The sequence below is a fragment of the Streptosporangium heterodermiicola genome, from assembly GCF_051390675.1.
In the GTDB taxonomy this organism is placed as follows: domain Bacteria; phylum Actinomycetota; class Actinomycetes; order Streptosporangiales; family Streptosporangiaceae; genus Streptosporangium.
In genome coordinates this window covers 172424-227551 of record NZ_JBPJSR010000001.1, presented here as the reverse complement: position 1 = coordinate 227551, position 55128 = coordinate 172424, and the positions used below count along the sequence as shown (strand labels likewise).

The 55128-nt window shown below is 71.9% G+C and carries 52 protein-coding genes, 2 tRNA genes and 1 pseudogene (1 of these 55 running past the window's edge); 23 read left to right on the top strand and 32 right to left on the bottom strand.

Annotation, left to right across the window (positions count from 1 at the left end):
- Window positions 1–613, bottom strand: the 5' portion of a protein-coding gene (locus ACSC1Q_RS00875) for a DUF6461 domain-containing protein (RefSeq protein WP_436756697.1). 152 nt of this gene lie to the left of the window's left edge; 613 of the gene's 765 nt are visible here — the first part of the coding sequence; it begins with the start codon at window positions 611–613; the stop codon falls past the left edge of the window.
- Window positions 614–867: 254 nt separating this feature from the next.
- Between ACSC1Q_RS00875 and ACSC1Q_RS00870 the strand changes: the two genes are divergently transcribed.
- A tRNA-Tyr gene (locus tag ACSC1Q_RS00870) sits at window positions 868–948 on the top strand.
- A gap of 1 nt (window position 949) precedes the next feature.
- Window positions 950–1023 (top strand) — tRNA-Met (locus tag ACSC1Q_RS00865).
- Window positions 1024–1332: 309 nt separating this feature from the next.
- On the opposite strand, the gene ACSC1Q_RS00860 is transcribed toward ACSC1Q_RS00865, so the two are convergent.
- The 3 genes from ACSC1Q_RS00860 to ACSC1Q_RS00850 form a co-directional block, all read right to left on the bottom strand.
- Window positions 1333–3006 carry an FAD-binding dehydrogenase gene (locus tag ACSC1Q_RS00860; protein WP_436756696.1) on the bottom strand — a complete coding sequence of 558 codons (1674 nt, stop codon included), beginning with the start codon at window positions 3004–3006 and terminating at the stop codon, window positions 1333–1335.
- 95 nt (window positions 3007–3101) lie between these two features.
- Window positions 3102–4202 (bottom strand): tartrate dehydrogenase, encoded by a 1101-nt coding sequence (locus tag ACSC1Q_RS00855; RefSeq protein ID WP_436756695.1) that lies wholly within the window; start codon window positions 4200–4202, stop codon window positions 3102–3104.
- A gap of 104 nt (window positions 4203–4306) precedes the next feature.
- Window positions 4307–5041, bottom strand: coding sequence for a GntR family transcriptional regulator (locus ACSC1Q_RS00850; protein ID WP_436756694.1), 735 nt, complete (start codon window positions 5039–5041; stop codon window positions 4307–4309).
- Window positions 5042–5139: 98 nt separating this feature from the next.
- On the opposite strand from ACSC1Q_RS00850, the gene ACSC1Q_RS00845 reads away from it, so the two are divergent.
- The 4 genes from ACSC1Q_RS00845 (at window position 5140) to ACSC1Q_RS00830 (ending at window position 9306) form a co-directional block, all read left to right on the top strand.
- Window positions 5140–6492 (top strand): MFS transporter, encoded by a 1353-nt coding sequence (locus ACSC1Q_RS00845; protein WP_436756693.1) that lies wholly within the window; start codon window positions 5140–5142, stop codon window positions 6490–6492.
- Window positions 6493–6600: 108 nt separating this feature from the next.
- Complete coding sequence (locus tag ACSC1Q_RS00840) at window positions 6601–7608, top strand: phosphoglycerate dehydrogenase (RefSeq protein ID WP_436756692.1); 1008 nt, start codon at window positions 6601–6603, stop codon at window positions 7606–7608.
- The gene (locus tag ACSC1Q_RS00835) at window positions 7605–8990 is read left to right on the top strand and encodes an acyclic terpene utilization AtuA family protein (protein WP_436756691.1); all 1386 of its coding nucleotides are present in this window, start codon (window positions 7605–7607) and stop codon (window positions 8988–8990) included. The genes ACSC1Q_RS00840 and ACSC1Q_RS00835 overlap by 4 nt, the downstream gene beginning before the upstream one ends.
- On the top strand, window positions 8983–9306 hold the full coding sequence (locus tag ACSC1Q_RS00830) for a DUF4387 domain-containing protein (RefSeq protein WP_436756690.1): 324 nt from the start codon (window positions 8983–8985) through the stop codon (window positions 9304–9306). Before ACSC1Q_RS00835 ends, ACSC1Q_RS00830 begins: the two co-directional genes overlap by 8 nt.
- 98 nt (window positions 9307–9404) lie before the next feature.
- Here the strand turns inward: ACSC1Q_RS00830 and ACSC1Q_RS00825 are convergent, their stop codons facing one another.
- Window positions 9405–10367 (bottom strand): LysR family transcriptional regulator, encoded by a 963-nt coding sequence (locus ACSC1Q_RS00825; RefSeq protein WP_436756689.1) that lies wholly within the window; start codon window positions 10365–10367, stop codon window positions 9405–9407.
- 81 nt (window positions 10368–10448) lie between these two features.
- On the opposite strand from ACSC1Q_RS00825, the gene ACSC1Q_RS00820 reads away from it, so the two are divergent.
- A complete protein-coding gene (locus ACSC1Q_RS00820) occupies window positions 10449–11819 on the top strand; it encodes an MFS transporter (RefSeq protein WP_436756688.1) in 1371 nt (456 codons plus the stop codon).
- A gap of 161 nt (window positions 11820–11980) precedes the next feature.
- Here ACSC1Q_RS00820 and ACSC1Q_RS00815 read toward each other — a convergent pair whose 3' ends face one another.
- Window positions 11981–13669 carry a PQQ-dependent sugar dehydrogenase gene (locus tag ACSC1Q_RS00815; RefSeq protein WP_436756687.1) on the bottom strand — a complete coding sequence of 563 codons (1689 nt, stop codon included), beginning with the start codon at window positions 13667–13669 and terminating at the stop codon, window positions 11981–11983.
- A gap of 173 nt (window positions 13670–13842) precedes the next feature.
- The gene (locus tag ACSC1Q_RS00810; RefSeq protein WP_436756686.1) at window positions 13843–15666 is read right to left on the bottom strand and encodes an ABC transporter ATP-binding protein; all 1824 of its coding nucleotides are present in this window, start codon (window positions 15664–15666) and stop codon (window positions 13843–13845) included.
- A 327-nt stretch (window positions 15667–15993) separates the two neighbouring features.
- Here ACSC1Q_RS00810 and ACSC1Q_RS00805 point away from each other — a divergent pair, with 327 nt between their 5' ends.
- Window positions 15994–16941, top strand: a complete 948-nt coding sequence (locus ACSC1Q_RS00805) for a TauD/TfdA dioxygenase family protein (RefSeq protein WP_436756685.1) — start codon at window positions 15994–15996, stop codon at window positions 16939–16941.
- A 296-nt stretch (window positions 16942–17237) separates the two neighbouring features.
- Here ACSC1Q_RS00805 and ACSC1Q_RS00800 read toward each other — a convergent pair whose 3' ends face one another.
- The 4 genes from ACSC1Q_RS00800 to ACSC1Q_RS00785 all read right to left on the bottom strand — a co-directional run bounded on the left by ACSC1Q_RS00800 (window position 17238) and on the right by ACSC1Q_RS00785 (window position 22839).
- Window positions 17238–17957: a TetR/AcrR family transcriptional regulator gene (locus tag ACSC1Q_RS00800; protein ID WP_436756684.1), complete on the bottom strand. Its 720-nt coding sequence runs from the start codon at window positions 17955–17957 to the stop codon at window positions 17238–17240.
- A gap of 27 nt (window positions 17958–17984) precedes the next feature.
- The gene (locus ACSC1Q_RS00795; RefSeq protein ID WP_436756683.1) at window positions 17985–19712 is read right to left on the bottom strand and encodes an ABC transporter ATP-binding protein; all 1728 of its coding nucleotides are present in this window, start codon (window positions 19710–19712) and stop codon (window positions 17985–17987) included.
- On the bottom strand, window positions 19709–21574 hold the full coding sequence (locus ACSC1Q_RS00790; protein WP_436756682.1) for an ABC transporter ATP-binding protein: 1866 nt from the start codon (window positions 21572–21574) through the stop codon (window positions 19709–19711). The genes ACSC1Q_RS00795 and ACSC1Q_RS00790 overlap by 4 nt, the downstream gene beginning before the upstream one ends.
- A gap of 296 nt (window positions 21575–21870) precedes the next feature.
- Window positions 21871–22839, bottom strand: a complete 969-nt coding sequence (locus ACSC1Q_RS00785; RefSeq protein ID WP_436756681.1) for a GlxA family transcriptional regulator — start codon at window positions 22837–22839, stop codon at window positions 21871–21873.
- A 320-nt stretch (window positions 22840–23159) separates the two neighbouring features.
- Between ACSC1Q_RS00785 and ACSC1Q_RS00780 the strand changes: the two genes are divergently transcribed.
- Window positions 23160–23510 (top strand): spore germination protein GerW family protein, encoded by a 351-nt coding sequence (locus ACSC1Q_RS00780; RefSeq protein WP_436756680.1) that lies wholly within the window; start codon window positions 23160–23162, stop codon window positions 23508–23510.
- Window positions 23511–23620: 110 nt separating this feature from the next.
- On the opposite strand, the gene ACSC1Q_RS00775 is transcribed toward ACSC1Q_RS00780, so the two are convergent.
- Window positions 23621–24583, bottom strand: coding sequence for a LysR family transcriptional regulator (locus ACSC1Q_RS00775; protein ID WP_436756679.1), 963 nt, complete (start codon window positions 24581–24583; stop codon window positions 23621–23623).
- A gap of 71 nt (window positions 24584–24654) precedes the next feature.
- On the opposite strand from ACSC1Q_RS00775, the gene ACSC1Q_RS00770 reads away from it, so the two are divergent.
- Window positions 24655–25530: a dihydrodipicolinate synthase family protein gene (locus ACSC1Q_RS00770; protein WP_436756678.1), complete on the top strand. Its 876-nt coding sequence runs from the start codon at window positions 24655–24657 to the stop codon at window positions 25528–25530.
- A 103-nt stretch (window positions 25531–25633) separates the two neighbouring features.
- Here the strand turns inward: ACSC1Q_RS00770 and ACSC1Q_RS00765 are convergent, their stop codons facing one another.
- Entirely contained in the window at window positions 25634–26518 is an 885-nt protein-coding gene (locus ACSC1Q_RS00765) for an NAD(P)H-binding protein (RefSeq protein ID WP_436756677.1), read from the bottom strand.
- Window positions 26519–26653: 135 nt separating this feature from the next.
- Window positions 26654–27892, bottom strand: a complete 1239-nt coding sequence (locus ACSC1Q_RS00760) for an MFS transporter (RefSeq protein ID WP_436756676.1) — start codon at window positions 27890–27892, stop codon at window positions 26654–26656.
- Between the two features lie 79 nt (window positions 27893–27971).
- Between ACSC1Q_RS00760 and ACSC1Q_RS00755 the strand changes: the two genes are divergently transcribed.
- Entirely contained in the window at window positions 27972–28871 is a 900-nt protein-coding gene (locus ACSC1Q_RS00755; RefSeq protein ID WP_436756675.1) for a LysR family transcriptional regulator, read from the top strand.
- A gap of 70 nt (window positions 28872–28941) precedes the next feature.
- Here the strand turns inward: ACSC1Q_RS00755 and ACSC1Q_RS00750 are convergent, their stop codons facing one another.
- From ACSC1Q_RS00750 to ACSC1Q_RS00735, 4 genes are all read right to left on the bottom strand, one after another.
- Window positions 28942–30063 (bottom strand): substrate-binding domain-containing protein, encoded by a 1122-nt coding sequence (locus ACSC1Q_RS00750; RefSeq protein WP_436756674.1) that lies wholly within the window; start codon window positions 30061–30063, stop codon window positions 28942–28944.
- Between the two features lie 66 nt (window positions 30064–30129).
- Window positions 30130–31422: a multiple monosaccharide ABC transporter permease gene (gene mmsB, locus ACSC1Q_RS00745; protein WP_436756673.1), complete on the bottom strand. Its 1293-nt coding sequence runs from the start codon at window positions 31420–31422 to the stop codon at window positions 30130–30132.
- 5 nt (window positions 31423–31427) lie between these two features.
- Window positions 31428–32948, bottom strand: coding sequence for a multiple monosaccharide ABC transporter ATP-binding protein (gene mmsA, locus ACSC1Q_RS00740; protein ID WP_436757222.1), 1521 nt, complete (start codon window positions 32946–32948; stop codon window positions 31428–31430).
- A gap of 692 nt (window positions 32949–33640) precedes the next feature.
- Window positions 33641–34654 (bottom strand): LacI family DNA-binding transcriptional regulator, encoded by a 1014-nt coding sequence (locus ACSC1Q_RS00735; protein WP_436756672.1) that lies wholly within the window; start codon window positions 34652–34654, stop codon window positions 33641–33643.
- A 454-nt stretch (window positions 34655–35108) separates the two neighbouring features.
- Between ACSC1Q_RS00735 and ACSC1Q_RS00730 the strand changes: the two genes are divergently transcribed.
- A complete protein-coding gene (locus ACSC1Q_RS00730) occupies window positions 35109–35999 on the top strand; it encodes a hypothetical protein (RefSeq protein ID WP_436756671.1) in 891 nt (296 codons plus the stop codon).
- Between the two features lie 181 nt (window positions 36000–36180).
- On the opposite strand, the gene ACSC1Q_RS00725 is transcribed toward ACSC1Q_RS00730, so the two are convergent.
- Window positions 36181–37767: a serine/threonine-protein kinase gene (locus tag ACSC1Q_RS00725; RefSeq protein ID WP_436756670.1), complete on the bottom strand. Its 1587-nt coding sequence runs from the start codon at window positions 37765–37767 to the stop codon at window positions 36181–36183.
- A 185-nt stretch (window positions 37768–37952) separates the two neighbouring features.
- Here ACSC1Q_RS00725 and ACSC1Q_RS00720 point away from each other — a divergent pair.
- From ACSC1Q_RS00720 to ACSC1Q_RS00710, 3 genes and pseudogenes are all read left to right on the top strand, one after another.
- A pseudogene (locus ACSC1Q_RS00720) lies at window positions 37953–38096 on the top strand (alcohol dehydrogenase catalytic domain-containing protein); the annotation flags it as partial.
- Between the two features lie 235 nt (window positions 38097–38331).
- A complete protein-coding gene (locus tag ACSC1Q_RS00715) occupies window positions 38332–38730 on the top strand; it encodes a zinc-binding dehydrogenase (protein WP_436757221.1) in 399 nt (132 codons plus the stop codon).
- A gap of 221 nt (window positions 38731–38951) precedes the next feature.
- Window positions 38952–39338 carry a hypothetical protein gene (locus ACSC1Q_RS00710; RefSeq protein WP_436757245.1) on the top strand — a complete coding sequence of 129 codons (387 nt, stop codon included), beginning with the start codon at window positions 38952–38954 and terminating at the stop codon, window positions 39336–39338.
- A gap of 245 nt (window positions 39339–39583) precedes the next feature.
- On the opposite strand, the gene ACSC1Q_RS00705 is transcribed toward ACSC1Q_RS00710, so the two are convergent.
- From ACSC1Q_RS00705 to ACSC1Q_RS00680, 6 genes are all read right to left on the bottom strand, one after another.
- On the bottom strand, window positions 39584–39907 hold the full coding sequence (locus ACSC1Q_RS00705; RefSeq protein WP_436756669.1) for a BP74-related protein: 324 nt from the start codon (window positions 39905–39907) through the stop codon (window positions 39584–39586).
- Window positions 39908–40116: 209 nt separating this feature from the next.
- Window positions 40117–40467, bottom strand: coding sequence for a hypothetical protein (locus ACSC1Q_RS00700; RefSeq protein WP_436756668.1), 351 nt, complete (start codon window positions 40465–40467; stop codon window positions 40117–40119).
- 591 nt (window positions 40468–41058) lie between these two features.
- Window positions 41059–41502, bottom strand: a complete 444-nt coding sequence (locus ACSC1Q_RS00695; protein WP_436756667.1) for a DNA glycosylase family protein — start codon at window positions 41500–41502, stop codon at window positions 41059–41061.
- Entirely contained in the window at window positions 41499–41705 is a 207-nt protein-coding gene (locus tag ACSC1Q_RS00690) for a hypothetical protein (protein ID WP_436756666.1), read from the bottom strand. The genes ACSC1Q_RS00695 and ACSC1Q_RS00690 overlap by 4 nt, the downstream gene beginning before the upstream one ends.
- A gap of 17 nt (window positions 41706–41722) precedes the next feature.
- A complete protein-coding gene (locus tag ACSC1Q_RS00685; RefSeq protein WP_436756665.1) occupies window positions 41723–42472 on the bottom strand; it encodes a haloacid dehalogenase type II in 750 nt (249 codons plus the stop codon).
- A gap of 147 nt (window positions 42473–42619) precedes the next feature.
- The gene (locus ACSC1Q_RS00680; RefSeq protein ID WP_436756664.1) at window positions 42620–43009 is read right to left on the bottom strand and encodes a globin family protein; all 390 of its coding nucleotides are present in this window, start codon (window positions 43007–43009) and stop codon (window positions 42620–42622) included.
- A gap of 266 nt (window positions 43010–43275) precedes the next feature.
- On the opposite strand from ACSC1Q_RS00680, the gene ACSC1Q_RS00675 reads away from it, so the two are divergent.
- The 6 genes from ACSC1Q_RS00675 to ACSC1Q_RS00650 are packed head-to-tail and all read left to right on the top strand — an operon-like array spanning window position 43276 to window position 45815.
- Entirely contained in the window at window positions 43276–43617 is a 342-nt protein-coding gene (locus tag ACSC1Q_RS00675; RefSeq protein WP_436756663.1) for an ArsR/SmtB family transcription factor, read from the top strand.
- A 47-nt stretch (window positions 43618–43664) separates the two neighbouring features.
- Window positions 43665–44165, top strand: coding sequence for a methylated-DNA--[protein]-cysteine S-methyltransferase (locus ACSC1Q_RS00670; protein ID WP_436756662.1), 501 nt, complete (start codon window positions 43665–43667; stop codon window positions 44163–44165).
- 48 nt (window positions 44166–44213) lie between these two features.
- Window positions 44214–44705, top strand: coding sequence for an RNA polymerase sigma factor (locus ACSC1Q_RS00665; protein ID WP_436756661.1), 492 nt, complete (start codon window positions 44214–44216; stop codon window positions 44703–44705).
- Entirely contained in the window at window positions 44702–45322 is a 621-nt protein-coding gene (locus ACSC1Q_RS00660; protein ID WP_436756660.1) for a methylated-DNA--[protein]-cysteine S-methyltransferase, read from the top strand. Before ACSC1Q_RS00665 ends, ACSC1Q_RS00660 begins: the two co-directional genes overlap by 4 nt.
- The gene (locus ACSC1Q_RS00655) at window positions 45319–45477 is read left to right on the top strand and encodes a hypothetical protein (protein WP_436756659.1); all 159 of its coding nucleotides are present in this window, start codon (window positions 45319–45321) and stop codon (window positions 45475–45477) included. The genes ACSC1Q_RS00660 and ACSC1Q_RS00655 overlap by 4 nt, the downstream gene beginning before the upstream one ends.
- Complete coding sequence (locus ACSC1Q_RS00650) at window positions 45438–45815, top strand: Ada metal-binding domain-containing protein (protein WP_436756658.1); 378 nt, start codon at window positions 45438–45440, stop codon at window positions 45813–45815. Before ACSC1Q_RS00655 ends, ACSC1Q_RS00650 begins: the two co-directional genes overlap by 40 nt.
- On the opposite strand, the gene ACSC1Q_RS00645 is transcribed toward ACSC1Q_RS00650, so the two are convergent.
- The 3 genes from ACSC1Q_RS00645 to ACSC1Q_RS00635 form a co-directional block, all read right to left on the bottom strand.
- On the bottom strand, window positions 45757–46140 hold the full coding sequence (locus ACSC1Q_RS00645; RefSeq protein WP_436756657.1) for a hypothetical protein: 384 nt from the start codon (window positions 46138–46140) through the stop codon (window positions 45757–45759). The two genes, ACSC1Q_RS00650 and ACSC1Q_RS00645, sit on opposite strands and share 59 nt — an antisense overlap.
- A gap of 104 nt (window positions 46141–46244) precedes the next feature.
- Window positions 46245–46739 carry a molybdopterin-binding protein gene (locus ACSC1Q_RS00640; RefSeq protein ID WP_436756656.1) on the bottom strand — a complete coding sequence of 165 codons (495 nt, stop codon included), beginning with the start codon at window positions 46737–46739 and terminating at the stop codon, window positions 46245–46247.
- 404 nt (window positions 46740–47143) lie between these two features.
- Window positions 47144–47851 (bottom strand): M24 family metallopeptidase, encoded by a 708-nt coding sequence (locus ACSC1Q_RS00635; protein ID WP_436756655.1) that lies wholly within the window; start codon window positions 47849–47851, stop codon window positions 47144–47146.
- A gap of 688 nt (window positions 47852–48539) precedes the next feature.
- On the opposite strand from ACSC1Q_RS00635, the gene ACSC1Q_RS00630 reads away from it, so the two are divergent.
- Entirely contained in the window at window positions 48540–49211 is a 672-nt protein-coding gene (locus ACSC1Q_RS00630; protein WP_436756654.1) for a GmrSD restriction endonuclease domain-containing protein, read from the top strand.
- Complete coding sequence (locus ACSC1Q_RS00625; protein WP_436756653.1) at window positions 49208–49483, top strand: hypothetical protein; 276 nt, start codon at window positions 49208–49210, stop codon at window positions 49481–49483. The genes ACSC1Q_RS00630 and ACSC1Q_RS00625 overlap by 4 nt, the downstream gene beginning before the upstream one ends.
- A 172-nt stretch (window positions 49484–49655) precedes the next feature.
- Here the strand turns inward: ACSC1Q_RS00625 and ACSC1Q_RS00620 are convergent, their stop codons facing one another.
- From ACSC1Q_RS00620 to manA, 4 genes are all read right to left on the bottom strand, one after another.
- Window positions 49656–51668: a hypothetical protein gene (locus tag ACSC1Q_RS00620; RefSeq protein ID WP_436756652.1), complete on the bottom strand. Its 2013-nt coding sequence runs from the start codon at window positions 51666–51668 to the stop codon at window positions 49656–49658.
- 322 nt (window positions 51669–51990) lie between these two features.
- Window positions 51991–52938 (bottom strand): hypothetical protein, encoded by a 948-nt coding sequence (locus ACSC1Q_RS00615; protein WP_436756651.1) that lies wholly within the window; start codon window positions 52936–52938, stop codon window positions 51991–51993.
- Between the two features lie 234 nt (window positions 52939–53172).
- Window positions 53173–53379: a hypothetical protein gene (locus ACSC1Q_RS00610; protein ID WP_436756650.1), complete on the bottom strand. Its 207-nt coding sequence runs from the start codon at window positions 53377–53379 to the stop codon at window positions 53173–53175.
- A gap of 540 nt (window positions 53380–53919) precedes the next feature.
- Complete coding sequence (manA, locus tag ACSC1Q_RS00605; RefSeq protein ID WP_436756649.1) at window positions 53920–55023, bottom strand: mannose-6-phosphate isomerase, class I; 1104 nt, start codon at window positions 55021–55023, stop codon at window positions 53920–53922.
- Window positions 55024–55128: the final 105 nt, after the last annotated feature.

Sequence of the window (55128 nt, the reverse complement as noted above, 5' to 3'; positions counted from 1 at the left end):
GCCGTGCGGGAGCCGCCGACCCGCTCTCCCATGGGTGCCTGAGCCCGCTGGGGTCCGGGCCCTGCCGATCAGTCCTCCAGGGGTTCCGCGCCGAGGAACCGCAGCTCCACATCTCCGGAGAGAAGGGAAGGGCGGTGATCCTGCCCGCCAGGGCGAACGAGCGCTCCATCGGGAAGTCGATGTGCGAGTCGTCGCCGTCGATGTCGTACTCGGGGTCCAGGCCGACTTCGCGCATCTCCTTGACGAGGCGGTCCGGATCGTCGCCCGACCGCGCGTCCGGAAGCATCGGGTCGAACCAGACGACCGGCTGCCCGTCGACGATGTAGGCGAAGGTGTCCGAGGCGTAGTTGTGACAGCAGACCGGCACGACCTCGGTCCCGTGCGAGACCCGAGCCATGATCTCGGAATCGGCGGCGAGCTTCCATCCTCCCGGTTCGATGACCAGGGTCCAGTCACCGACCTTCGCGGCGCCGATGTAGCCGGCCGCGTCGTCCGTCATGCTCTCCGCCGAGCGTTCGCCCAGCTCCTCTGACGTGACCTCCTCCATGGTGTCCTCGTCGACGCCGAACCGGCGGAGGACCTCCTCCGGGGAGAGATCTCGGACGAAGGACACGCAGCAGATCTCACCCAGTGCCTCGTGCCCGGAGAGCCAGGGGGAGTTCTTCGGGGGTTTTCGTCATCGCCACTCCTTTGATCGAGTGAGCGACATGATCGCAGTGGTCACCGACAAAAGGTTCGGCTCCGGCCGGCAAGGGTGTCGCCCGAAAGGGAGGCACCCTCCCGGTGATCAGCGCCGGGGGGGACATGTCCGGCGCGCGAAAACGAGGTGAGACCGGCGGGGGTCGCTCGGTAGTCTCATCTCGACGCGCAGGGGCTGAGCACGTGGTGAGCTCACTCGGTTGTAACCCGGACGCTTCGGCTGTGGCGGTTCGACTCCGTCTCCCCGCACGCCTGCATAGCTCAGTCGGTGAGAGCGCCGCACTCATAACGCGGAGGTCCCAGGTTCGAATCCCGGTGCAGGTACGCCTCGACGTCGATCACGCGGGCTGCGGTCCGGGCGTCCGGGGCGGCACCATCGCGAAGGGGTGCCGGTCAAGGTCGGCACCCCTGCGTCGTACCCCCGTGGCGTCTTCCGCGGCGGTGGTGTGGCACCTGGCCGCCGTACTCGGTGGCAGCGGGATCAAGGATTTCCTGGCCGCCCCTCCGGATAGCCGTACGCGAGGTTCCGCGGACCGCATGTCGTTCTCGGCCCGCGGGGACTTTCGGTGACGTCTGCCGTGCGAGCCGGCGACATTCCTTCCGATCCCACGGCCGGAGCCTGCCGGGGGCGTCCTACTTGACCGCCTGGGCGGCGGCGCGGCCGGCCTGGCGGCCGGAGAAGAGGCAGCCGCCGAGGAAGGTGCCCTCCAGGGCGTTGTAGCCGTGGACGCCGCCGCCTCCGAACCCGGCGGCCTCTCCGGCCGCGTACAGGCCGCTGATGGGGGTGCCGTCCGTGCCGAGGACGCGGGAGTCGAGGTCGGTCTGGATGCCGCCGAGGCTCTTGCGCGTCAGGACGTGGAGCTTGACCCCGATGAGCGGGCCGGCCTTCGGGTCCAGGATGCGGTGCGGGGTGGCGGTACGGCTGAGCCGGTCCCCGAGGAAGCGCCGGGAGTTGTGGATGCCCTGCACCTGGGCGTCCTTGCTGTAGGGATTGCCGATCTGCAGGTCCCTGGCCACGATCTGGCGGCGCAGCTCGGCGGCGTCGAGCAGCGGTTCGTCGGTCAGGCCGTTCATCTTCGCCACCAGCTCGTCCAGCGTGGTGGCGACGACGAAGTCCGCGCCGCGCCGTTTGAAGGCGTCCACCGGGGCGGGCGCGCCCTTGCCGAGGAGCCGGTTGCGCAGCACCGCCCTCCGGTCCCCGCTGGTGATGTCGGGGTTCTGCTCCGAGCCCGACAGCGCGAACTCCTTCTCAAGGATCTTCTGCGTGAGCACGAACCACGAGTGGTCGTATCCGGCGATGTCGGGGGTGGTGCGCAGGTACTTGAGGGTGCCGAGTGTGTCGTAGCCGGGCAGGTACGGGGCCGGCAGGCGGCGGCCCAGCGCGTCGAACCACATCGACGACGGTCCCGGCAGGATCCGGATCGCGTGGCCGGGCCAGACGGGGTCCCAGTTCTGTACGCCCTCGGTGTAGTGCCACATCCGGTCCTCGTTGACGATCCGGGCCCCCGCCGTGGCGCTGATGGCCAGCATCCGCCCGTCCACGTGGGCCGGCACGCCCGTGATCATCTGCCGCGGGGCGGTGCCCAGCCGCCGGGGCCAGTAACGGCGCACCAGGTCGTGGTCGGCGCCGATCCCGCCGCTGGTGACGATGACCGCCTGCGCCGTGAGCTCGAAGGAACCGATCACCTCGCGGCTGGAGGACACCCCTCGCGGCGAGGAGTCGTCCTTCAGGACACTCCCGCGCACTCCGGTGACGGCGCCGTCCTGGACGACGAGCTCGTCGACCCGGTGACGGTGGTGGAACGTGAGCAGTCCCGCGCCGGCCGCCCGCTCGGCGGCGCGCATGAACGGGCCCACCACACCCGTTCCCGTGCCCCAGGCCACGTGGAACCGGGGCACGGAGTTGCCGTGACCGTCGGCGCGCAGCCCGCCGCGCTCCGCCCAGCCCACGACCGGCGTCAGCTTGATGCCGTGGGCCTCTATCCAGGACCGCTTCTCACCCGCGGCGAAGTCGACGTACGCGCGGGCCCAGCGCGCCGCCCAGACGTCCTCGTCCTCCAGGCGGTCGAACCGGGCACTCGCCTGCCAGTCGCTCCACGCCAGCTCGAAGGAGTCCCGCACCCTGAGGCGGCGCTGCTCGGGGGAGTTCACCAGGAACAGCCCGCCGAACGACCAGTACGCCTGCCCTCCCAGGTTGGCGGCGTTCTCCTGCTCCACCAGCGCCACCTTCCGGCCCTGGCCGGTCAGCTGCTGCGCCGCGACCAGCCCGGCCAGACCCGCGCCCACGATGATGACGTCCGCGTCCATGGCGGTACTCCCTTGCTCAAGCACCCCGTCGGTCCCGTCAGGGGGCGTGTCGATGGTAAGGCGACCGCCTGATCACCGTGTAACCGGCTTGATCTCTACGGGGCGGCGGACCCGCGCCCGGCCTGGGCGGCGATCGCCCGCCCCAGCTCCAGGGTGGTGCCCCGGCCGTGGAGGTCGGGGGTGAGCGGGGCCTCGTCAGGGCCCGCCGCGAGGACGTCCTCGATCGCGCCCAGCAGGTGCGCGCCGGCGTCGGGGTGGCCGAGGTGGTCGAGCATCATCGAGGCGCACCAGATCTGCCCTACCGGGTTGGCGACGCCACGTCCGGCGATGTCGGGCGCGGAGCCGTGCACCGGTTCGAAGAGACTCGGGTGGGTCCGGTCCGGGTTGATGTTCGCGCTCGGGGCGATGCCGATCGTGCCGGTGCAGGCGGGGCCCAGGTCGGAGAGGATGTCGCCGAAGAGGTTGCTGGCCACGACGACGTCGAACCGGTCCGGGTGCAGGACGAAGTTCGCCGCCAGCGCGTCGATGTGGCTCTTGTCGTGGGTGACCCCGGGGAACCGCTTCCCCATCTCCTCGACCCGTTCGTCCCAGTAGGGCATCGAGATCGAGATGCCGTTGCTCTTCGTCGCCGAGGTGAGGTGCCGGGCCGGTCGCCGTCCGGCGAGTTCGAAGGCGTACCGCAGCACGCGGTCGACGCCCACGCGGGTCATCACCGTCTCCTGCAGGACGGTTTCGCGCTCGGTGCCCTCGAAGATCCGGCCGCCGATGCTGGAGTACTCGCCCTCGGTGTTCTCCCGGACGACGACGAAGTCGACGTCGCCGGGCTCGCGGCCCGCCAGCGGGCCGCGGACCCCCGGCATCAGCCGGCAGGGACGCAGGTTGACGTACTGGTCGAACGTGCGCCGGAACTGTAGAAGGCTGCCCCACAGCGAGACGTGGTCGGGGACCACCTCCGGCCAGCCCACGGCGCCGAAGAAGATGGCGTCGTAGGAGCCGAGGGTCTCCTGCCAGCCGGGCGGCAGCATCGTCCCGTGCCGCTGCCAGTACGCGGCGCTGGCGAGGTCGAAGTGGTCGAACCGCAGGTCGAGCCCGAACACCCCGGCGGTCGCCTCCAGGGCCCGGAGCCCCTCGGGGACGACCTCCGTGCCGATCCCGTCGCCGGGGATCACGGCGATCCGGTACGAGGGCGCTGTCATCGGTTCCTCCCGCGTCGTCGCTTCTTCCCGTGTCACCGGTTCTCTCCGCGTCAACGGTTCCCCCGCCGTCGTCGCTTCCTCCGGCGTCATCGGGTTTCCCCGCGTCATCGGTTTCTCCCGCCGGGATGTGCTCTCAGGGCCGCCAGCCCGCCCTGGGCGTCCTCGATGACCAGCCGTTCCGCGGTCGCCGAGTCGCCCTGCCGGAGGGCGCGCACCAGGGCGCGGTGACCGGCGTAGCGGTCGAGCCCGAACCGGTCGTCCGTGGCGATCTTCTCAAGGCGCAGGGAGCGGCGCTCGGGCTGGGAGAAGACCTGGGACTGTTCGAGGAGCCGGATCAGCACCGGGTTGGCCGCGCAGGCGTTCACCGCCTCGTTGAACTCCTGCATCCGGTCGAGCAGCGCGGTGACGTGCCGGTCGACGTTCTCGCCGTTGCGGTGCCGGGTGACGCTGACGATCAGCAGGTCGTCGGCGGCGTCGAGGATCGCGTCGAGGGCGTCCAGTTGCTCGGGGGTGGCGTTCCGGGCCGCGAAGCGGGCCACCAGGCCCCGCAGGCCTATCTCGACCTCGGCGAGGTCGTCGATGGCGCGCTCGGCGATGTCGGCCACGACGACCGTCCGGGGGCCCGTGCGCTGGATGAGCCCGTCGTGTTCGAGCCTGAGCAACGCCTCGCGCACCGGTGTCGGGCTGACCATGAGCCGCTCGGCCAGCCCTCGCTCGGTCACCTTCTGGCCGGGGCGCAGCGTGCCGGTCCCGATCGCCTCCCGGAGGGTCTGGTAGGCGAGATCGGCCCGGGTCTCGCCGCGCGCCTGGGGATCGTCTGTCGTCGGCCTGACCGTCATGGGTTCACGATAACAGTCGCAATGGCACAGCCAGGTGCTATGTATTGACATTTTTGCTATAGCAAATAGTGTGACTGCTGCCACATGAGGAGGACGTCATGGCCAGCGCGACACGAGCCGGAGGCCGTTCGGCCGGCACCGGGAGGATCACGTTCTACGTGGCCCTCGCGGTGTTCGCCCAGGAGTCGACCTGGAACTTCTACGACAACCGGGTGCCCGAGCTGCTGCGGGACCATGTCGCCAGTGCCGCCGTGATCGGCCTGATCATGGGCATGGACAACCTGCTGGGGATCTTCATCCAGCCGTACATGGGCAACCGGTCGGACAACACCCGGACCGCCTGGGGGCGCCGGATCCCGTACCTGGCGGTCATGATGCCGCTGGGCGCCGCGCTGTTCCTGCTCATCCCGCAGGCGACGTCGCTGAACCGGCTGATCCTGGTGATCTTCCTCTACGCGCTGGTGATGAACAGCTTCAAGCCCGTCAGCGAATCGCTCATGCCCGACTTCATCGAGCCCGCGCGGCGGAGCCGGGCGAACGCCGTGGTGAAGATCGCCTCAGCGCTGACGACAATCGTGGCCGCGCTGGTCAGCCTGCTGCTGGTCGACGACCACCCGAAGCTGGCCTTCGCCGTTCCGTCCGGCCTCATGCTGGTGGCGGCGGCGGTGCTCGTCTGGCGGGTGCGCGACAGCCGTTCGCCCGCCTACCGGGCCGCCCTCGCGGAGGACGAGGCGGCGGCGGGCGGGGCATTGGCGGGCGGGGCGTCGGGGGGTGGGACTTCGGCAGATGGGGCGTCGGCGGCCATCGGGCCGCGCGACACGGACGCCAAGGTCACGTTGAGGGCCGTCGTCGGTGACCTGGTGCTGAGTCCCGACCGGAGCCGGCTGCTGCTGATCGTCGCGGTGTTCGTCTTCGGGGGAGCGTGGTTCGCCTCGCGTTCCCTGATGACCCCCTACGGCGTGGAGGTCCTCGGCCTGTCCGACGGCGAGGCGGGCGGGCTGACGCTGCCGAGCGGGATCGCCTTCATCCTCGCCGCCTTCCCCGCCGCGCTGCTCGCCGAACGGTTCGGGCGGCTGCGGGTCATGGCCGCCGGGACGACGGTCTTCGCCGCGGGCACGATCCTCGGGGCCGTCGTCCAGACCCCGGCGGTCACCGTCGTGGCGTTGTGCCTCGCGACCGTCGGCGCCGCCGGGTTCGTGATCAACGCGGTCGTCGTGCTGTGGAACCTGGCCCCGTCGAGCCGCGTCCTGGGCGCGTACACCGGCCTGTACACGGTCGGATGGGCCACCGGGGGATTCGCCGGACCGGCCCTCGTCGGCCTGGCGGTCGACGTCACCGGATGGCGTCTGACGCTCCTGCACATCGCCGTCCTGGCCGTCGTCGCCGTGCTGCTGGTCCTCCGGGTCGACCGGCTCCGGCGCGCGAGCGTCGTGGGGGAGGGCGTCCGGTGAGCGTCCCGGCCATCGTCCTCGTCATCACCGACCACGCGAGGGAGGGCGTCCGGTGAGCGTCCCGACAACCGTTCTCGTCACCACCGAACATCTAGGGGAGGGCGTCCGATGAGTCCCCTGCCCACTGTCCTCGTCACCGTCGACTACCTGGCACCCGGTGACGAGGTGGACGGCCTCCTGCGCGACGCCGGCCTCGCCACCCGGCACCGCCCGCTGCGGGGAGCCCGCGAGCGCGACGAGCTCGTCGCGATCCTGGACGGCTGCGAGGGCGCGCTGATCGCGAACGAGCCGATGACGGCCGAGGTGTTCGCGCGCGTCCCGGACCTCCGCGCGGTGGTACGCGCCGGCGTGGGCCACGACTCCGTCGACGTCGAGGCCGCGACCCGCGCGGGCGTCTCGGTGAGCAACCTGCCGGGCGTCAACGCCAACGCCGTGGCCGAGTACACGATGGCCCTGCTGCTGGCCCAGGCCCGCCGGCTGGTGCCGGTCGCCGCCGGAGTCCGGGCCGGGCGATGGCCGCGCGAGGACGGTCACGAGCTTCGCGGCAGGACGCTCGGGCTCCTCGGGTACGGCGCGTCGGCGCGGGCCGTGGTGCCTCTCGCCCGGGCCTTCGGGCTGTCGGTGCTCTGCGCGACCGGCGTGCCGGAGAGCCTGCGCCGCGACGCCTCCGTACGGTTCGTGGACCTTCCCGAACTGCTGGCCGAGGCGGACTTCCTCTCCGTGCACACGGCGCTCACCCCGGCCACCCGGCACCTGATCGACGCGTCCGCGCTCGCGCGGATGAAACCGGCGGCGCACCTGATCAACACCGCCCGCGGCGCCATCGTCGACGAGACGGCCCTGGCCGACGCGGTGCGCGCGGGCCGGCTCGCCGGTGCCGCCCTCGACGTCACCGGCACCGAGCCGCTCCCGGCGGACAGCCCGCTGCGCGACGTACCCGGCATCACGGTCTACTCCCACCTGGCCGGGCAGACCGCCGAGGCCCGGCGGGCCGCCGGTCTCGACGGCGCCCGCGAGCTGGTGGCCGCCCTGCGGGGACGTCCCCGGTCCTCGCTCAACGCCCACCTGCTCTCGCCGGTACGACCGGTGACCACCAAAGAGATGAGGACGACATGACGGGTACGCCTGGGACCGAGGTCAGGATCCTGGTCCCCAGCGGGATGCTCGGGGCGGGGTTCCCGCGGGAGACGGTCGATCGGGGGATCGCGCTCGGGGCCGACGTGATCGCCGTCGACGGTGGTTCCACCGACTCCGGGCCGTACTACCTGGGCTCGGGGACGGCGAAGACGACCGCCGCGGCCGTCGCCCGCGACCTGCGGATCCTGTTGCGGGCCTCGGCGGGCGCGGGCATCCCGCTGATCGTCGGCTCGTGCGGCACGAGCGGCACCGACTCCGGCGTCGACTGGGTCGCCGGAATCGTCGCCGGGATCCTGCGGGAGGAGGGCCTGGACCTGAGGGTCGCCCGAATCTACAGCGAGCAGACGGCCGCCACCCTGAAGGAGCGGCTCAACGAGGGACGGGTCCACCCGCTGGCGCCGATGGGTGACCTGGACGCCGCCACGCTGGACGGCTGCAGCCACATCGTCGGCATGATGGGCCACGAACCCATCGTGGCGGCCCTGGAGGCCGGAGCCGACGTGGTGCTCGCCGGCCGGGCCACCGACACCGCCGTCGCCGCCGCGTACCCGCTGATGAAAGGCATGCCGGCCGGTCCCACCTGGCACGCGTCCAAGATCGTCGAGTGTGGCGGGCAGTGCACCACCAACCCGCGCACCGGCGGGGTCCTCGCAACCGTCGACCAGGGCGGCTTCACCATCGAGCCACTGGACCCGGCCGCCGCGTGCACCACGACGTCGGTGGCGGCGCACATGCTCTACGAGACGGTCAACCCGTTCGAGATGCGGGAGCCGGCGGGCACGCTGGTGGTCTCCGACGCGGTCTACACCGCGCTGGACGACCGCCGGGTGCGCGTCGAGGGGTCACGTTTCGAGCTCGCCGACCAGTACACGATCAAACTCGAAGGGGCCCGCGTCACGGGCTACGAGACCATGTCCTTCACCGCCATCCGGGATCCGCACATCCTCGCCAGGATCGAGGAGTGGGTCGCGCTGATGCACGAGATCCTCGCCGGGCGGGTGCGGCAGACCCTGGACCTCGAACCCTCCGAGTACGCCGTGGACATCCGCCCGTACGGGTACAACGCCGTGCTGGGGAGCATCGACCCGGCCTCCGGGCCGCCCCGGGAGGTCGGGGTGATGATGCTGGTCAACGCCCCGGACCAGGCCACGGCCACCGCGATCGCCAAGATCGCGAATCCGCTGATGCTCCATCTCCCGACTCCCGACATGGACTATCTGCCCAGCCTGGCCTTCGCCACCTCGCCGGCCGAGAGCGAGCGCGGTCCCGCCTACCGGTTCGTGCTCAACCACGTCGTGGACGTCGACGAGCCCACCGACATGTTCCGCGTCGAGATCGCCGAGGACGGCTCCCGTGACTGACGACCGCAGGCCCACGCTGGGCGAACTGGCGCTGGAGGTCCGTTCCAAGAACGCCGGCCCGTTCTGGGTCACCATGGAACTCTTCATGCGTACGGCGGAGGACTACGCGACCGTCGCCGACGAGGATTTCGTCAACGAGGAGGTCGTCGCGCGGCTGTACGACCTCGACCCGGCGGACATCCAGATCTTCCGCATCCCCGCCCTCAACGTCGTGAAGATCTCGTTTCCCCGGCCGGTGGCCCAGGGCAGCCTGCGTGACCGGGACATCCACGCGGGCCAGCACCACGTCCCCCTGGCGGCGCTCGTGCCCCCATGAGAGCTCACATGCCCGTCTCCTCCTCGCCATGAATCAGGCTGCGAATCAGGTCGTGAATCAGCTGGTGGACCCGCGCGCCCGGCCGGGCGCGGCTCCGTCTACCGCCGCGCCCACGCCGGTGTCCAGACCTCGCCGCCGGAGTGGCCGGGCCGCCCTGAGCCGGACCGCCCGGAACCGGGGTGGTCGGAGCGGAGGTGGTCGCGGAGCACGGCGAGCGCGGGGTGCGGGTTGTCGCGGTGCCAGATCAGCGAGTGCGGGTAGACCGGTGCCGGGTCCCGTACGGCGACGCGTCGCAGGTCGTGGTCGGCGGGCCAGACGAGGTGGGTCCGCGCGCCGACGAAGGTCGCGAGTGACCGGGAGTCGGCGATGGTGTCCAGCAGCGGCTCGGTGCCGAAGTCGGGGCCGGTGACCTCGATGGTGAGCCCGAACGCGGCGGCGAGGTCGTCGTAGAAGGCGGCCCACTCGGTTCCGGGAACGATGCCGGGCATCCAGATCCGGTGCCCGGCGAGCTCCGCGGGCGTGACCGCGCCGGCGCCGGCGAGCTCGTGGGCCGGCCCGGTGAGAAGCTGGACGGGTTCGTCGAGGACCCGGACGGCCCCGACGTCGTCGGGAAGCCGCCTGCCGGGCATGGTGACGGCGCGGAAGGCCGCGTCGATCGTGCCGGACCGGATGGCTGCGACGGCCGCGTCCGCGTCGAAGAGGGTCACGACGTCGAGTTCGACGTCGGGCCGCGCGCGGTGGAAGTCGCCCAGCAGGGCGGCCGGGGCGAGCCGCCGGCCGATCACGTCGACGCGCAGCGCGCGGTGGCCGGGACGGACGGAGGCGATCGCCCGCTCCTCGGCCCGAAGGAGATCGCGGGCGTGGGGCAGGAACGCCTGCCCGTCGCCCGTGAGCAGCGTCGCGCGCGCGGTGCGCGTGAACAGCCGCACGCCGAGGTTCCTCTCCAGCGTGGCGATGCGCTTGGAGACGGCCTGCTGGGTGATCGACAACTCGTCGGCGGCGTCCTGGAACCGTCCCGCGTCCGCGGCGGCCACGAAGGTGCGTACGGCGTCGAGATCCACCGGGAAAGGGTAGCCGCACAACGTTCGGTTGTGTCCTCGGGCGGATCGGTTGTTTGATCTCGCCGCCCTCGCGTCGGTTGGATGCCAGTGGTCAACATCTGGTTGTCCGGGTCGGCGAGAGGCAGGGCGGGCGTGGCGGGCAGTCGGTCGCTGGGGCGGCGGTTCGGGTGGTTGTGGGCGGCGTACGTGGTCAGCTCGTACGGCACGAGCCTCGGGTTCGGGGCGTTTCCCCTGATCGCGGTCCTCGTGCTGCACTCGGGGCTGGCCGAGGTGTCGGCGCTGTCCGCCGTGGGGCTGGCGGTGGGGGCGGTGCTCGCGGTCCCGCTCGGGCCGTGGGTGGAGTTCCGGCGCAAGCGGCCGGTGATGGTGGCGATGGACCTGACCCGGTTCGCGGCGTTGCTGAGCATCCCCGTCGCGTTCGCGCTCGGCATGCTCGGATTCGCGCAGCTCCTCGTCGTCTCCGTCGCCGTCACGGCGTCCAAGATCGCGTTCAACGCGGCGAGCGGCGCGTATCTGAAGGCGCTCCTGCCGCCGGAGGACCTGCTCGTCGCGAACAGCCGGTTCGAGTCCACGACGTGGTCCGCGATCGTGGTCGGGCCGCCGCTCGGCGGGGCCGCGGCCGGGATGTTCGGCCCGGTGGTGACGGTGGCAGTCGACGCGGTCAGCTACCTGCTGTCGGCGCTGTGCGTCCGCGCGATCGGCGGGAACGAGCCCCGGCCCGCGCGCGCCGAGGCGCCGGGGCCGCGCTCGGGGTGGGCCGCGCGGGCCGGTGACCTGCTCGAAGGGTGGCGCCGCGTTCTGGCCCATCGGACGCTGCGCCGGTTGTTCCTCAACGCGATCCTGGTCAACGGCCTGATCATGGCGACCGAGCCGCTGCTCGCCGTGCTGCTGCTCGGGCATCTCGGGTTCGAACCCTGGCAGTACGGCCTCGCGTTCGCGCTTCCCTGTGTCGGCGGCCTGGTCGGGGCGCGGCTCGCGCGCCGGCTCGTGGCGCGGTTCGGGCAGCACGGGGTGATGCTCACCGCCGGGACGTTGCGCGCGTGCTGGCCCGCCGGGCTGGCGTTCGTCCAGCCCGGCGTCCCCGGGATCGTGCTCGTCATCGCCGTCCAGTTCGGCCTGGTGGCCTGCTGCGGCGTGTTCAACCCGGTGCTGGCCACCTACCGGCTCGACCACACCGACCCCGACGGGGTCGCCCGTACCCTGTCCGCGTGGGCGGTCAGCGGCAGCCTCGCCATCGCGGCCCTGACCGCCGGGTGGGGCCTGCTGGCCGCCGTCACCAGCCCGCGCACCGCGATCGCGGCCGCCGGAGTCCTCCTCCTGGCCACCCCGTTGCTGCTCCCGCGCCGCGAGCGCGCCACGGGAGACGGCGCTCCCGGGCCTCCGGTTCGCGGCCGGAGGTCAGGGAGCGCCTCGGAGTCGAAGGAGCCGAATCCGGTCGTGCCGGGCGGGTGACACCGGGCCGGCACGGGGGTCGTGGGACCACGCGACCCCCGTTCGCGGTACCGGGCGGCGACGACCGGGGGGCACGCCCGCGGACGTACGGTTCCGGCCACCCGCGACCGGGGGCCGCGAGGCTGTGGCTCAAGGGCTCAAGGGCTCAAGGGCTTAGGGGCTCAAGGGCTCGTGCACCCGTAGCCGGACGGCGTCTGGGTGTTGCCGTTCGGGCGGCTCGCCTGGAAGCCGAAGGTGGTGCTCTGGCCGGGGCCGAGCGTGCCGTTGTGCCCGGAGCTCCGCGCCGTGACGGTCTGCCCGCTCACGGCCAGGGTGGCGTTCCACGAGCCGGTGACGGTGTGGCCGCTCGGCAGCGTGAACGTCACCGTCCAGCCGCTGATCGCGGACGTGCCGGTGTTGGTGACCGTGACCGGCTGGACCACGTACCCGTTCCCCCACTGCGTCTGGACGGTCGCCGTCACCGAGCAGCCGCCGGTGCCCCCGCCGCCCGGGAGGGTGGTGACCGTGACCGTGTTCGACACCGGCGAGAGGTTGCCCGCCGCGTCGCGGGCCCGGACCTGGTAGCGGTACGTGGTGTTCGCGGTGAGCCCGGTTCCGGCGAACGAGGTGGTGGCCGAGGTCCCCACCTGCGTGAAGGTGCCGCCGGACGCGCCCGGCGCGCGCAGGACGTCGTAGCCGGTCACGCCCACGCCGTCGGTGGAGGCGGTCCAGGCCAGGGTGGTGCCGGTGGAGGTCGTCCCCGACGCGGCGAGCCCGGCCGGCGCGGACGGCGGGGTGGTGTCGCCGCCGGTGGTGGCCGGAGGGACGCGGACAATGCGGTCGTCCTGCGCCACCGGGCTGCCGCGGCCGTCCCGGTTGCTGGTCGCCACCCAGAGCCAGCCGTCCGGCCCGACCGCGACCGTGCGGAGCCGCCCGTAGGCGGACTGGAACTCGGCCAGCGGCGTGCCGGGCGTACCGGCACCGGTGAGCGGCACCGTCCAGAGCCGCTGGCCGCGCAGCGCGGCGACGAAGAGCGTGTTGTTGGCCCAGGCCAGCCCGCTCGGCGACGCCTCGGCGGTCGTCCATGTGACGATCGGGTTGCGGAAGGAGGGGTTGCTGCAGGTGCCCTCGCAGGTCGGCCAGCCGTAGTTGGAGCCCGCGACTATCTGGTTGATCTCGTCCCGGGTGTTCTGCCCAAGTTCGGCGGCGTACATCCTGCCCTGGGAGTCCCAGGTCAGGCCCTGGACGTTGCGGTGGCCGTAGGTCCAGACGCGGGAGCCCGCGATCGGGTTGTCCGCGGGCACGCCGCCGGTGGGCGTCAGCCGCAGGATCTTCCCGGCGAGGCTGCCGACGTTCTGCGCGTTCGCGGTGTCGCCGGCGTCGCCGGTCGCCACGTAGAGCATGCCGTCCGGCCCGAAGGCGATGCGGCCGCCGTCGTGGAAGGTGTTGCTCGGGACCCCGGAGAAGATCACCGGCTGTGTCTGGGGCGCGGTCAGCTGCAGCCTGACCAGGCGGTTGTCCCCGGTGGTACTGGTGAAGTACGCGTACACCCAGCCGTCTTGAGCGTAGGTGGGCGACACGGCGATGCCGAGCAGGCCGCTCTCACCCGAGGCGCTCACCCCGCTGACGGTGGCGACCGCCGTGGGCGTCTGGCCCGGCCGCACCTGGAGGATGCGCCCGGTGTTGCGTTCGGACACCAGCGCGCTGCCGTCCGGCAGGAACGCCAGGCCCCAGGGGACCTGGAGGCCCGTGACGGAGACCTGCGCCCGGGAGAAGTCGAAGCCGCCCACCACCTGGGCGCGGGCCTCGGGGGCGGTGATGAGCAACGCGAGCAGGGCCAGAATCAGGGCCGGGACGACGCGGGCGCGCATGATGGACTCCTCGGGACTCCTCGACCGGATCACTGTGCGGATGCCGGCACCGTAGGCACGCGGGCCGCGGAACCTCAAACACCGCGATCGGCCCACCCCGATGATCTGGGGGTACGGCACCGCGCCGGTGAAACTTTCATGTGAACGACGAAAGTTGCGGCCAGACGGACGTGTCAGTGGTGGACGGCGTCCGAGGTGTCCTCTTCGAGCAGGAAGCCGCCCGACTGGTGGTGCCACAGGCGGGCGTACGGCCCCTGGGCCTGGAGGAGCTCGCGGTGGTCGCCCTGTTCCACCACGCGGCCCTGGTCGAGCACCACCAGGTTGTCCATGCGGACGACGGTGCTCAGCCGGTGGGCGACCACGAGGGCGGTGCGGTCGCGCATCAGGCTCCACAGGGCTTCCTGGACGAGGGTCTCGCTCTCGGAGTCGAGCGCGCTCGTGGCCTCGTCCAGCAGCAGGATCGGCGCGTCGCGCAGGATGGCGCGGGCGAGGGCGACGCGCTGCCGCTGGCCGCCGGAGAGCTTGACGCCGCGCTCCCCGACCAGCGTGTCGAAGCCGTCAGGCAGGGCCTCGGCGAACTCCGTGACGTGCGCCGCCCGCGCGACCCGGTGGATCTCGGCGTCGGTGGCGCCCGGCCGGGCGAAAGCGATGTTGTCGCGCAACGACCGGTGGAACAGGGCGGGCTCCTGGGGCACGTAGGAGATGAGGCCGCGCAGGTCGGCCTGGCGGAGCCGGGCGATGTCCTGGCCGCCGATCAGGATCCGGCCGCCGTCGACGTCCATGAGGCGGAGCAGCAGCCGGGTGAGGGTGCTCTTGCCGCCGCCGGACCGGCCGACCAGGCCCATCTTGGTGCCGGCGGGGATGTGCAGGTCAAGACCGTGGAACAGGGGCGGATGGCCGGGGTGCGCGAACGTCACCCGCTCGAACCGGACGCCGGCGTCGGCGGGGCGCAGCGGTTGCGGGTCGTCCGGGTCGACCACCCCGGGCGGCGTGAGCAGAAGCTCGGTGAACTGGGCGGACTCGGTGAGCACGCTCTCCAGGCGGCGGTAGATCTGGTTGAACTCGAACATGATGCCGATCGAGGTCGTGTAGTAGCTGAACGTCACCACGATCGCCTCCACACCCAGGCCGCCGCGGAGGGCGACGGCGAGCAGCAGGCCGACGGTGCTGGTGAGGACCGCCAGCGGCGCGATGACGGTGTCCACCCGGAGGTTGCCGTAGTCCCAGGAGCGGATCGTCAGCCTTCGCTGCTCGGCGACCCGGGCCCGGTGCTGTGCGGCCTCGCGCTCCTCGGCGGCGAACGCGCGGACCGTCTCCATGTTGGCCAGCACGTCGGCGACGTGCCCGGACACCCGCACCTTGGCGGCCTCACGCCGGTCCACCAGCTTCTGGCGGCGGCGGATGAGCGGGGCGACGAGGAGGGCGGTGACGGCGATGAGGCCCACGAGCACGAGGACCAGCAGCGGGTGGTATCGCCACAGCACCACCGAGGCGAACGTCAGCGGCACCACCTTGGCGACGATCGAGAACGTGAGCGTGTCCATGAAGGACTCGAACCCGCCGGCGAAACTCAGCACCCGTTTGGTCAGCGAGCCGGCGAAGTTGTCGTGAAAGAACGCGGCGTCCTTGGCGAGCAGCCTGTCCATGCCCGTCACGCCGAGCCGCTCGATGCCCCGGGCGTCCGTACGGTTCAGGAAGTGCAGGCCCACCCGCCACAGGATCTCGCCCGTGAGCAGCAGCCCGCCGAAGGCGAGCACGTACGGCATGAGCGCGGCGACGCCGGCGTCTCCGCCGTCGGCCAGGCGCCCCACGAGCGCGCCCACCGCGAGCGGCGCCAGGTAGAACAGGCAGGTGTTTCCCAGCGCGGGCAGGGCCAGCGCAGGCACGGCGACCCGCCACTGGCTCAGCAACTCCCCGTTGTAGTAGCGCAGCGCGAGCAGGACGGCCGACCTGCGGGCGGTCGGTCTGTCCTCGGGGGGGTCGGGTGATCCCGGCACGGCCATCCTCCCTTCCTCCCTTCCGGACGTCCACGGCTACGGCTACGGCCATGTTGGCGCAGCGCGGGCGGGGGAGGCGAACGGTTTTCCCGGGGGTGAGACGCGGCTTCCCCGGAGGTGAGAGAGGGCTTTCCTGGGAGCGGGACGCGGTTTTTTGGTCAGGGAGACGCGGTTTTTCGGGAGGGGGACGCGGCGAGATGAGCGGTTACCGGGGCGAACGCGAGAAAATTCCCTAGTAAACCTATAGGAATAGTTGACATTATCTCCCTCTCGGCACACGCTGTGTTACGGCCCATCCGTACATCGCCCATCGAAAGGTGTCAGGGAATGACCCAGCTCCATGACCACGGGACGCCCGTCGTCGCCGACGACTCCTACCGGCACATCGACGTCACCCGGGTCGGCGGCGTGATCGGCGCGGTCGTCGGCGGCATCCGGGTGGGCGGTGACGTCGACGCGGAGGCGGTCGCCGAGCTGCGCGCCGCGCTGCTGCGCCACCGCGTGGTCTTCCTGCGCGACCAGCGGCACGCCACCGACGCCGACCAGCACGCGTTCGCCAGGCTGCTCGGCACCCCCACCAAGCCGCACCCGACGGTGGCGGGCGACGGTGAGGCCGTGCTCCCGATCGACTCCGAGCAGGGCAAGGCCAACAGCTGGCACACGGACGTGACCTTCGTCGACCGGATCCCGGCGATCAGCGTGCTGCGCGCCATCACGCTGCCGCCCTACGGCGGGACGACGGTGTGGGCCAACACGGTGGAGGCGTACCGGCGCCTGCACCCCGGCCTGCAGGCACTGGTGGGACGGCTGCGCGCGGTGCACTCGAACCTGTACGACTACGCGGCGCAGCGCCCGCAGATCGGCGGGATCGACGTCAGGGAGCAGGAGTACCGCGAGCAGTTCCGCAGCAGCGAGTTCGAGACCGAGCACCCCGTCGTCCGCATCCACCCGGAGACCGGCGAGCCGTCCCTGCTGCTCGGCCACTTCGTCAAGTCGTTCACGGGCCTGAGCAGCGCCGATTTCCACGATCTGTTCTCCCTGCTGCAGCGGCACGTCACCCGCCTGGAGAACACGGTGCGGTGGGACTGGCGCGACGGCGACATCGCCATCTGGGACAACCGGGCCACCCAGCACTACGCCGTCGCGGACTACGACGACCTGCCCCGGCTGCTGCACCGCATCACGCTGGCCGGAGACATCCCGATCGGCGTCAACGGTGACACCAGCGTGGTCCGCAAGGGCGACTCCGGCGCGTACTCGCCCATCGCCGTCTGAACGACGGCCCGTCCGCGTCCCCGGCCGGGCCGCCGGCGTGTCCGCCACCGGTGAAGAGAGATCGCCGGTGAGGAGGGGGGCGGGGTGGAGTCCCGCTCGTGCCGGGAATGGGACTCTCCTTTCTACTATTCATGTAGGAATAGTAGAAAGGAGCGACATGTCGAAGGCGTTACACGTACACCCAGCACGACGGGCCCGAGACGGAGGCGTTCGCCGACCTTCCCCGCCCTCCTCCGCTACGGAAGCCCGCGCGTCCTCCCGTGTCCCTCCGGTGCCGTGCGGACGCCGGAGGGGGATCAACCGTTGTCGAGGCGGGCCCGTACCCCGTCCAGGAAGAGCGCGAGTTTGGCGCGGAACCAGTCGTGGGGATCGCCCTCGATGATGTCGCGGACGATTCCCGCGAAGGGGGCCATGTCCGGTGCGACGCCCTCGCCCGCCCAGGTCTCGCGCAGCAGGTCGCGGCGCGTGGGCTCCTCACGCTCCTGCTGCCCCTCCCGCTCCTCTCGCTCCTCCCGCTTCCCGCCCGGCCGTGACCCGCTGAGGCGCTCCCATCCGACATAGACGTCCGCGGCCAGGTCGGTGACGGTGTCGACGGCGAGCACGGCCAGTCCGGGAGGGAACCCGAACACGGTCAGCTCCCGTACGGTCGCGTAGAAGGCGTGCGTGATCGCGGGCGGGGTGCGTTCGAGATCCCGGATCCGGTCGGCCATCCCCGGGTGGGCCGCGAAGATCCCCCAGACGACGTCCGCCGTGCTCTCCAGGTAGGCGCGCCAGTCGTCCCCGGCCTCCGGCCAGTCGGCCCTCCTGACGGCGAGGTCCATCGCGGCGGTCACCAGCGCGTCGCGGCTCGGGACGCGCCGGTAGAGGGAGGAGTGCTTGACCCCGAGCCGGTCGGCCACCGCGTTCATGGTGAGGTCGCGGAAGCCGACCGCGAGGGTCGCCTCGGCCACGTCGAGGAGACTGAAGGTGGGCTTGCGGCCCCGGCGGGGACCGGAGTGGGCGGGTACGGCACTCATGACCTCCATCATCTCGCTCCCGCCGGGCTAGGAGGACAGCAGCCGCCACCCCCGCGCGCGGCGGCGTTCGCGCCAGAAGTCCGCGTACCTGCCCTCCAGGGACAGCAGCGTCCCGTGGTCGCCGGACTCGGCGACGCGCCCGCCGTCGAGGACGAGGATCTGGTCGGCGGCCTGCACGGTCGACAGGCGATGGGCGATCACCAGGAGGGTCCTGTCGGCGGTGAGCGCGCGCAGGGCGTCGCCGACGGCGGCCTCGTTCTCCGGGTCGAGCGCGGCGGTCGCCTCGTCGAGGAGCACGATGGGGGCGTCCTTGAGGATGGCGCGGGCGATCGAGACGCGCTGGCGCTCGCCGCCCGACAGGGCCGCGCCGCTCTCGCCGACCCTGGTCCGCCAGCCGTCCGGCAGCCGCTCCACGATCTCGTCGACCCTGGCCAGCGCGGCGGCGTGCCGTACCTCCTCCCGGGTGGCGCCGGGGCGGCCCAGGCGGATGTTCTCCTCGATGGTGTCGTCGAAGAGGTAGACGTCCTGGAAGACGAGCGACAGGCGGGACATCAGCTCCTCGGTGGTCAGGTCGCGGACGTCGTGCCCGTCCACCCGCACGGTTCCGGTGTCGGTGTCGAAGAAGCGCGCGATGAGCCGGGTGACGGTGGTCTTGCCCGACCCCGAGGGGCCGACCAGCGCGGTCAACGTCCTCGGCGGGATGCGCAGGCTGACGTCCTGGAGCACGGGAGCGCCGCCGTAGCCGAAGGTGACGCGGTCGAACTCGATCGCGAGAGCCCCCTCGGCGGCGGCCCCCGAGGGCGTGGCCGGTTCCGGCAGTACGGGGACGGAGAGGATCTCGGCGAAGCGGGCCATGTTGTTGCGGCCCACCCGCAGGGCGCCCCCCAGTTCGGCGGCGAGCACCAGCGGTTCGGTGAACCGGGTGGCGAGTGCGAGCAGTGCGAGCAGGGCGGCCGGATCCAGCGAGCCGCCCAGCGCCAGGAACGTGCCGAAGGCGAGCAGCACGACGTAGGCGGTGTGCACGGAGAGGGCGTTGAGCCCCAGCGCGGGCACGACACCGGTGATCGAACGGCGCGCCGCCCGGTGCTGGTCCCGCAGCGCCCTCTCCAGCTCGGCGTAGGAGGACCCGGAACGGCCGAAGCCGCGCAGCACCGCCTGCGCCTGCGCGTACTCCACCACCCGGCCGCCCGCCTCGGCCGAGGTCGCGTCCACCAGATGGTCGACCTTCTCCGAGAGCCGCGCGGTGAGGCGGTAGGTGAGCGCGAGGAGCACGCCGGTGGCGGCGAGCGCGGCGCCGAGCCGCCAATCGAAGGCGAAACTCACCAGCACCACGGTCGCGGGGGTGACGTAGGCGGTGACCAGCGGCTGGAGCAGGTGCGCGGGCACCCCCATCACCACACGGACCCCCTGCACGACCAGCCGGCCGATCCGCCCGATCCTGTCGGCCTCGAACCAGCCGAGCGGGAGGGCGGAGAGGTGGTCCCCGAGCCGGTGGTAGAGGGTCCGCGACAGGTCCAGGCCGACGGAGAAGCCCATCACCGCCTGCCGGTACCGCAGCACGGCGCAGACCGCGGCGGCGAGGGCCAGCGCGGCGAGCCACGGCCACGCTCGCGACGCCTCGCCCGCGAACAGGGCGCGCAGCACGGGAACGACCAGGGCGAAGGCCAGCCCCTGCACGACCGCCAAACTCACGAGAGTGAGCAGGTAGGCGCGCACGCGGCGCGCTCCCACGATCCCCGTCAACATCCGGATCATCGCGTCTCCTCGGGTACGCCGGTCTTCTCCCACATCGAGCGGTACAGCCCTTCGGCGGCGAGCAGGTCCTCGTGGCGGCCGCTTTGCACCACGCGCCCCCGGTCCATGACGGCGATCTGGTCGACGCCCGTGATCGTGTGCAGCCGGTGGGCGATGACGAGCACGGTACGCCCGGCCACCAGCGTGGAGAGCGCGTCCTGGATCGCGGCCTCGGACTCGGGGTCCGCGTACGCCGTCGCCTCGTCGAGCACCAGGATCGGGGTGTCGGCCAGCAGCGCGCGGGCGATGCCGACCCGTTGCGCCTCGCCGCCCGACAGGTGCGCGGTCTCGCCGACCACGGCGTCGTAGCCGCCGGGGAGGGCGAGGATCCTGTCGTGGACCTGCGCGGCGCGTGCCACGGCCTCGACTTCGGCGTCCGTCGCGCCGGGGCGGCCGAGGCGGATGTTGTCGCGCACGCTCAGCCGCAGCAGCCGTACGTCCTGGAAGACGGTCCCGACCAGCCGGTGGAGCTCCTCGGCCGGGATCTCGCGGACGTCGGCACCGCCGATCAGGACCCGGCCGCGCGTGGTGTCCCAGAAGCGCGGCAGCAGCCGGGAGAGCGTCGACTTGCCCGACCCGGAGGGACCGACCAGGGCGGTGACCGTACCGGGCCGCAGGGTGAGGGTGATGTCGTGCAGGACGCCGGAGTCCCCGTCGTAGGAGAAGCCGACCCCCTCGAACTCCACGGCGTGCCCGCGCGGCCGCACCGGCTCCCTGGCGCGGGGCAGCTCCTCCGCGTCCAGTACGGCGGCCACCCGCACGGCCGCCTCGCGTGCCTCCTGCATCGCGCCGATCCCGAAGCCGAGACCGATGATCGGCTGCCCCAGGCCCAGGCCGAGCAGCGCGAACGGCAGCACGTCCACGGGCGGCAGCGATCCGGCCGAGACGAACAGCGTGCCGGCGACGAGCACCAGCAGCAGCATCGTCACCGGCGCGATGGCGTTCTGCGCCGAGGCCTCGATCCGGGTCATGGGTTCCACCCAGAGCCGGAACCGCGAGGAGAAGTCGTCGGCGGCCTCGACGAAACGGCGGTGCGACCTGCGGGCCTGGCCGAAGGTCTTCACCACGGCGATCCCGTTGACGAACTCCACCGCCGCCGTGTTGATCCGGTTCGTGGCGTCGTTCATCTCGGCGATCTTGGTCTGGTAGCCGCGCATCATCACCGCGTAGGCGGCCAGGTACAGCGGCAGCGTCGAGGCCGTCACGAGCGCCATCCGCCAGTCCACCCAGAACAGGTAGGCCAGCGTCAGGACCGGGACCACCACCGCGGACACCAGGTCGAGCACGGCGTGCCCGACGAGGTGGTGCAGGCTGTGGATGTCGTCCTGCACGGCCTTCTTCACCTCGCCGGAGGTGCGGGCGGTGAACCAGCCCAGCGGCACCCGGCCGATCCGCCGCACGATGTCGCGGCGCAGCCGCAGCTGGAGGTCGGCGTCGGCCAGGTGGGTGACGGTGGCCGCCGCGCCCATGGCGATCGTCCGGATCACCAGGCCCGCGATCGCCGCGAGGACGATCGTCCAGACGCGTCCCTCGTCGGGCGGGCCCGCGCCCAGCAGCTCGCGGGCCAGCTCGGCCACCATGATGTACGGGGTGAGGCTCGCGGCCGACGCGACGGCCTGCAACGCGGCCGCCACCCCCAGCTGGGGGCCGGCCGGGGCGAGGATCCTCCAGAGCACCCCGCGAGACCGGCTGCCCGGCTCCGCCGTGGCGGGAGGGCTCCCGCCCGCGTCCCCGGTGAGGTCCTCGCGCTCGTCGCCACCGCCGGCCGTATGCCCCGCCCGTGGCGTCGTCGGATCGGCCGGTGTGGCTGGGATCGTCGGCATGCGCACCTCATGGACTAGGGCGGATTAGGTAAGGCTAACTAATAAGCGACAGCATGTTGCAAAATAAGGCCACACGTCAAGACAGGCCGCCGATCGGGCTCTCGTCCCGGGTGGCCGCGGGCCTTTCACCTGCCGTACGCGGGGTCCCGGACCTGCCGCCCGCTATGCGCGTTCCGGCGAGACGCGATGCGACGCGGTGCGGTGCGGTGCGACGCGGTGTGACGCGACGCGGTGCGACGCGTTCACCGCGCCCACGGAGGATTGCTCGTCCTGACGCGGTGTGACCTCGGGATTCCTCAGCCGGGGTGCTGGGTCCTGGCCTGGCGGTAGCGGGTGGGGGAGACGCCGAACTCGGTGACGAACGACTGCCGGAGGCTCTCGGTGGAGCCGAACCCGCAACGGGCCGCGATGTCCGCCACGGGGAGCGACGACGAGACGAGAAGCTGCTCTGCCGCCCGCGTACGGGCGTGCCTGACGAAACGACCGGGCGTCTTGCCCAGGTGCTCCAGGCTGAGCCGGGTCAGGTGGCGCTCGCTCACGTTCAGCTTGGCTGCCAGCGTCACGGGGCTCAGATCACCGTCGAGGTTGCTGACGACGTGGTCGACCACCTGCCGGATCAGCGGATGTTCCGGCGGCGGCGCGCCCACGAACATGCTGATCTGCGCCTGGTCGCCCGGCCGCTGCAGGTAGGCCACCAGGGCACGCGCCACGGTGCGGGCAAGGTGAGGGCCGTGGTCCTCCTCGATGAAGGCGAGCGTCAGGTCCAGGGCACTGGTGACGCCGGCCGCGGTCGACACGTTCCCCTCGCGGATGTAGAGCGGGCACGGGTCGACGATGACGTTGGGGTGGTGGGCGGCGAGCGTTCCCGCGTACCTCCAGTGCGTGGTGGCGCGCCGCCCGTCCAGCAGCCCGGCGGCGGCCAGCAGGGTCGCGCCCGTGCACACCGACGCCACCCGCCTGCTGATCGCGGCCAGCCGGCGTATGTGTGCCAGGAGCACGGGGTCGCCCGCGGCGGCCTCGTGGCCGATCCCGCCGGAGACGACCAGGGTGTCGAGCGGCCCGGTGACGCGTTCGAGGGCCGCCTGGCCTTCCAGCCTCAGGCCCGAGTCGCAGGACAACGAGCCGCCCCCCGAGGTGGCGAGGCGTATCCGGTAGGGGGGAGCCGCCCCCAGCTGGTTGGCCATGTGGAGCGGCGTGGTCACCGAGGCGATGTCCAGCAGCTCCGACTGTGGATACCCGATCACGACGGTCAGGCGATCGTCCATAGGTGCCCATCCTGTCGAGGAACCGACACGAACCCCAAGTTTACCGACAGGGCCGGGGCCGGCCACGGTTCGCGCGACCGGCCGGCGCGCGGGCCGTGGCGCATGGGACGCGATCGCGCCGGGTACCTCCCTACCCCCGGCCTTCGTCTCGGATGTGTTCGTCGTCGGCGGTACCAGGCCGCAGCCGCCGGACACCGCCGGCGGCCCGTCCCCGCCCGAACACCTCTCCCACGCGTTACGCACTTCTCGAAACGGTACGAGCCCCGTCGTGGCCGGACGGGCGACGGCCGAGGCCGTCACCACGTTGAAGGGAAAAGGACATGGACGTCATCGGAATGATCGACAAGGTTCGCGACTCCGCCACCGTCACCCGCGTCTTCGGCGAGCCGATCACGCAGGACGGGGTGACCGTCATCCCCGTGGCCCGCGTCGGCGCGGGCGGGGGCGGCGGTGGCGGCAGGCAGGAGGGCGGCGAGAGCCCGGGCGAGGGCTCCGGCGGCGGGTTCGGCGCGACCGCGACCGCGGTGGGGGTCTTCGTCGTCAAGGACGGCCAGGTCCGCTGGCAGCCCGCGATCGACTACAACAAGATCATCCTTGGTGGGCAGGTCGTGGCCGTCGTCGCGCTGCTCACCCTGCGCGCGTTCGCGCGCCGGCGTGCCCGCCGATCATGACCATGGGGCCCGCCCGCCCGGCCGGCGAGGTGCCCCCTCCGGATCCGTGGCGCCGTCCCGCACAGCCGGGGTGACGCGCCGCCGGACGATCGAGACGCCCGGCGAGGCGCTCACCGGTCGAGGTAGGCCCTGGTGGAGGCGCGGACGGCGGCGACGCACGCGGCCACGGCGGGCTGGGTGGCCGCGCCCCGCCGGTAGGTGACGCGGGTCCGGCGGCGGGCGGCGAGCGGGACGAGGCGCACCCCGGCCGGTGGCAGCGCCGTGGCGAGCCGCGGCACGAGCGAGACGCCCTGACCGGCCGCCACCAGCGCGAGCACCGCGGCGAAGTCGTCGGCGTGGTGCCTTACCAGCGGGCTGAAGCCGGCCGTGCGGCAGACCCGCAGCGTGACGGCGTGGCAGGCGGTGCCCGGGCTGCCGACGATCCAGGCGGCGTGCCGGGCGTCGCCGACCGGGTCGGCGCCGGGGTCGCTGCCGAGGTCGGGGCCGGTGCCGGAGCCGGGGTCGAAGCCGGGGTCGAAGCCGGGGTCGAAGCCGGCGCCGGGGGCGGGCATGGCGAGGAACACCGTCTCGTCCAGCAACGGCACCGAGTCGAGCGCGGGGTCGGGCTCGACCGGCATGACGTCGTAGTCGTTCACCAGGGCCACGTCCAGCCGCCGTTCGCGCAGCGCCTCGGGCATGGCGACCGGGTCGAGCTCGGTCACCATCAGTTCGAGGCCGGGATGATCGAGACCCAGCGTGACCAGCGCGCCCGGCAGGACGGTGCGGACGGCGCTGGGGAACGCGCCGATGCGCAGCGGGCCGGTCGGCTCGCCGCGGGCCGTGGCCAGCGCGGCACCGGCGTCGTCGAGGGCGGCGAGCACGGTCTCGGCGTGCCGCACGAGGACGACACCGGCCGGGGTGAGGACGACCCGGCGCCCGGTCCGTTCCAGCAGCGGCACGCCCGCCTCGCGTTCCAGCACGGCCAGCTGCTGGGAGACGGCCGAGGGTGTGTACGTGTGCGACCTGGCCACGGCGGCGATCGTGCCCAGCCGTGCCAGGTCGCGCAGCAGGCGCAGCCGCCGGACATCGAGCATAAGCTCAGCTTACGGGTTGGCGTACAAACCTGAACTGGACCTTGCCGATCGGGGCGGAGCACCCTGGACCCATGACGCTCACCGGCCTGTACGTGCCCCTGATCACCCCGTTCGACGACGCCGGAGCCGTGGCTCTCGACGCGCTGGAGGCTCTCGCGCACCGGATCCTGGACGACGGGGCGACCGGCCTGGTCGCGCTGGGCACCACCGCGGAGCCGGCCGCGCTCAGCGGCCCGGAGCGGCGGGCCGTGGTGGACCTCGCCGCCCGGGTCTGCGGGGAACGCGGCGCGCGGCTCCTGGTGGGCGCCGCCACCCCGCAGGAACTGGACGCGCTGCGGGACCGGCCGGAGGTGACGGCGGCGCTGAGCCTGGTACCGCCGTTCACGCGTCCGGGCGAGGCCGGGGTGCTGGCCCACTTCCGCCGTCTCGCCGCCGGTCCCGTGCCGCTCGTGGTCTACCACGTCCCGTACCGGACCGGGCAGTGCCTGTCGGCGGACGCGGTACGGCGGCTGGCCGCGCTGCCCGGTGTGGTGGGCGTCAAGTACGCGGTCGGCGGGATAGACGACGACACCGTCGCGCTCATGGCCGATCTCCCGGACGGCTTCGCGGTGCTGGGGGGCGACGACGTGTTCGTCTCGCCGCTGCTCGCGCTCGGCGCGCACGGCGCGGTCCTGGCCTCGGCGCACGTGGCCACCGCGCGGTTCGCGGAGCTGGTCGAGGCGTGGCGCGCGGGTGACGCGACCCGGGCGCGCCCCCTCGGGCACCGCCTCGCGGCCCTGTCCGGGGCGCTGTTCGCCGAGCCCAACCCCACCGTGGTCAAGGCGGTCCTGCACGCCCGGGGCGCCATTCCCACCGCCGGGGTCCGGCCGCCGCTCCTGGCGGCCCGCCCGGACACCGCGCGGGCCGCGCTGCGCCTCGCCGACGCCCTGCTCCCCGCCCCGGCCTGACGGGCGACCTCTGCTCCTCGCCCCGGCCTGACCGGCGACCCCGGCGCGCCGACGTTCGCGTACCGGGGCACGGGATCTCGCGGCCGACCGACGGGCCGTGATCTCAGGCGTCGCCGGCCGGGGTGAACGCCGCCGCGTGGTCGCGGGCGAAGTCGGCGACGTCGCGCGGGGGGCGGCCGAGAAGGCCGGCGAGCGTGCCGGTGGTGAGGTCTCCCCAGCCGGAGGCGTACGCCCGCGCGTACTCCTCCAGCATGTCGGCGATCCATTCCGGCACGCCGTGGCCGAGCAGCGTCGCTCGCCTGGCGTCGTCGCCGACCGGCAGATATGTGACGGGCCTGCCGAGAGCGAGCCCCAGTTCGCCGGCGACCTCGCCGAACGTGAGCGAGCGCGGGCCGGTGAGGGTGTACGTCTCGCCGTGGTGGCGATCCGGGGCGTCGAGGAGCACGCGGGCGGCGCACTCGGCGAGGTCGCGCACGTCGATCATGCCGATCCGCGCCGAGGCCATGTTCAGCGAGAACGTGCCGGTGGCGGCGATGTCGCCCGCCTCGTTCAGCAGGTTCTGCATGAACCAGTGGGGACGCAGGATCGTCCAGCGCACGCCGCACCGTTCGGTCTCCCGGTCGGACAGCGCGTGCAGCCTGCCGCTGCGGTTCGGCGCGTCGTGCGCCGCGCCGACGACGGACAGGCGCACGACGCGCTCCACGCCGGCCCGGCGCGCGGCCCACAGGGCGTTCATCGCGTTCTCCGGAGCGCGCGGGCCGTTCGGGGTGAGCAGCCACAGGTCCCGCACGCCCTCGAAGGCGGGCGGCAGCGACCGGGCGTCGCCGAGGTCGCCGACGAAGACCTCCGCGCCCCGCTCGCGCGGGCCGTCCGCTCCGGACTTCTCGCGGACGAGAGCACGAAGATCCACGTCGGCCCCTTCCAGGGCCCTCATCAGCGCGGTGGACACGGTTCCGGTGGCTCCGGTGATCAGTACGGTACGAGACACGCTCGTTCTCCCTTGATGATGATCTTGGTGATGGTGATGTGGACCGGGTCGCGTGCACGCCGGTGACCCGGTGGCCGGTTCCTCGCGTTTTCCACGGCTCCGGACACGGTGACGCGCCCGGTCCGGCTCCTCTGATCAGTCGGCCGACGCGGCCGGTGCCGGTGCCTTCAGGGGCTCGCCAGCCGCCCGGCCGGTGGTGACGCGCTCCAGGACCCGGAGCACGACGGTCCCGGCCGAGAGGGTGGCGCCCAGCAGGCACACACCGGTCCAGCCGCCGCTCACCCAGACGACCGAGGTCAGCGCGGAACCCGCCGCGCCGCCGACGAACAGGGAGGTCATGAAGGCGGAGTTGATCCGGTTGCGGGCCTCGGGCCGGAGCGCGTAGAGGACGTTCTGGTTGCCGTTGAGCACCGCCTGGTGCGCCAGGTCCAGCACGATCACGCCGACGAGCAGCCAGGCCAGAGAGCGCGCCCCCGCCGCGATCGCCGCCCAGGACACCAGCAGCAGGACCGTCCCGGCGCCGGTCACGAGCTGGACGTGCCCCCGGTCGGACAGCCGCCCCGCCACCGTGGCGGTCAGCGCGCCCGCGACGCCGACCAGGCCGAACAGGCCGACGGCCGACTCCGGCCAGTCGTACGGCGGCCGCACCAGCAGGAAGGTCAGCGCCGTCCACAGCACGCTGAATGACGCCATCCCCAGCGCGCCGACACCCGCCCGCCACCGCAGCAACGGCTCGTGGCGGAACATCGCGACCGTCGAGCGCAGCAGCCCGGCGTAGGACAGGCGTCCGCCGTCAGGGCCGAGCCGGGGCAGGAAGGCGCGCAGCAGCACGGCCGTCAGCGCCATCAGGACGGCGTTCACCCAGTAGACCGTCCGCCAGCCGCCCACCTCGGACAACGTCCCGGACGCGGTCCGCGCCAGCAGCAGGCCGAGCATCAGCCCGGTCATCACCGTGCCGACCACCCGTCCGCGCTCGGCCGGGTCCGCCAGCGTCGCCGCGAACGGCACCACCACCTGCGCCCCGACCGAGGTCAGCGCGGTCAGGGCCGTACCGGCCAGGAGCACCGTGCCGTCGGCGGCGGTGGCCGACACCAGCAGGAACAGCGCGGTCGCCGCGTAGAGCGACACCGCCAGCCGCCGCCGCTCCATCAGGTCGCCGAGCGGCACCAGCAGGATCAGCCCCAGCGCGTACCCGCCCTGCGCGGCCGTCACCACCAGCGCCGCCGCCGACGGCCCGACTCCCAGCTCCCGGCCGATCAGGTCGAGCAGCGGCTGCGCGAAGTAGTTTCCCGCGACCGCGAGCCCGGTCGCCGCCGACATGAGCAGGAGCAGCCCGCGCGGCAGGCCGCCGTCAATGCGAGGTCTCATCGTCATGTGCCCAGCTTCGGCAATGAACGATCAATGAGTCCAACACATGTTTGTCATCGGACCGATCGTGCATCACGATTGATCCGTGGAGCTTCAGCAGATGCGCTATGTCGTCGCCGTCGCGGAGACGAGCAACTTCACCCGTGCCGCCGAGCGGTGCCTGGTCGTCCAGTCCGCGCTGAGTCACCAGATCGCCCGCCTGGAACGCGAACTGGGCGCCAAGCTGTTCGACCGCACCAGCCGCCGCGTCCGGCTCACCCCGGCGGGCGAGGCGTTCCTCCCCGCGGCCCGCCAGGCTCTCGACGCCGCCGAACGAGCCCGCGCCGAGGTGGCGGCCGCCGCCGGTGAGATCCGGGGCAGGCTCGCCGTCGGCGCCATCCCCACCGTCGCGGCGGTCGACCTCCCGACCGCGCTGAAGCGCTTCCACCTGCGGCATCGGCAGGTGCGGATCAGCCTCCGCTCGGGCGCGAGCGACGAGCTGACCGAGCGGGTGCGGCAGGGCACCCTGGACGTCGCGTTCCTGGGGCTGCCGGTGGGCGTACGCCCCAAGGGCGTCCGCGGCCGCGAGCTGGCGCGCGGTGAGCTCGTCGCCGCGGTGGCGCCCGGCCACCCGCTGGCGGGCACGGAACGGGTGGAGCTACGTCGGCTGTCGGACGAGCCGTTCGTCGACTTCCCGCCGGGCACCGCCGCGCGGGCCCAGACGGACGAGGCGTTCGCGGCGGCCGGGGTCCGGCGCGAGGTCGCCTTCGAGGTGACGAACATGGACTTCATGGCCCGCCTGATCCGGCAGGGCCTGGGCATCGGGATGCTGCCCGCCGCCTACGTGCCCGAGCTCCCCGACCTGCCCGTCCTCCGGGTCCGTGACGCCCCCGCCCGCATGGAGCACCTCGTCTGGAGCCTCTTCCCGCCGTCCCCCGCCGCCGCGGCGTTCCTGTCCGCCCTCGGCGTCCCGGCGGCGGGATCCCCGGGATCGCCGGACCCGTGAGACGAGTGTGGGCCCCCGGGCGTGAAACCTCCGGGGACCCACGGGTGCGGCCTGCTGCGGCCGGGTGACGTTACTTCGTGAGCGGGGCCAGCTTGGGGTCGTTGGCGTACGCCTCCACGACGTTCTCCTTGGTCACGATCAGCGGCTCAAGCAGGTACGACGGGACGACCTTCACCCCGTTGTTGTACGACTTGGTGTCGTTGACCTGGGGGGCCTTGCCGGTCTGCAGGTCCTTGGCCATCTGGATGGTCTGCTTGACCAGCTCGCGGGTGTCCTTGTTGATCGTCGAGTACTGCTCGCCGGCCACGATCGACTTGACCGACTCGACCTCGGAGTCCTGGCCGGTCACCACGGGCAGGTCCTTGCCGGCGCCCTTGACCGAGGTGATGATGGCGCGGGCCAGCGTGTCGTTGGGGGAGAGCACCCCGTCGAGGGTCTTGCTGCCGTAGGTGGAGGTGAGCAGCGAGTCCATCCGGCGCTGGGCGTTCTCGGCCTTCCAGCCGTCGGTGGCGGTCTGCTTGACGTCGGTCTGGCCGGAGCCGACCACCACGGTGCCGTCGTCGATCTTCGGCTTCAGCACGTCGATCGCGCCGTCGAAGAAGACCGCCGAGTTGTTGTCGTCCGACGAGCCGGAGAACAGCTCGATGGTGTACGGGCCGTCGGCCTTCTTCGCCTTCATGCCGTCCAGCAGGGCCTGGCCCTGGAGCTGGCCGACCTTGAAGTTGTCGTACGCGATGTAGTAGTCGACCGCGTCGGTGTTCTTGATGAGCCGGTCGTAGGCGATGACGGTCGCGCCGGCGGCCTTGGCGGCCTCCACCTGGGTGCTCAGCTGCGCGGCGTCGGTCGCGCCGATGATGATGACCTTGGCGCCCTTGGTGACCATGGCCGAGATCTGCGCCTGCTGGTCGGCGACGGTGGAGGAGGCGCCGGCGTACTGCACGTCGGACTTGAAGCCGGCCTCCTTCAGGCCGTTGGTGAACAGGTCACCGGCCAGGACCCAGTTCTCCGAGGTCTTCGACGGCAGCGCGACGCCGATCAGCGAGTCGGCGGCGAAGCCCTTCGCGCCCTCGGAGGCGCCCGCGGAGGCGTCCGTACCGGCGGCGGGGGTCTGCGAACGCTCGGAGGCGCAGGCGGTGAGCGACAGAAGCGCGATGGCCCCGGCCGCCACGCCCTTGACGAGGATATTGCGCATTTTCAGAGGTGCCCTTCTTAGATGTGTGACGGGGCGGAGGTCTCCCGCCCCGCCGGCGGCGGCCGGTTAGCCGGCCACCGGACTCTTGCCGCGGTCCTGGTCCGTTTCCGTGCCGGACGCCGGGCCGCTCGGTGTCTCCTCCCGGCGGAACGGGCGCGTCAGCGATCCGATGACCGAGAAGCGCCCCTGCCTCTTGTTGTAGACGTCGAGCGCGACGGCGAGCAGCAGGACGAGGCCCTTGATGATCTGCACCCGGTCGGAGCCCACGCCCATCAGCTGCAGGCCGTTGTTGAGCACGGCCATCACGAGGCCGCCGACGATGGACCCGCTGATCGTGCCCAGGCCGCCGGAGACCGCCGCGCCGCCGATGAAGACGGCGGCGATCGCGTCCAGCTCCCAGCCGATGCCGTCCTGCGGCCCGGAGGCGGCCGACCTGGCGACGAAGATCATGCCGGCCAGGGCCGCGAGGACCGACATGTTCATCATCACCAGGAAGTTGACCCGCCTGAGCTTGACGCCGGACAGCTCGGCGGCCCTGGCGTTGCCGCCGACCGCGTAGATGTGCCGGCCGCCGGCCGTGTTGCGGGTGATGAACGCGTAGATCACGACCAGGACGCCGAGGATGATCCCGGAGATCGGGAAGCTGGTGCCGATCCGCCCGCCGGCGAACTGCAGGCTCGCGAACACCACCACGACGACCGGGACGGCGACCCGGATCGCCGAGATCCACATCGGGGCGACGTCGGCCCCCATCTCCCGGCGGGTCTTGCGGGCCTTCCACTCCCTGACCACCACAGCGACGCAGATGAGCAGGCCGAGCAGGAGCGTGAGGTTGTTGTACCCGGTGTCCGGGCCGACCTCAGGCAGGAAGCCCGAGCCGATGACCCTGAACCCCTCGGGCACCGGGATGGTGTCGGCGTTGCCGATGTACTGGTTGCCGCCCCGGAACAGCATCATGCCGGCCAGGGTGACGATGAAGGCCGGCACCCCGACGTACGCCACCCAGAAGCCCTGCCAGGTGCCGATGAGGACACCCACCCCCAGGCCGATCAGGATGGCGAGGAACCACGGCACCGAGTAGTCCTGCATCACCTTCGCGACCACGATGCCGACGAACGCGGCGATCGAGCCGACGGAGAGGTCGATGTGCCCGGCGACGATGACCATCAGCATCCCGATGGCCAGGATCAGGATGTAGGAGTACTGGCTCACCAGCGAGATGAGGTTGCCGGAGTTGAGCGTCAGGCCGTCGGTCAGGACCTGGAACAGCAGGACGATCGCCACCAGCGTGAAGATCATCCCGAACTGCCGGGCGTTGGAGGTCGTCCCTCCGAACAGGGACTTCTGGAGTTCTTTCACACGGCTCATGGTCGGCGTGCCTTCTTCGCTGAGGTCATCTGCTTCATCAGGAGTTCCGGGTCGGCGTCTCGCCGGTCGATGTTGCCGGTGATGGTCCCCTCGAACACCGTGTAGATCCGGTCACACAGGCCGATCAGCTCGGGCAGCTCCGAGGAGATGACGATGACGCCCTTCCCCTGGTCGGCGAGCCGCTGGATGATGCCGTAGATCTCGTACTTGGCGCCCACGTCGATGCCCCGGGTCGGCTCGTCGAGGATGAGCAGGTCGGGGTCGGTGAACATCCACTTCGCCAGCACCACCTTCTGCTGGTTGCCGCCGGAGAGCTTGGTGACCCCCTCGTCGACGGTGGGGGCCTTGACCCGCAGGCTCGTCCGGTAGCCCTCGGCCGCCTTGTGCTCCCGCACCGGGTCGACCACGCCGCGGGTGGAGACCTTGGACAGCTTCGCGGACACCATCGAGGTCTTGATGTCGTCGAGCAGGTTCAGGCCGATCGACTTGCGGTCCTCGCTGACGTACGCCAGGCCGTGCGCGATGGCGTCCGACACCGACCGCAGCACGATCTCCCGGCCGTCCTTGAAGATCTTCCCGGAGACGTACGTGCCGTACGACCGGCCGAAGACGCTCATCGCCAGCTCGGTGCGCCCGGCGCCCATCAGCCCGGCGAACCCGACGATCTCGCCGCGGCGCACGGTGAAGCCGGAGTTCTTGACCACCAGGCGCTCGGCGGAGATCGGGTGCCGGACCGTCCAGTCGCGGACCTCGAAGAAGACCTCGCCGATGTCGGGGGTGTGGTCGGGGAAGCGGCTGTGCAGCTCCCGGCCGACCATGCCCCGGACGATCCGGTCCTCGTCGACGCCGTCCGCCTTGATGTCGAGGGTCTCGATCGTCCGGCCGTCGCGCAGGATGGTGATGGTGTCGGCGATCTGCTCGATCTCGTTGAGCTTGTGGGAGATGATGATCGAGGTGATGCCCCGCTGCTTGAAGTCGCGCAGCAGGTCCAGCAGGTGCTGGGAGTCGGCCTCGTTCAGCGCGGCGGTGGGCTCGTCGAGGATGAGGAGCTTCACGTCCTTGGCGAACGCCTTCGCGATCTCCACGAGCTGCTGCTTGCCCACGCCGATGTCCTTGATCAGCGTGTCCGGGTCCTCCTCCAGGCCGACCCGGGCCATCAGCTCCAGCGCCTGGCGGTTGGCGGCCTTCCAGTTGATCACGCCGCCGCGGCCCGGTTCGTTGCCGAGGAAGATGTTCTCGGTGATGGACATGCCGGGCACCAGGGCGAGCTCCTGGTGGATGATCACGATGCCGGAGTTCTCGCTGGCCCGGATGTCGGCGAACCGGCTCTCGGTGCCCTGGTAGAGGATCTCGCCGGAGTAGGTGCCGTACGGGTGGACCCCGCTGAGCACCTTCATCAGGGTGGACTTGCCGGCGCCGTTCTCCCCGGCGATCGCGTGGATCTCACCGGCCCGCACCACCAGGTTGACGTCGGAGAGCGCCTTGACGCCGGGGAACTCCTTGGTGATCGAACGCATCTCCAGCAGGACGGGCGCGCCGCTCACGACCGGCCCGCCCTGGCCGGGACCCGTGCCGGGTACGGTCTCGGGGCGACGGTGTCGCCGTCTCTGGGCCGGCAGCGGGATCCGCGCGCGTCCGGCTGCAGGGGACCGCGCCAGGTCACCACCGACATGGTTGCCTCCGGGAGGTTCGTCATTAGTGCGTGCACTTTCGGGGTGGCCTGAACCACACACGGAAAGACAGGGACTTTCCGCAAAATCTAAATTAATTCATTCTTCGCGCGATTCGCCCGTGAGGTGGTGACATGTGCCGCCGCCCCGGTCATACGAGCGCGCCGCCTCCTCGTACGCGGTCACACGCCACTCGTGCGCGGTCACGCGCCGCGCCCGGCCGCCGTCGAGGAGCGGGCCGGGCCGCCCCGTGCGGGCCGGTGACGACGGCCGGTCGTCGCGCCGAGCGGCGGGCGTGTCCGTGCCCGAGCGCGGTTCCCGGCCGGACACGACGCCTCGGGAGGGCGGGAGTCAGCGATCATAACGATTCCGGTTCCCCCGATCGGCCATGACATCGTTGTCAACAGGTAGCGGGTAGAGACTCCACCCGCGTTACGGGCATGTCAATCGGACCCCTCCCAATGTGGCCATTTTGTAACGTATCGTGACGCCAAGTGAGATTTACGGCACATGATTTTCCGGCCGTCCCGGGTTCCGGTTCAGCGCGGCGGGATGCCCCGGTCGACCAGCTTGGTGGGAAGCACCACGGTGCGCGGCCACGACCGGTCTCCCTCGATCCGCAGGAACAGCAGCTCGGCGGCGGTCCTGGCCAGCTCACGGGTGTCGTAGGCGATCACCGTCAGCGGGTACGGCACCAGGCTGGCCATGTCGAAGTCGTCGAACCCGAGCAGCGCGGCGTCGCTGCCGCGCCGGTGCAGCTCCTCGACCACCCCGAGGGTGATCCGGTTGTTCAGGCTGAAGAAGGCGGTCGGCGGATCGGGCCGGTCGAGCAGCTCGGAGACGACCCGGGCGGCCGCCGCCGGATCGCGGACCCCGTCACGGACCAGCCGGGTGTCGTAGGGCGCCCCGGCCGGGGCCAGCGCGTCCTGCGCGCCGTCGAGCCGCTCGCGCATCGTGTAGACGCCGATCGAGTCGAGCAGGATGCCGATCCTGCGGTGGCCCGCCTCGACGAGCCTGCGCACCCCGGCCCGCGCGCCCCCGCGGTTGTCGAGCAGCACCGTGTCGGCGAGCAGCCCCCCGGCCGGCCGGTCGAGGAAGACGACAGGCGTGCCGAGCTCGACCTCGGCGCGCATGAACGAGTGGTCGTCGCCCGCGGGCACCACGAGCAGCCCGTCGACGCGGCGGGCGCACATGTCCCGCAGCAGCTGCCGCTCGCGCGCCGGATCCTCCTCCGAGCTGGCGATGATGAGCATCGTGCCGTGCTGCCTGGCGACCTCGGCGGCGGTTCCCGCGATCGTCGCGTAGAACGGGTTGGCGATCTCCTCGATCAGCAGCCCGATCGTGGCGGTCGCCTGCCCCGAGCGCAGCGAGCTGGCCAGGTGGTTGCGGCGGAAACCCAGCTCGGCCACGGCGGCGAGCACCCGCTCGACCAGCTCGGGCTGGACGTGCGGCGCGTTGTTCACGACCCGCGAGACGGTCTTCAGGCTCACGCCGGCCCGGGCCGCCACGTCCACCATGGTGGGCCGCCTCGTACGGCCGCCGTCGCTGGTCATGGCAGGAACCATACCGACACGCCGTATCAAAGGGTGACAACGTTGTCCGAAGCGCCTCCCTGGTCACCGCCGGGGTGATCGCCGCCGGGTGCCGGACGGGCGGCGGCCGGGCGCGCCGGCCGTGACGTCGCCTCGCCCGCGCGACCCCGCCGGTCGGCCCGGGGAGACGGTCCTTTTCCGGGAGGTTACGCGATCGGTGCTTGACAACGTTGTCTCATTTGTCTCGGGAAAGGAGACGTCGGGCCGCGGTCACCTCCTGGACAGCCCCCACGCGAGCCCACTGTCGTAACCCCTACGGAGCCTCCCGCATGGTCTGGGACCCGTGCCCCGGCACCGGCGGCGACGTCGACGCCCGTACCGGTGTGCGGCATCCGGGGCGTCTGGAATCCAGGAGTTCGGGGGCGAGAAAGCGGCGGGCAACCAGGTTGTAAGTGGACTCCGGAGAATGGGGTCCATGACGGATCTCCCCTCGGCGCGCCTCGCCGCGCCGGTACGGTACGGCGCCCTCCTCGTCCTCGCGCTGGTGACGTTCACCGGATGCGGTCTCACCGGCGGTGGGGCCGGGAGCGGTGCCGCCGCTCCCGCGGAGGTGACGAGCAGCGCGACCGCCCCCGCGAAAACCACGGAGACCACGGGGACCACGGGGACCACGGGAGCCGGGGGAGGGGAGCAGGATCAGCCCTCGGCGGCCGTCGAACCCGGCGGCACCCTCGTCGACGGCAGCACGGTCTCGGCCGAGCTGACCCGCGCGGGGGAGAGGCACAGGTTCACACTGGACCTGGGCGACGCCAGGGAGTTCTACGTCACCGGCATGGAGGGTGACGACATCCAGTTCCAGGTGTTCTCCGACGTCGACGACGAGCCCCTGAGCCCGGCCGCTGTCAGCTTCAGCGCCGGTACGTCGCTCAGCAACAAGCTGACCAAGGTGGGCGGCCACCGGCTGGAGGTCTGGGGGAACACCAACGTCATCGGGGCGTACAGCTTCCGGATCGCGACCGTGAAGGTACGCGCGTTCCCCGCGACGATCGGCCTGAAGATCGGCGAGGGCAGTCCCGCCGGGGCCGGGTCGCTGGACGTCCCAGGGCGGATCGACCGCTTCGAGTTCGACGCGGACGGTGCCACGGCCATCAGGATCGTCGCGGGAGGCGGGCCGTGCACCGGCGTCGACGTCGAGGTCTACGACGCCGCAGAGAAGAGCGTCGCCGACCCCCGGCAGCCCTACCCGCTGTGCGGCAACGAGTTCGACCTGTCGCTCCCGGGCGGTGACGGGCGCTACGCGCTGGTCGTCAGGTCACCCGCGGCGGGGACCGCGGCGTACTCCTTCCAGATCGTGCGCGCCGGCTGAACGCTCCGGACCGGAGCGGGCCCGGCGCCCGGGAAAGAGGATTTCAGCGGGCCGGACTCTCAGGAAAGAGGGGCGGGGCGGGCCGGGCGATCCGGAAGGGAGCGGGCCGGGCGCCCCCGGGGGGCGGGCCGAACGGCCGGGGGCGGTGTGGGACGAAGGGCCGGGGGCGGTGCGGGCCGGGCTAGCCGGGGGGAGCCGGGACGGCCGAGCGGCGCAGGCTCCCGCGGTGTTCCAGCGCGCCCCCGCCCTCCTGTTTCACGCAGTCCAAGGTCTGGGAATCCCTCAGCGTGAGGGTCATGTCCCCGCTCACGCACTGGTCGCGCTGCGCCACGGTCAGGTCGAGCACGGTGTCGCTCCGGACCCGCGTCAGCGTGACCGGCTGCTCGCAGTCACCGGTCACCCACGTCCCCGCGGACCCGTCCGGGCTCAGGGTGATCGTGACGTCGGCGGCGCGCTCGCGGTCGTCCTGGGAGACGATCCTCCCCGCCCAGGTCCCCGCGAAGGCCGCCGGGACTCCGGCGCCCCTGACCGTGGACGGCGCCGAGGCCGATCCGGAGGCCGGCGCCCGGACGGCGGTCCCGCCGGGCTCCCCCCGGGATGTGGCCCCGGCGCCCGGGGCAGGGCCCCCGATCGTGCCCGTCGCGTACAGCACTCCGGCCGTCGCGAGGCCCGCGACGACGACGGCGACCACCGGTACGACCGCGCGCCCCGCCCGCCGGGTGGTCCGCTCGCCGTGCGGCGACGTGGGGATCGCCGTGTCACGGCCCGCCGTACCGGCGCCGGCACGAGACGCGGGCCCGCGCGGGGGGAGGGCCGCCGCGTCCCGCGCGGGCCCGCCGGGCGGATGCCGAGGTGAGGGGTGCGTCCCGGACGGGACGGCCGGTGCCGGCTCGGCCAGGGTGTGGCCGGGCCAGTCGTCCGGGACGTACGCGCTGGGGACCGGGCCGACGTCGGGAACCGTGACGGTGGAGGCCCCGGGGTCGACCAGGCGGACCAGGAGCGTCCGGGCGGAGGGGCGCGCTCCCGGGTCCTTGGACAGGCAGGTGGCGAGGGTCTCGCGCAGACCCGGGGGAACGCCGGAGAGGTCGGGGTCCCGGGTGAGGATGCGGTTGAAGACCGCGGCGACGGTGTCGCCGCCGAACGGCGTCCTGCCGGTCGCGGCGTAGACCATGGTCGAGGCCCAGGCGAACACGTCGGCCGCGGGCGATCCGTGGACCCCGTTGAGCTGCTCGGGCGCCATGTAGGGCGGGGTGCCCGACAGTGCCGAGGAGGTCGTACCGGCGTCGAGCGGCCGGGCGATGCCGAAGTCGACCACGCGCGGCCCGTCGGGGCCGAGAAGCACGTTGGCCGGCTTGAAGTCCCGGTGGACCACCCCGGCGCCGTGGATGGCCGCGAGGGCGGAGGCCGTACCGACCGCGAGCCGGTCGAGGTCGCCGTCCCGTAGCGGGCCGCTGTCACGCACCCGTTCCAGCAGCGAGGGACCGGCGACGAACTCGCTCACCACGTAGGGGTCCGGCCGGTCGAGCTCGGCCGCGAGCACCCGGGCCGTGCAGAACGGAGCCACCCGGCGGGCCGACTCCAGCTCCCTGGCGAGCCTGCGGCGGACGTCCGGGCTCGCGCCGCCCTTGAGGACCTTGATCGCGACACGGTCGCCGGACGCGGCCCATCCCTCGTAGACGATCCCCTGCCCGCCCTCGCCCAGGCGCCCCACGACCTGGAACGCCCCCAGCGTGCGCGGGTCACCCGGCTCCAGCGGGCCAGCGGCCATGAGTTCCTCCATGCACGTCGGCGCGGGTGCCCAGCGTAACGACGGTGGCGGCCGGGCCGCCACGGCCGTGTCCGGCGGACGACCGGCGATGAGCGGACGATCGGCGATGAGCGGACGACCGGTTATGAGCGGACGACCGGCGATGGCCGGATGGAGAGTGCGGGATTTCGGCCGAATTTTCCGAGGTGAGAATTCTCGGAAACGAGTTCGCGGGAGAAGCCGAGGCGGTGGGCGGTGGCGTCACGTCCTTCGAAATCGGCGACCGGGTGTTCGGATACAACGAGAGCGGGTTCGGGGCCCACGCCCAGTACATGTCGATCCCCCAGGACGGCGCGATCGCGATCATCCCGGAGGGCCTGACCTACGAGGAGGCCGCTCCCAGCACCGAGGGCTCGCACTACGCCCTCACGATCATCAGGACGGCGAGGATCCGGAGCGGGCAGGAGGTCCTCGTCCACGGCGCGACCGGGGCCATCGGCTCGGCGGCGGTCCAGCTCCTGAAGGGGCTCGGCGCCAGTGTGACCGCGGTCCGCGAAACGAGGAACGTCGAGCTGGTCAGGGGGGCTGGGGGCCGATCGGGTCATCGACTACACGGCCGAGGACTTCACGAAGGACGGGCGGGAGTACGACGTCGTCATCGACGCGGTCGGCAAGAGCTCGTTCGGCCGGTGCAGGCGGCTGCTGAAACCGCGCGGGCTCTATCTCGCGTCGGACCTGGGCACCCTGTCGCAGAACCTGATCCTCGCCCTCGTCACCTCGCTGCTGCGCGGCAGGAAGGTCGTGTTCCCCATCCCGAAGCAGAACGACTCGGAGATCGCGCGGCACTTCAAGGGACTGATCGAGTCCGGGCAGTCCACGCCGGTCGTCGACAGGCGGTATCGACTGGACGAGATCGTCGAGGCTTATCGCTATGTCGAAACGGGGCAGAAAACGGGAAATGTAGTGATTACTGTCGAGCATTAGAGTCGCCGGGCGTTGGAACTGTCGAGAGTCCGAAACAGAGCCGGAGGAACCCGGCCGTGCCGGGCCACGGACACGCGGAGGCGGCCACCATGTGGCGGAGTCCTCCACGAGCACTCACACGCCGCCTGAACTGTGCGGACGGGTTTTCGGCAGGCACGGTGCCGCCGTACGGGCGGATGGTTTGCCGCACCTCTCGCCGGGCAGGCGGCCGGAGATCGGAAATGTCGTTTCCGCTCACCGTCGGCGGCGAGGGAGGTGCGATCCCGATGAGCGTGCACACGCTGTCAGTCGCGTTCAGCTGGGCTCTTTTGGCGATCGGGTGCGTGCTGGCCGCGCACGGTGTTCACGTGCTGGTGACGGGCCGGGCTCCGCGCCCGATCTCCGGGCCGGGCCGGATCCTGCAGGTGAGGCCGTACGCGTGGTCGATGCTGTTCTTCGCGCTCTTCGCCGTTTCCACGGCGTCGCCCCGGCTGCTGGGCTGGACGGATGAGCTGTCGCTCACCGGCTTCACCCTGCTCGCGCTCGCCTTCGCGGCGGTGGGGCTCACGCTGATGGCGAGGGCGAAGAAGGTGCTGGTCCCCACGACCTCGCGCGACCGGGAGAGCTGACGACGCCCCTCGCCGTACCCCTGACCGCGCCACCCTGGGACGTACGCGACCGGCCGGCGGGACCCGACGGGCCACACCCCGTGGCACCTGGCGTCGCGGGGGTGTGGCGACCGTGGCGGTGAGAGCCCGCGGGACATCGCCGGACGCGGCCGTACGGCGAGAGCGCGCCGACGGCCACCTGCTCCGTCCGGGCGGCCACCGGTCCCGAGGGGGCGACGGCCGACCGTGAACCCGACGGGCGAGGGTCAGGCGGCGGGCACCTCGGCGACGAGTTTCGAGCTCCAGGGACAGAAGAAGCAGCCGGGCAGGAAGGCGCCGCACGCCTCGTCGAGGTGCTCCTCGGTGTAGGAGAGCGTCGCGTCGCAGACCTCGATGGCCATCTCGAAGAAGTCGATCGTGTTCGGGTCGAGGTGGAAGCCGTAGGCGGGGTTGTACGGGGCCGGCCTCTTGATGATCCTGCCCATGACGTGTGTCTTCGAGGTCTCCTGGCCGCCGAGGATCCGCCGGGCGTGCTCGATCTTCTTGGGGTCGGTGAGCTTGATGACGAACGGCTCGCGGGAACCGATCACCCGCTCCCACACCGGGCTTGGTCAACAAATCTCCGCCCCTTGCCGGGACTTTCCCCGCCGCCGCTCCCGTGCCCCGGGTCGCGGTGAGCCCCCGGGCGGGGGCTCACCGCCGGGTTTCCGGGACGGGCCGGTCCGGGACGGCCGGCCGCTGAGCCGTCCCGGCGAGAGTTACGCGGGCTGTCCCGGTGAGAGTCGCGCGAGCGGTGCCGTTACGGGCACCACGACGCCTTCGAGGCCAGCACGGTCAGTTTCTTGACCAGCCTGGAATTCAGCCCGACGGTCTGCGAGGGGCAGAAGTTGGTCGAGGAACCATCACTGAACTGGACGGACCCCGACCAGCTCCCCCCGTTCACCGAGACGCCCGGCCTGGGGATAGCGAGGGTCGTCGTCCCCGGGGTGTTCCTGGCATGGCTGCCGACGTCGAGTGTGAGGACCGCGGGGGTCGCCAGGGTCGTCAGGGCCGTCTCGGCCTCCGCCGACGCGGCGGCCGGAGTGAGGAGCAGTCCGGCGGCCATGCCCAGTGACGCGAGCACGCCGGAGAGTTTCGCCGTTCGGTTCATCAGGTCATACCTTTCACTCTGCTGTCTGCCGTCGATCGGGATTCCGGGAGGTGATTCACGAAACCGGACCGGGGTCGCGACGAGGTCGGCGGAAGCGCTGTTCCCCTGACCTGTGGCTTCCAGTGCTTTCTGGTTCTCTCGTCGAGCCGGCCTGTGTGAACAATCGGAATGGTTCGCGAATCGGCGTTCCCGGTATGGCCACCCCTTTTTTTCGCGCGATTCATTCGCACACGAGGTCGCCGGAAAGAATGTTCGCATGAATCGGCCGCACGCAATTATCCGTAAGCGCCAGGCGCTTGCCCGTCAGCGCAGGGCTTCGTGCCGACTGCCACGAGAGTGGGCCCTGGCCCCGGTCTTTTGATTCGGTGAAGAAGCGTCATCGACCTCTGTGATTCTGGACCGCGTGCGGTCTTCCGGAACTTGAGTCGTCGCTGCCCCACTTGCGGGGCGTTCTCGTCGAGGGCGTCGAGTCCGCGGGCGGGGAGATGCGCGTCGTGGCGCGTGTGCGCTCGGCCGAGGGCGTATGCCCGGGCGCGGGGAGGTGTCCGCCCGTGTTCACGGCCGCTGTCAGCGCACGGTCCGCGACAGCGTCTAGATCGCGTTGACCGCGGCGATCACCTCGCCGTCATCGAGCGGGGCCAGGTTCTCGATGTCGATCAGCCCGCTCGCCTGCCGCCGGGCCAGGTCCAGGACGTAGGCCGCCTTGGCCCGGGACAGCCCGCATTCACGCAACCGCTCGGCGCCCAGCCGGATGACGCCGTCCGGAGCGGGGATGGCGCCGGTGGCCGCGGCGATCCGGTCGAAGACGACGAACGCCACGGTGGCGGAGATCCGCTGTCCGATGATGTGCAGTGCCATCGCGGCGAAGTGACTCGACCCGGTGCGTCCGCCGTCGTGCCATTCGAAGGGATCCGGCCGGCCGTACTCGCCGAGCAGGCGCGCGAAGAGCGGCTCGCGCTCGGCGAGGTGGCGGTACTGGTGCTCGAACTGGCCGATGACGGCTCCTCCCGTGTCGGCGGCCGGCCGCCTGGTCATTCAGCGACGTCGTTGAATTCGACGACGCGGCCGTCCAGCGGCGGGATCATCTGATCGATGACGACGTGCTCGAAGCACGGTGCCGCCTCGCGCGAGGCGTGCCGTTCCAGGACGACGATCTCGCGGTCGTCGTCGGGCCGCCGACGAGGCAACGATTCCGGATCTTGGAATAGCCCTGTGTGATCTGTGATCGGTGGCCGCATCGGAGCCGTCGTGAGGCTTATGAGCGCCAGCGCTCGATGAGTTGTCCGGCCAGGGCCGGCAGGTCGGGCGCGACGAGGTTGGGCTGGGGCAGGGAGGCCACCGGCAAGGGCGCGTTGCCCGGCCGGGTGACCAGACCCGCGGTGTAGCCGGCGCTCTGGGCTCCCACCGTGTCCCAGACGTGGGCCGCGACCATGAAGCAGGTGGACGGCGGCACCTCCAGCTCCTGGGCCACCAGGTGGTAGACCTGCTGGGCGGGCTTGTAGGCGCGGACGGTCTCGATGGTGAACTGCCGCTCGAAGAGGCGCGCGAGGCCGGCGTGCTCCAGCGGGCTCTCGCCGTGCGGGTTGGACGGGGAGTTCGTCAGCGTCACCAGCCGGAAACCCGCGTCCTTCATCCGGGTCAGCCCCTCCTCCACGTCGGGGTGGGCGGGCATCGTCAGCATCGCCTGCCCGATCTCCTCGACGTCGGAGTCGGTGACCTTCACCCCGTGGATGTCGCCGACCATCCTGAGCAGGCCCTGGCCGAGGGTGAAGTACCCCTCGTAGAGGCCGGACAGGGTGATGGTCATGGAGTACATGATCAGGTGGCCGAGCCACTCGCGCAGCACCCGCCTGTCGCCGAAGATCCGCTCGAAGAGCGGGTTCATCGACTCGAAGTCGATCAGCGTCTCGTTGACGTCGAACACGAGCACCGACGGCTCCCCGCCGATCCACTCGGCGCCGTTCGGCCTGCTCCGGGTCGCGGACGTTGTCAGGTTGTGGTTCATGGTTTCGCTCCCTTCGATTGAGTGATCTTCAGGCGGTCGACCGCCCGTTCTCGGTTGGCCGGTTGCCGGAATGGGCCGGATCGGCTGTCGCGCGGCCCGCGTCCCGGGCCTCGTACGCATCCCTGGAAACGAGGCCCGCGGTGCCCGTCACCAGTCGGCGGCGGCCACGTAGGGCCGGGTGCAGGCGTCGATGATGAAGCGGTCGAAGCGCGGCTTGGACGCGGCGCCGTACTCGGGGTTGGGCGTGCCGTCGGGGTGGCCGGAGTAGGCGTGCATGAACGGCGGTTCCCCGAGCCGCTTTCGGTAGGCGCTCACCATGTCGTCGGCCTGGTCGGCCAGCACGCGGGCGGCCTCGATCAGAGCCTGCTCGTCCTGCTCGGTCAGCCCCACCACGGCCTTGAGCCGCTCCAGATCCTCCAGCGCCAACGGTGAGACGGCGGCCTCACCGGTGCCGTAGGTGTAGCCCGGGATCCTCTCGGAATGCTCGGTGACCAGCTTCGGTGTCGGCGTGTGCTCACTCATCGTGTAATCGCTCATGGCGAAGGTCCCCTCTGGTCGGTTGGCGACGCGGATCGCACCTCGAAGGGGCACGACGCGGCGGTCGCGATCTTCGACGCCGCATTTTCGATCCGTCCGAACCCGTACGCCCACAGGTGTGACCCGCTCCCCGCGGTCCAGGCGACGGGCGGGTCGCTGTCCCGTCCCCTTGGGGAGGCGCTCGGCCTTCCCGGGAGGGCGTACCCCGACGCTAACGGCGAAACGCTTCGACGCCGATCAAATAGTGGTGGACTTAATCTGGCCTTATGGGATATCCGGAACCAGCACCACGGGCAGGTGGAGACACCGACATCGCGGTGATCGGCGCGCTGGTCGCCGACCCCGGGCGATGCCGGATCCCGCTCGCCCTTGACGACGGCCGGGCCCTGCCCGCCACCCGCCTGGCCGCCGAAGCAGGCGTCAGCCCCGCCACCGCCGGCAGCCATCTGAGCAAGCTGACGCAAGCGGGGCTGCTCGCCGTCGAGGCCCGCGGACGCCACCGCTACTACCGGCTCGCCGGGCCCGCCGCCGCCGGACCGCCGAACGCCGAGGCCCCGGGAGCGGTGCGATCTCACGTTTTCCCGCCCCCGGCCGTCTACAGGGTGTGAAGGGATCGCGCAGGCGGTCCCGCAGCCCCGGGAAGGACGAAACGATCATGGTCGGGACCCATACCGTCATCGCGTCGCCGCTGGGTGACCTGCTCGCGGTCGCCGAGGACGGCGTGCTGAGCGGGCTGTACTTCGAACGCCACCATCGCGGTCCCAAGCCCAAGGAACGGGGCGCCTACGACGAGTCGGGCTTCGAGGAGGTCCGCCGCCAGCTGGGGGAGTACTTCGCCGGTGAGCGGACCCGCTTCGAGCTTCCCCTGGCGCCTCACGGGGATGAGTTCCAGCAGCAGGTGTGGAAACTGCTGAGAGAGATCCCCTTCGGCGAGACCCGCTCCTACGGAGACCTCGCGCGGCAGCTCGGGGACGCGTCACTGGCGCAAAGGGTCGGCGCCGCGAACGCCCGCAACCCGCTGAGCGTGATCGTGCCCTGCCACCGGGTGGTGGGCGCCGACGGCCGCCTGACCGGCTACGCCGGAGGCCTGGACCGTAAGCGATTCCTGCTGGAGCTGGAGGAGTCGGCCGAGCAGAAGACGAGAAGGCTGTTCTGAGCGACGGCCTCACGTTTCGAAGAGCCTGGGCGTCTACAGGAAGTGACCATGCGACCCTTCGAGCAGATCATCACCGAGTACGGCCCCGTGGTGCTGCGCGTGTGCCGGGCCGTCCTCGGCCCCCAGGACGCCGAGGACGCCTGGTCGGAGACCTTCCTGGCGGCACTGAGGGCCTACCCCGACCTGCCGCCCGACGCGAACGTCGAGGCTTGGCTGGTGACGATCGCCCACCGCAAGGCCATCGACGTCACCCGCGCCGCCGTCCGCAGGCCCACCCCGGTGGAGGCGCTGCCGGAGCGTCCCAGCCGCATCGGCCGCCCCGAGGACTGGGACGGCGACCTGTGGCGGGCGCTCAAGGCGCTGCCGGTCCGGCAGCGTCAGGCGGTGGCCTACCACTACCTGGCCGGGCTGCCCTACAAGGAGATCGCCGCCCTGCACGGCGGGAGTACCGACGCCGCCCGCAGGGCGGCGGCCGACGGGGTCAAGACCCTGCGCACCACCTATCCGCGACCGGCCGAGCAGAGGGAAGTGGCCCGATGAGCACCGCATCCGATCCCCGTGGCGAGCGCCTGTTCGCGGCGCTTCCCGTCCAGGACGCCCCCGCGATGGCCCGGCTGCGCGGGCGGCTCGCCGACCGGGCGCAGCGCGAGGGAATCCTCGACGTCGCCTACCGCACCCTGGACACCCCCGTCGGCACGCTGCTGCTGGCCGCCACCGGCCAGGGCCTGGTCCGGGTCGCCTACGCCGTCCAGGACCACGACGCCGTGCTCCGGCAGCTCGCCGAGCGCGTCAGCCCCCGCATCCTGAACGCCCCGGCCCGCCTGGACGAGACGAGCCGCCAGCTGGAGGAGTACTTCGCCGGCCGGCGGACCCGGTTCGACCTTCCACTGGACTGGCGGCTGTCGAAGGGATTCCGGCGCGAGGTGCTGACACACCTGCGTGAGATCGGCTACGGCCGTACCGAAAGCTACGCCCAGGTCGCCGCCGCCGCCGGCAGCCCTCGCGCGGTCCGCGCGGTGGGCACCGCCTGCGCCACCAACCCGCTGCCCGTCGTCGTGCCCTGCCACCGGGTGGTGCGCTCCGACGGCGCCACCGGAGGCTACGCCGGCGGCCCCGAGGCCAAACGCACCCTGCTGACCCTGGAGGAAGCAGCATGACCACCACGACGACCACGAGGAGAAAGACCGCCACCGGACCCGGCACGGACGCCTTCGCCCGCCGGGTCGCCTCAGCCGACTGGCAGGCGGTGACCGACGAGATCAACGAGTACGGGTGCGCCCTGCTGCCCCAATCGCCCGTGGCGGCTATGTGAACAGCCGGGTGTTCTTCGCCGATGAGGAAACCGCCCTGGCCGCCGGATACCGGCCCTGCGGCCGGTGCCTGCCGGCTGAGTACCAGGAATGGAAACACCGGCACCCGAGCGCGGCTTGCGCCGATCCGGATGGCGGTGCACGGCGACCGGGGCGTGCTGCGATCGCGGTGATCAAGGCCTCCGGCCTGATTCCGGCGATGCGGGACCGAGGCCGTGGCGCGGCGGGCCGGACGGCGGGCCGGGAAGGGGCGGGCCGTCCGGCGCCGGGTTCGGTGGTGTTCAGCCGCGGTCGACGAGGGCGTCGACGTCGCCGACGTGCGGGTGGACGACGCCGCTGACGTACCGGCCGCCCTTGACGTCCCCCGGGACGACCAGCCGGGACCCCTGGGCGTCCAGGCCGGTGCCGTCCTGGCTGACGGCCAGCGGCACCTTCTTACCGGAGAAGGCCGGGCCGAGCTCGGCGAGGGAGACGATCGCGCGGTAGCCGTCGGATCCGGTGGCGGCGACGAAGAAACGCAGCTGGTCGTTCTTGGTCCCGGCGTCGAGGCGGGGCTTGGTCAGGGCGAGTACGTCGCCCAGCAGGGGCCCGGTGAGGGTGTGCTTCTCGGTGCCGCGCGAGCTCTGGTAGCGCACCCGCACCGTGTGCTGGGGCAGGGAGCGCAACCGTGTCAGAATGTGCGACGGTGTCGCGATGGTGTGCGGCGGCGTCTCGGATCGGCGAGGCCGCCGTGTCGCCGGGCGTCAGCCCGGACACCGTGCGGGTGGGGTCACCGGAGAGCGGGGTTCCACAGACGCGCGTCCGCGCAGACGCGGATCTCGACGACCTCGCTGATGTGCCGCCCTCCGCACCGGTCCCCGGGCACCACCAGATGCGGCCCGTGCGCGTCGAGGTCGTTGTCGTCCATCCGGACGCCCACCAGCACCGGGACGTCGCCGAACTCCGGGTCGATCTCCCCCCACGACAGCACCGCGTGGTGGCCGTCGCGTCCCAGCACCGACACCAGGAACCGCAGCCGGTCCTTGCGTTCGGAGGCGTCGAAGACCGGCCCGGCCGCGCGCGCCACGTCCAGCAGCAGAGGACCGGTGAAGCGATGGTGCCGGACTCCCGAGGTGCGGCAGGTGAAGCCGACCTCCACCGTCCGCTGCGGCAGGGCCCGCAGATCGGCCATGCTCAACAGCCCGGGAACGGACAGGTCACCCGACAGGCGCAGCCGCCCACCGGCGAAGACACGATCGGGAACGTCGATCGACATGGGCCGCATCAGCCCTCCCTCACCCGTGATCAGGTCATGGGCACGGACCTTTACCGCAATATTCCCAACCTGTGCCTCAACCACACGCATACGCGACGGCTGGGAAACATAAACGCGGCAGACACGAGAGCCGGCCGAGATTTCTTCTCGCATCCGCATCCGCATCCCGGGAGGGAGTGAACGCGTCGGTTCGCGAGGGTGAGCCCTCGCTCCGAGCCGTTTTGCCCTGCCTTCCAAAGGCCGGGACCCGCTCGCCCGGCGGTGGACGAGGTTCGATCAAGGCTCACTCGTCATCGGTGAGGTCACCACGCGCCCTGCCCTGTGCTCCACCGAGCCCGGACGACACCGTACGGGCGAACGTCACGACCTGAATCTCGAACAGGGCCCCAAGCGCGAAGCCCGCCGGGCGGTGGTCACGCCAGATCGAGCAGCTGCTCGTAGAAGCCGCCGAAACCGCGCGCCCGGTCCACGAAGTGCAGCTCCAGGATCCAGTGACAGGTCCTCCCGGTACGGTCGGTGCGCCGTAGCCGGGTGTCGTTGTCCGGGGTGATGTAGGACTCCGCCTTCGCGCCGTCGTTCACCTCGTGCGGAAACTCCCCCACGAGATGGCCGGCGTGCCAGATGCCGATCTCCCAGCCGGCTTCGCCCGCCAGCCGTTCCACCTCGGCGTACAGCCGCCGGCCGGTGATGTCGGGATCGGCCGCGAACACCGCGCGTCCGGCGTCGAAGAGGCGCGGCAGGTCGCGCAGCAGCCGGTGCTTGTCCGGATCGTCGCCGAAGACGTACGTGCGGCCGAAGTCGGCTTCGTACTCCTCGAAGATCGGACCGAAGTCGGCGAAGGCGACATCGTCCTCGCCGATGATGCGGTCGGGCGGATTGTCGCGGTACGGGAGCAAAGTGTTGGGTCCGGAGCGGACGATCCGTTTGTGCCAGTGCTTGGTCGTGCCGAACATGTCGTTGGCCAGGTCCCGAATGCGATCGCTCACCTCCCGCTCCCCGACCCCGGGAGCGACCAGTCCGCGTGTCTCCACCTCGGCGAACAGGGCGAGGGCCTTCTCCTGCGCCGCTACCAGGCCCGCGGCCCGCCGGGCCTCCTCCGGTCCGGAATGACCAGACGTCATGTGGCAACCTCCCTGTTCCTCATGTCGTGCCGCCCCCCACCGAAGCGAGCGATCCGTCCGGCGCGAAGATCGCACGCGGAACCGCCGCATCGGTGATCTCGGGACGAGAGTAGGGGCGGCCGTCGCCGTTGGCACCATTTGGGGTCGGTATCTGACATGAAAATGTTCAGTTCGCCGCCCAGGCGAGGGTGTTGACGGTGGGGCACGCCGGCCTTCCTGGCCGGCCTTCATCTACGCGGAGCCGTCTTCCGAATCCGCGGCCTCCGGCCCACCTGGGATCCGAAAGATCCGAACTCCGAACAGGCTCCGGCGCGACCCCGCGCGAGAAAGCGGCCCGGTGTCCGTTCGACGACCCGGCGATGTGGCCTGTCACCGGAGCACCGCCGAACAGAGGCGGCGTGAGACTTGACGGCCGCGGAACGGGCGGGAAACCGGCCGGCAACGTCACCGGGTCACCGTCGTCCGCGATCTCCCCATGGGTGAACACGGACGGAGGGAACACGATGCGTACCATCGCCGGCGTGCGGCTCCGTGCGGTCGTGGCACCCGGCACGTGACCGGGCGCGGACGGGCCGGTGCTTCGGGCGGGCGCGCGGGTGCGGGATGTTCTTCCACATATCCACTGCGTTCTGTAGCGTCGGCGGCGTTTCTCGTTACTCTTAGCGATCACTGCTGGTAGTGGTGGCACATGCTGACAAGACAACGGCGCCACACGGTCGCCACCCTCACAGCCCTGCCCGCCCTCCTCGTCACCCTCGCCGGGCCGGCGGCCGCCGCGGTCAGGTTGCCCGAGCCGTCAGTCCCGCCGATCGCCCGCGCCGAGCTGAACCTGCTGACCGTCGCGGAGCCGCGGTCGATGGACGGCTACAGCCGGGACCGCTTCCCGTACTGGGGCCTGCGCACCCCGACCTGCGACGCCCGCGAGACCGTGCTGGCGCGCGACGGCCAGAACGTGCAGCGCGACGACGATTGCCGGGCGGTTTCGGGTTCCTGGTACTCGCCGTACGACGGGCGCACCCTCAGCTCGGCCGGCGACGTCGACATCAGCCACATCGTGCCGCCGGCCAACGCCTGGCGCTCCGGCGCCGACGCCTGGACCGACGTCGATCGCAAGAATTTCGCCAACGATCTGGAACGGCCGCAGTTGCTCGCCGTCTCCGCCGCGTCGAACAAGAGCAGGGGAGACCAGGGGCCCGAGGCGTGGAAGCCGCCGCTCGCCGCCTCCCGCTGCATGTACGCCCGCGCCTGGGCGGATGTGAAGTACCACTACCGCCTCACCGTCACCGCCGCCGAGAAGGCCGCCCTCGCCGAGATGCTCGACACCTGCCGTCCCCGGCCGGCCGGTGAGGACGATAAGTGAGCGAGGTGGCCGGCCGCGAACACTACGACAACCAGGTGCTCGCCGGGCCCGGCGGAGTGATGACCGACGAGGTCGGGGTCATCGCCGGTGATCTCGCCGTACGCACCGAGGTCCGCGACGACCAGGCTCACGTCGCGGTGCGGTACCTCGGCGCGGAGGAGTGGTACACCCTGACCGGCAGTCCCGCCCCGCTGGCCGGTCACACCGGCGAGGAGGTGCACGAGGCGGTGCTGGCCGCCATCCAGGCGGGTCTCCCCGGCGGGCTCGGCTGATTCGGCTGATTCGGCTGATTCGGTCGGTTCGGCCGATCCCCGTCGATTCCCCGGCCCCGGTCCCGGTCACGCGCCTGGACCGGGGGCGGGATCGGGGCTTGGGCCGGGGTGGGATGCGGGCTGTGCCGCCTCACCGGATCCCGGAACGCGCCGGCACCGCGCCTCAGGGGCCTCACACCGGTCTGGCGAGCCGGGCGAAGGAGAGCACGACGACCGTCGACAGCAGCCAGCCCAGCAGACCTGCCACGTTCAGCGGCGCCGAGGTCAACGCCCCCGCCCGGCTGCGCGTCTCGGGATACCACGTCGCGCGCTGGCCCAGCGAGATGAGCGGTACGACGGTGTCCACCGTGTAGAACAGCGGGTCGAAGCAGCGCACCTGCCCGTCCCCGCACGGGCCTGGACGGGCGCCGCGCCCAGACGCGGTCGCCGTGCCGTCCGCCGGTGCCGTCACGTCGTCCACGGTGACCAGCCTGCCGTCCACCGCGTAGACGTTCCCCCGCGGATCGGTGGCCCGCAGGGTCTCCTGGACGGCGGGGGTCAGCATCATCACGCCCACCAGGGCGAGCAGGGCGCCCAGCAGCCACAGCACCCGGCCCGGCCGGTAGCCGTAGCCGACGGTGAGCCCGTAGAGCAGGTCGCGGGCGTTCCCGGCCATCCGGCGCGGCGATCGGCCTCCCGGGGACGGCGACCGCCTGGCCTGCCTGCGCTGCTCCATGAGCAGCCGTTCGGCCTCCGTGGGACGGCCGTGCTGGCGGAACACCCTGGCCGCCTGCTCGTACGGCCCGGCGTCGAAGGGTGCCATCCCGCGCAGCCAGTCGCGACGGGCCCGCCAGTCCCAGACGCCGTCGAAGCGGTCGTAGACGAATCCCGCGATCGTCGAGTCTCGCGGCCACCGGGCCGGGTCGTCGGCGAGCAGCGTGGTGGACGCGCCGGTCAGGTCCACCAGCGGCGGGACCTCGGCCCAGCGCAGGCGCATGCCGCCGCGCGCCGTGGCCGACACCGCCTCGATCCCCCCGGCGAAGGTGCCGCGCTCGCAGTCGATCCGTCCCTCCACCGCGCACCGGTTCAGCAGCACCCGGCCCTCGGCGGTGAATCCCTCCTTGAGCAGGATCGACCCTCCCACCACCGCCTGCTGGAGCAGGAGCGCCTCACCGCCCGGGTTGCGCAACCGGGCGCGGTGGGCGTCCAGGACGCCGCCGATCGTCGCGGAGCGGAACCGCAGCCTGCCGCCGACGGCCTCCATGTCCCGCAGGTCCACCACGCTGTCGACGACCACGCCCTGGGCGGAGACGAGCGAGCTCGTCTCCGGCAGGCTCCACCGGGTTCCCCGGAGGGTGAGGTCGCCCTTGATGTGCGCCCCCGCCAGCCGCAGCGTGCCCTGGACCGACACCCCCTCCTCGATGACGAAACTGGAGCGCACCTCGGCGTTCGTCAGGTCGAGGGCGCGCCCCCCGCCGACCGTGAGCTCGCATCCCCAGTGGATCCTGATCTTGCTGAAGGAGCCCACGGAGAGGTCCACGCTGCCGCCGATCTGCGCGTCGCCCAGGTCCAGGGCGAGCCCGCGATCGGGACGGGTCAGCCGGGCGCCGGTCAGGTCCAGCGAGCCCGCCACCTGGACCCCCAGCAGCCGCATCCCGCCGCGCGCCTCGAAGCCGTGCAGCAGCCGGATCGTCCCGCCGACCCGCATCCGGTCGGCCTGGACCGCACGCATCGTGGAGTCGATGACCGTGTCCAGGCAGAGCAGGCGCCCGCCGATCTCCGACTCGCACAGCCAGACGGCCGCGCCGCGAGAGGTGCTGGCCGAGGTCCCCAGGTCGCCGGTCACGCGCGACCTGGACAGGTCCAGGTCGCGCCGGACCCGTAGCCCGTTGGCCAGGATCCCCGGCACCGCGCAGCCGTCCAGCACCAGCAGGTGCAGGTCGGCCCCCTCCAGCCGGACGGGCCGGTCGAACGCGCAGCCGGTGAACCGCAGGGGGAAGGGCACCTCCATCCCGCTCAGGTCGAGGTCGCCGCCGATCCTGGCGCCCTGGATCGCCAGCCCGCGCGGATCCATCTCCTCGCGGGCGCGCCGGCACAGCTCACGGACCAGGCGGCCCTCGACGATCATTTCCTCGCCGTCCCGCGCCCGCAGGACCCGGCCCGCCACACAGGCCCGCAACAGGGTCACCTCGTCGATCACGGTCACGCCGCGAGGCCTCCCGTCGGTCACGAGAAACAGGGGGAAGCCGGTTCCTGGGCGGGAGCCGGCCCGGCCACCCTACCCAGAGGGCTCGACCCGGAGGGCTCGCGGCGTGGCCCCGACGTGGTGTGGCCTCGACGCGGCGCGGGCCCGCCTCGGGTGCCGTCGCGTGCGGTGTCCTCGGTGTCCCCGGTGCCTCCGGTGTCTCCCCGGTGTCCCCGGTGGTCCTGGTGCCGCCGGTGTTCCGGCGTTCCCGCCGCCGGGCCGGTGCCACCGCAAGGCCTCTGGCCGTCGGCGGCCAGGTGTCCGGGCCGGTGGCGTGAGGTGTTCAGGCCGGTGGCGCGAGCCGTGTCACCTGGGCGCGGGTGTTCTCGTCGAGGTTCGCCTGGAGCAGCCCGTTGTCGGCCCCGGGTTCGCAGGTCGTCAGGATCCGGACGGACGCGGGCGGCCCGTCCGGATAGCCGAACAGGAGCAGGAGGGCGCGGTCCTGTGCGCCCCCGGTGCCGCGGCAGGTGTTCTCGCTCGTCCGGGTGTCCGGGGAGTTCCGGGTGTCCAGGGAGTTGAGTGTCGCCGCCAGGGCCTCGGCCGTCTCCCCGCCGTGCTCCAGGCGCGGGGCCGGCCCGTCGTACGTGGCCTGCCCGCAGACCAGGACCGAGACGGGCTCGCCGGGCACCATCCGCTCGTGCTGGCCCCGGCGGCCGGGGAACCCCAGGCAGGGGTCGCCGGGTCGTACGGGATTCCACGTTCCGGTCCGGTAGGCGGCGGTGAGGTCCCGGCCGATGTACGAGCGGCTGCCGACGGTGCCGTTCGTCGTCGTCACGCAGGAGTTGACCTCCTCGGCGCTGCCCACCCACAGGGCCTTCCCGCGAGGATAGGCGAACCTGATGAGGTAGTTCGTCGTCGCCCCGCCCGTCCGCGCGCACAGATCGCCGGGATCGGCCGCGGTCACCGGCAGGTAGCCCAGGTCGCGGGCCATGGCCCCGGCCCCGCCGGTCAGGAGCCGGGATCCGGCGAGCCGCTCACCCCCCGGGCGCGCGCCGTCGCCGGGGTAGGCGCAGATCATCGCCGTCACCGGCTCTCCGGGGACGAGCGACTCCTCTACCCCGTCGAGGTCGGCGGCGGCGGGCACCCAGCCGCCGGGCCGGTCGCCGCCCCAGCGCTCCGGGCACGACACCGGCGCGGGCGACGGCGCGCGCACCGCCTGTGAGATCAGCGCGACCGCCGCGCAGGCCGCCGTGACGGCCAGGGCGACGCGGACACCGTGGAGAAGGCTCACGACACTGAAACGTCAATCCCCTGGGAAAGGTTCGGGCGGTGGCGGAAAGGGGCCGTGCGTCTCGGTGGTACGGGGACTTTTCGCGAGATTCCCGCGTACGCGCGAGGTGGCGGGCGGTGTTTCGCTTTCCCGGTGGAACGTCCTGCTTTCCCAGGAAAACGTGCCGCTTTCCCGTAGGAAGCGGGCGGGAACGTCGGGAGATTCTTCACGTCCTGCCTCCTGGTCGCCTCCCGGTCACTTCTTGGGGGCGAACCCGTGTCTGACCTCGCCCTTGGTGCAGCGCGGGCAGGGGCGGTACTGGCGAGGGAAGAAGGTGGCTTTGAGCGTGCCGGTTCCTCGGCATTTACGGCATTTTGATAAGTAGTTACGGATCCAATCGTAGATGACCCATATGACGAGTGCGGCGAGGATGAGCAAAGCGGGTTCCACGGTGAACTCCACCTGGTGAGGGTTTCATGAGGCCTTCCCTCATAACACCGCGCGTTCACGTAGACGCGTTGCGTTTCGGTGGGCGGTATATCGCCTGCTCATATCGGTTGCGGCGACACGCCGAATTGTGATTACCCCTCTTGTGGTGTTTTAAGGGGGGCGGGCGGTTCCGGCCGGTCGATCCCGAAACCACCGAAGGCGCCGAGACCACCGAGGGCGCGGAAGACACCGGCGGCACCCGGCCATCCCCGTGCCCGTGCCCGTGCCCGTACTCATCCCCGTACCCGTTCCCGGCTCCCCCCGTTGGAGCCGGGAACGGGGCGTTCAGCCGGTCGCGAGGTGCTCGGCTTCGTGGTGCAGTACCTCGACCAGGATCAGCTCCAGACGGAGGTCCGGATCCGTGAGGTCGTCGGACGGTGTCATCGAATACCTCCAGCCTCGCTGGAGGACGCCCCGCCTGCCTCCGGGGTGTATCCGCCATACCAGGCCGGTATGAACACAGAGTCCCCGCGCGGCCCCGCCCTCCGGTCCCGGGGACGGCCGGGGAGGTGGTCAGCCGATTCCGGGCTCGGCCCAGAAGACCGTTCCCGGGCCGCGCACCTCGACGGGCCCGTGGGCGGCCGGGACGAAGGCGGACTCACCGGGACGCAGGGTGTGCCCGCCGGTCTCGATCTCGCCCTCGGTGCACAGCAGGATGCGCGGCACCCCGCCCTCCAGGGTGAGGCCGGAACCGGGGACGGCCGTACCGAGGCGGAACTCGGGGACCGGGGTCCGGTAGAGGTTGCCGACCGGTTCGATCCGCAGGGCCGGGACCGAGGGGTCGGTGACCCGCAGCAGCTCCTCCACGTCCATCGGCTTGCCGGTCAGCCCCGCGCGCAGCACGTTGTCGGAGCCGCCCATGATCTCCACGCCGAACCCGCTCAGGTAGCAGTGCAGGACCCCGGCCCCCAGGAAGAGCGCCTCGCCGGGCCGCAGCTCGTGGCGCCGCAGGAACAGCGGGGCCAGGCAGGCGGGGTCCTCCGGGTGGATCCCCGCCAGGCGTACGACCAGCTCGTTGTCGGGCCCCCCGGCGGCCGAGGCGGCCCGCGTGATGGCGGCCACGAGGGCCGCCCTGCCGTCCTTCGGCCACTCCACCAGCGCGCGGAGCGCGGCGGAGGCGTCCCCGGCGGCCAGCGGCGCGACGACGGGCTCCAGCTCCGCGACGCCCAGCCCGCCGATGAGGGCCGCCGCCTCCCGGGGAGGACGGAACCCGGCCAGCGCGGTGAACGGGGTCAGCGCGCAGATCAGCTCGGGCTTGGGGAACGGGTCGACGTAGGTGCCCCGGGCGAACCCCTCCCGCGCCTGCTCCTGCGAGGGGTGGACCTGGAGCGAGAGAGGCAGGTCCACGGCGATCAGCTTCAGCAGGTACGGCAGCCGCGAGCCGAACCGCTCCACGGTCTCCTGCCCCAGCTCGGCCACCGGGTCGGCGGCCACCGTCTCGGCGAGGGAGTGCCACGTCCCCCGGCGCAGCACCGACGAGGAGCCGGACGGGTGGGTGCCGAACCACATCTCCGCCTCGGGCAGCTCCGCGGGGGAGGGGCGCCCGGCCAGCGTGGCGATGGCCGTGCGCGAGCCCCAGTCGTAGTTCTTCACGGGATTGCGCAGGAGGTCCGTCATGACGCCTCCACCGATGTGGGCCCGGCCTTGCCTGCCGCCGCGCGGGCGGCGGGGATGAAGGAGTCGTTCATGATCCTCTGAGTCCGTGTGAGTCCGTATGGGTCC

Bases quoted from the DNA above. Each gene is read 5' to 3' on its own strand.
- ACSC1Q_RS00860 (WP_436756696.1), bottom strand. From the start codon at position 3,006: ATGGACGCGGACGTCATCATCGTGGGCGCGGGTCTGGCCGGGCTGGTC.
- ACSC1Q_RS00855 (WP_436756695.1), bottom strand. From the start codon at position 4,202: ATGACAGCGCCCTCGTACCGGATCGCCGTGATCCCCGGCGACGGGATC.
- ACSC1Q_RS00850 (WP_436756694.1), bottom strand. From the start codon at position 5,041: ATGACGGTCAGGCCGACGACAGACGATCCCCAGGCGCGCGGCGAGACC.
- ACSC1Q_RS00845 (WP_436756693.1), top strand. From the start codon at position 5,140: ATGGCCAGCGCGACACGAGCCGGAGGCCGTTCGGCCGGCACCGGGAGG.
- ACSC1Q_RS00840 (WP_436756692.1), top strand. From the start codon at position 6,601: ATGAGTCCCCTGCCCACTGTCCTCGTCACCGTCGACTACCTGGCACCC.
- ACSC1Q_RS00835 (WP_436756691.1), top strand. From the start codon at position 7,605: ATGACGGGTACGCCTGGGACCGAGGTCAGGATCCTGGTCCCCAGCGGG.
- ACSC1Q_RS00820 (WP_436756688.1), top strand. From the start codon at position 10,449: ATGCCAGTGGTCAACATCTGGTTGTCCGGGTCGGCGAGAGGCAGGGCG.
- ACSC1Q_RS00815 (WP_436756687.1), bottom strand. From the start codon at position 13,669: ATGCGCGCCCGCGTCGTCCCGGCCCTGATTCTGGCCCTGCTCGCGTTG.
- ACSC1Q_RS00805 (WP_436756685.1), top strand. From the start codon at position 15,994: ATGACCCAGCTCCATGACCACGGGACGCCCGTCGTCGCCGACGACTCC.
- ACSC1Q_RS00800 (WP_436756684.1), bottom strand. From the start codon at position 17,957: ATGAGTGCCGTACCCGCCCACTCCGGTCCCCGCCGGGGCCGCAAGCCC.
- ACSC1Q_RS00795 (WP_436756683.1), bottom strand. From the start codon at position 19,712: ATGATCCGGATGTTGACGGGGATCGTGGGAGCGCGCCGCGTGCGCGCC.
- ACSC1Q_RS00790 (WP_436756682.1), bottom strand. From the start codon at position 21,574: ATGCCGACGATCCCAGCCACACCGGCCGATCCGACGACGCCACGGGCG.
- ACSC1Q_RS00785 (WP_436756681.1), bottom strand. From the start codon at position 22,839: ATGGACGATCGCCTGACCGTCGTGATCGGGTATCCACAGTCGGAGCTG.
- ACSC1Q_RS00780 (WP_436756680.1), top strand. From the start codon at position 23,160: ATGGACGTCATCGGAATGATCGACAAGGTTCGCGACTCCGCCACCGTC.
- ACSC1Q_RS00775 (WP_436756679.1), bottom strand. From the start codon at position 24,583: ATGCTCGATGTCCGGCGGCTGCGCCTGCTGCGCGACCTGGCACGGCTG.
- ACSC1Q_RS00770 (WP_436756678.1), top strand. From the start codon at position 24,655: ATGACGCTCACCGGCCTGTACGTGCCCCTGATCACCCCGTTCGACGAC.
- ACSC1Q_RS00760 (WP_436756676.1), bottom strand. From the start codon at position 27,892: ATGACGATGAGACCTCGCATTGACGGCGGCCTGCCGCGCGGGCTGCTC.
- ACSC1Q_RS00750 (WP_436756674.1), bottom strand. From the start codon at position 30,063: ATGCGCAATATCCTCGTCAAGGGCGTGGCGGCCGGGGCCATCGCGCTT.
- mmsA (WP_436757222.1), bottom strand. From the start codon at position 32,948: ATGCGTTCGATCACCAAGGAGTTCCCCGGCGTCAAGGCGCTCTCCGAC.
- ACSC1Q_RS00735 (WP_436756672.1), bottom strand. From the start codon at position 34,654: ATGACCAGCGACGGCGGCCGTACGAGGCGGCCCACCATGGTGGACGTG.
- ACSC1Q_RS00730 (WP_436756671.1), top strand. From the start codon at position 35,109: ATGACGGATCTCCCCTCGGCGCGCCTCGCCGCGCCGGTACGGTACGGC.
- ACSC1Q_RS00725 (WP_436756670.1), bottom strand. From the start codon at position 37,767: ATGGCCGCTGGCCCGCTGGAGCCGGGTGACCCGCGCACGCTGGGGGCG.
- ACSC1Q_RS00710 (WP_436757245.1), top strand. From the start codon at position 38,952: ATGTCGTTTCCGCTCACCGTCGGCGGCGAGGGAGGTGCGATCCCGATG.
- ACSC1Q_RS00700 (WP_436756668.1), bottom strand. From the start codon at position 40,467: ATGAACCGAACGGCGAAACTCTCCGGCGTGCTCGCGTCACTGGGCATG.
- ACSC1Q_RS00695 (WP_436756667.1), bottom strand. From the start codon at position 41,502: ATGACCAGGCGGCCGGCCGCCGACACGGGAGGAGCCGTCATCGGCCAG.
- ACSC1Q_RS00690 (WP_436756666.1), bottom strand. From the start codon at position 41,705: ATGCGGCCACCGATCACAGATCACACAGGGCTATTCCAAGATCCGGAA.
- ACSC1Q_RS00685 (WP_436756665.1), bottom strand. From the start codon at position 42,472: ATGAACCACAACCTGACAACGTCCGCGACCCGGAGCAGGCCGAACGGC.
- ACSC1Q_RS00680 (WP_436756664.1), bottom strand. From the start codon at position 43,009: ATGAGCGATTACACGATGAGTGAGCACACGCCGACACCGAAGCTGGTC.
- ACSC1Q_RS00675 (WP_436756663.1), top strand. From the start codon at position 43,276: ATGGGATATCCGGAACCAGCACCACGGGCAGGTGGAGACACCGACATC.
- ACSC1Q_RS00670 (WP_436756662.1), top strand. From the start codon at position 43,665: ATGGTCGGGACCCATACCGTCATCGCGTCGCCGCTGGGTGACCTGCTC.
- ACSC1Q_RS00665 (WP_436756661.1), top strand. From the start codon at position 44,214: ATGCGACCCTTCGAGCAGATCATCACCGAGTACGGCCCCGTGGTGCTG.
- ACSC1Q_RS00660 (WP_436756660.1), top strand. From the start codon at position 44,702: ATGAGCACCGCATCCGATCCCCGTGGCGAGCGCCTGTTCGCGGCGCTT.
- ACSC1Q_RS00655 (WP_436756659.1), top strand. From the start codon at position 45,319: ATGACCACCACGACGACCACGAGGAGAAAGACCGCCACCGGACCCGGC.
- ACSC1Q_RS00640 (WP_436756656.1), bottom strand. From the start codon at position 46,739: ATGCGGCCCATGTCGATCGACGTTCCCGATCGTGTCTTCGCCGGTGGG.
- ACSC1Q_RS00635 (WP_436756655.1), bottom strand. From the start codon at position 47,851: ATGACGTCTGGTCATTCCGGACCGGAGGAGGCCCGGCGGGCCGCGGGC.
- ACSC1Q_RS00630 (WP_436756654.1), top strand. From the start codon at position 48,540: ATGCTGACAAGACAACGGCGCCACACGGTCGCCACCCTCACAGCCCTG.
- manA (WP_436756649.1), bottom strand. From the start codon at position 55,023: ATGACGGACCTCCTGCGCAATCCCGTGAAGAACTACGACTGGGGCTCG.